Origin of the sequence: uncultured Halomonas sp. (assembly GCF_947501415.1) — a bacterium.
Classification (GTDB): Bacteria; Pseudomonadota; Gammaproteobacteria; order Pseudomonadales; family Halomonadaceae; genus Halomonas.
Genome location: NZ_CANMVL010000022.1, coordinates 1 through 56,293, shown reverse-complemented (window position 1 = coordinate 56,293; position 56,293 = coordinate 1). Strand labels below are relative to the sequence as shown.

General features: G+C 64.3%; 54 protein-coding genes and 2 tRNA genes (1 of these 56 cut by a window edge). 16 read left to right on the top strand and 40 right to left on the bottom strand.

Features of this window, described 5'->3' with window-relative positions:
- From fabF to Q0894_RS13615, 7 genes are all read right to left on the bottom strand, one after another.
- Window positions 1-1,231, bottom strand: the 5' portion of a protein-coding gene (fabF, locus tag Q0894_RS13645; RefSeq protein ID WP_132044764.1) for a beta-ketoacyl-ACP synthase II. 8 nt of this gene lie to the left of the window's left edge; only the first 1,231 of its 1,239 coding nucleotides appear in the window; it begins with the start codon at window positions 1,229-1,231; its stop codon lies off the left edge, out of view.
- Between the two features lie 215 nt (window positions 1,232-1,446).
- The gene (gene acpP, locus Q0894_RS13640; RefSeq protein ID WP_008956801.1) at window positions 1,447-1,680 is read right to left on the bottom strand and encodes an acyl carrier protein; all 234 of its coding nucleotides are present in this window, start codon (window positions 1,678-1,680) and stop codon (window positions 1,447-1,449) included.
- A 133-nt stretch (window positions 1,681-1,813) separates the two neighbouring features.
- On the bottom strand, window positions 1,814-2,557 hold the full coding sequence (fabG, locus tag Q0894_RS13635) for a 3-oxoacyl-ACP reductase FabG (RefSeq protein ID WP_299236304.1): 744 nt from the start codon (window positions 2,555-2,557) through the stop codon (window positions 1,814-1,816).
- 31 nt (window positions 2,558-2,588) lie between these two features.
- Entirely contained in the window at window positions 2,589-3,548 is a 960-nt protein-coding gene (gene fabD / locus Q0894_RS13630; protein WP_132044768.1) for an ACP S-malonyltransferase, read from the bottom strand.
- A gap of 17 nt (window positions 3,549-3,565) precedes the next feature.
- Window positions 3,566-4,627, bottom strand: coding sequence for a phosphate acyltransferase PlsX (gene plsX, locus Q0894_RS13625; RefSeq protein ID WP_299236299.1), 1,062 nt, complete (start codon window positions 4,625-4,627; stop codon window positions 3,566-3,568).
- Window positions 4,628-4,672: 45 nt separating this feature from the next.
- Window positions 4,673-4,843 (bottom strand): 50S ribosomal protein L32, encoded by a 171-nt coding sequence (gene rpmF, locus Q0894_RS13620; RefSeq protein ID WP_299236297.1) that lies wholly within the window; start codon window positions 4,841-4,843, stop codon window positions 4,673-4,675.
- Window positions 4,844-4,875: 32 nt separating this feature from the next.
- A complete protein-coding gene (locus Q0894_RS13615; RefSeq protein WP_299236295.1) occupies window positions 4,876-5,406 on the bottom strand; it encodes a YceD family protein in 531 nt (176 codons plus the stop codon).
- Between the two features lie 102 nt (window positions 5,407-5,508).
- On the opposite strand from Q0894_RS13615, the gene Q0894_RS13610 reads away from it, so the two are divergent.
- On the top strand, window positions 5,509-6,096 hold the full coding sequence (locus Q0894_RS13610) for a nucleoside triphosphate pyrophosphatase (protein ID WP_299236293.1): 588 nt from the start codon (window positions 5,509-5,511) through the stop codon (window positions 6,094-6,096).
- A gap of 158 nt (window positions 6,097-6,254) precedes the next feature.
- Here Q0894_RS13610 and sppA read toward each other — a convergent pair whose 3' ends face one another.
- Genes sppA through Q0894_RS13595 form a run of 3 tightly spaced genes read right to left on the bottom strand, consistent with a single transcriptional unit; the run spans window position 6,255 to window position 8,966 of the window.
- Complete coding sequence (sppA, locus tag Q0894_RS13605) at window positions 6,255-7,352, bottom strand: signal peptide peptidase SppA (protein ID WP_299236291.1); 1,098 nt, start codon at window positions 7,350-7,352, stop codon at window positions 6,255-6,257.
- Between the two features lie 3 nt (window positions 7,353-7,355).
- Window positions 7,356-8,009, bottom strand: coding sequence for an HAD-IA family hydrolase (locus Q0894_RS13600; protein ID WP_299236289.1), 654 nt, complete (start codon window positions 8,007-8,009; stop codon window positions 7,356-7,358).
- Window positions 8,010-8,018: 9 nt separating this feature from the next.
- Window positions 8,019-8,966, bottom strand: coding sequence for an RluA family pseudouridine synthase (locus Q0894_RS13595; protein ID WP_299236287.1), 948 nt, complete (start codon window positions 8,964-8,966; stop codon window positions 8,019-8,021).
- 569 nt (window positions 8,967-9,535) lie between these two features.
- On the opposite strand from Q0894_RS13595, the gene rne reads away from it, so the two are divergent.
- Window positions 9,536-12,901 (top strand): ribonuclease E, encoded by a 3,366-nt coding sequence (rne, locus tag Q0894_RS13590; protein WP_299236285.1) that lies wholly within the window; start codon window positions 9,536-9,538, stop codon window positions 12,899-12,901.
- A gap of 79 nt (window positions 12,902-12,980) precedes the next feature.
- On the opposite strand, the gene murB is transcribed toward rne, so the two are convergent.
- Genes murB through Q0894_RS13545 form a run of 9 tightly spaced genes read right to left on the bottom strand, consistent with a single transcriptional unit; the run spans window position 12,981 to window position 21,824 of the window.
- Entirely contained in the window at window positions 12,981-13,991 is a 1,011-nt protein-coding gene (murB, locus tag Q0894_RS13585; RefSeq protein ID WP_299236328.1) for a UDP-N-acetylmuramate dehydrogenase, read from the bottom strand.
- A complete protein-coding gene (locus tag Q0894_RS13580; RefSeq protein ID WP_299236283.1) occupies window positions 13,991-14,467 on the bottom strand; it encodes a low molecular weight protein-tyrosine-phosphatase in 477 nt (158 codons plus the stop codon). Before Q0894_RS13580 ends, murB begins: the two co-directional genes overlap by 1 nt.
- Window positions 14,467-15,315: a 3-deoxy-manno-octulosonate cytidylyltransferase gene (gene kdsB, locus Q0894_RS13575; RefSeq protein ID WP_299236281.1), complete on the bottom strand. Its 849-nt coding sequence runs from the start codon at window positions 15,313-15,315 to the stop codon at window positions 14,467-14,469. The genes Q0894_RS13580 and kdsB overlap by 1 nt, the downstream gene beginning before the upstream one ends.
- Window positions 15,315-15,524 carry a Trm112 family protein gene (locus Q0894_RS13570; RefSeq protein ID WP_299236325.1) on the bottom strand — a complete coding sequence of 70 codons (210 nt, stop codon included), beginning with the start codon at window positions 15,522-15,524 and terminating at the stop codon, window positions 15,315-15,317. The genes kdsB and Q0894_RS13570 overlap by 1 nt, the downstream gene beginning before the upstream one ends.
- An 11-nt stretch (window positions 15,525-15,535) precedes the next feature.
- Window positions 15,536-16,603 (bottom strand): tetraacyldisaccharide 4'-kinase, encoded by a 1,068-nt coding sequence (gene lpxK / locus Q0894_RS13565; protein WP_299236279.1) that lies wholly within the window; start codon window positions 16,601-16,603, stop codon window positions 15,536-15,538.
- Window positions 16,600-18,372 carry a lipid A export permease/ATP-binding protein MsbA gene (gene msbA / locus Q0894_RS13560; protein ID WP_299236277.1) on the bottom strand — a complete coding sequence of 591 codons (1,773 nt, stop codon included), beginning with the start codon at window positions 18,370-18,372 and terminating at the stop codon, window positions 16,600-16,602. Before msbA ends, lpxK begins: the two co-directional genes overlap by 4 nt.
- Window positions 18,369-18,806: a biopolymer transporter ExbD gene (locus Q0894_RS13555; protein WP_299236276.1), complete on the bottom strand. Its 438-nt coding sequence runs from the start codon at window positions 18,804-18,806 to the stop codon at window positions 18,369-18,371. Before Q0894_RS13555 ends, msbA begins: the two co-directional genes overlap by 4 nt.
- Complete coding sequence (locus Q0894_RS13550) at window positions 18,803-19,501, bottom strand: MotA/TolQ/ExbB proton channel family protein (protein ID WP_299236274.1); 699 nt, start codon at window positions 19,499-19,501, stop codon at window positions 18,803-18,805. Before Q0894_RS13550 ends, Q0894_RS13555 begins: the two co-directional genes overlap by 4 nt.
- 40 nt (window positions 19,502-19,541) lie before the next feature.
- Window positions 19,542-21,824 (bottom strand): DNA internalization-related competence protein ComEC/Rec2, encoded by a 2,283-nt coding sequence (locus Q0894_RS13545; protein ID WP_299236272.1) that lies wholly within the window; start codon window positions 21,822-21,824, stop codon window positions 19,542-19,544.
- Window positions 21,825-21,936: 112 nt separating this feature from the next.
- Here Q0894_RS13545 and Q0894_RS13540 point away from each other — a divergent pair, with 112 nt between their 5' ends.
- Window positions 21,937-22,476: a DUF2062 domain-containing protein gene (locus tag Q0894_RS13540; protein ID WP_299236270.1), complete on the top strand. Its 540-nt coding sequence runs from the start codon at window positions 21,937-21,939 to the stop codon at window positions 22,474-22,476.
- Between the two features lie 110 nt (window positions 22,477-22,586).
- On the opposite strand, the gene Q0894_RS13535 is transcribed toward Q0894_RS13540, so the two are convergent.
- The 4 genes from Q0894_RS13535 to Q0894_RS13520 all read right to left on the bottom strand — a co-directional run bounded on the left by Q0894_RS13535 (window position 22,587) and on the right by Q0894_RS13520 (window position 27,799).
- On the bottom strand, window positions 22,587-23,288 hold the full coding sequence (locus tag Q0894_RS13535) for an ATP-binding cassette domain-containing protein (RefSeq protein WP_299236268.1): 702 nt from the start codon (window positions 23,286-23,288) through the stop codon (window positions 22,587-22,589).
- A gap of 28 nt (window positions 23,289-23,316) precedes the next feature.
- Entirely contained in the window at window positions 23,317-24,558 is a 1,242-nt protein-coding gene (locus Q0894_RS13530) for a lipoprotein-releasing ABC transporter permease subunit (protein ID WP_299236266.1), read from the bottom strand.
- Window positions 24,559-24,668: 110 nt separating this feature from the next.
- A complete protein-coding gene (locus Q0894_RS13525) occupies window positions 24,669-26,966 on the bottom strand; it encodes an EAL domain-containing protein (protein ID WP_299236264.1) in 2,298 nt (765 codons plus the stop codon).
- Window positions 26,963-27,799: a hypothetical protein gene (locus Q0894_RS13520; RefSeq protein WP_299236262.1), complete on the bottom strand. Its 837-nt coding sequence runs from the start codon at window positions 27,797-27,799 to the stop codon at window positions 26,963-26,965. The genes Q0894_RS13525 and Q0894_RS13520 overlap by 4 nt, the downstream gene beginning before the upstream one ends.
- Window positions 27,800-27,950: 151 nt before the next feature.
- Between Q0894_RS13520 and Q0894_RS13515 the strand changes: the two genes are divergently transcribed.
- Window positions 27,951-29,006 (top strand): agmatine deiminase family protein, encoded by a 1,056-nt coding sequence (locus tag Q0894_RS13515; RefSeq protein WP_299236260.1) that lies wholly within the window; start codon window positions 27,951-27,953, stop codon window positions 29,004-29,006.
- Window positions 29,007-29,150: 144 nt separating this feature from the next.
- On the top strand, window positions 29,151-30,050 hold the full coding sequence (locus Q0894_RS13510; protein WP_299236258.1) for a carbon-nitrogen hydrolase: 900 nt from the start codon (window positions 29,151-29,153) through the stop codon (window positions 30,048-30,050).
- A 60-nt stretch (window positions 30,051-30,110) separates the two neighbouring features.
- Here Q0894_RS13510 and Q0894_RS13505 read toward each other — a convergent pair whose 3' ends face one another.
- The 13 genes from Q0894_RS13505 to Q0894_RS13445 all read right to left on the bottom strand — a co-directional run bounded on the left by Q0894_RS13505 (window position 30,111) and on the right by Q0894_RS13445 (window position 42,755).
- On the bottom strand, window positions 30,111-31,349 hold the full coding sequence (locus Q0894_RS13505; RefSeq protein ID WP_299236256.1) for a uracil-xanthine permease family protein: 1,239 nt from the start codon (window positions 31,347-31,349) through the stop codon (window positions 30,111-30,113).
- A 339-nt stretch (window positions 31,350-31,688) separates the two neighbouring features.
- Window positions 31,689-33,431, bottom strand: coding sequence for an ABC transporter substrate-binding protein (locus tag Q0894_RS13500; RefSeq protein WP_299236254.1), 1,743 nt, complete (start codon window positions 33,429-33,431; stop codon window positions 31,689-31,691).
- A 57-nt stretch (window positions 33,432-33,488) separates the two neighbouring features.
- Window positions 33,489-33,761 carry a DUF2160 domain-containing protein gene (locus Q0894_RS13495; RefSeq protein WP_299236252.1) on the bottom strand — a complete coding sequence of 91 codons (273 nt, stop codon included), beginning with the start codon at window positions 33,759-33,761 and terminating at the stop codon, window positions 33,489-33,491.
- A gap of 12 nt (window positions 33,762-33,773) precedes the next feature.
- Complete coding sequence (locus Q0894_RS13490) at window positions 33,774-34,667, bottom strand: carbohydrate ABC transporter permease (protein WP_366131024.1); 894 nt, start codon at window positions 34,665-34,667, stop codon at window positions 33,774-33,776.
- Between the two features lies 1 nt (window position 34,668).
- Entirely contained in the window at window positions 34,669-35,550 is an 882-nt protein-coding gene (locus Q0894_RS13485) for a sugar ABC transporter permease (protein WP_132044821.1), read from the bottom strand.
- Window positions 35,543-36,643: an ABC transporter ATP-binding protein gene (locus Q0894_RS13480; RefSeq protein WP_299236249.1), complete on the bottom strand. Its 1,101-nt coding sequence runs from the start codon at window positions 36,641-36,643 to the stop codon at window positions 35,543-35,545. Before Q0894_RS13480 ends, Q0894_RS13485 begins: the two co-directional genes overlap by 8 nt.
- Before the next feature lies 1 nt (window position 36,644).
- A complete protein-coding gene (locus Q0894_RS13475; RefSeq protein ID WP_299236247.1) occupies window positions 36,645-37,733 on the bottom strand; it encodes an ABC transporter ATP-binding protein in 1,089 nt (362 codons plus the stop codon).
- A gap of 385 nt (window positions 37,734-38,118) precedes the next feature.
- A complete protein-coding gene (gene upp, locus Q0894_RS13470; protein ID WP_132044827.1) occupies window positions 38,119-38,748 on the bottom strand; it encodes a uracil phosphoribosyltransferase in 630 nt (209 codons plus the stop codon).
- A 116-nt stretch (window positions 38,749-38,864) separates the two neighbouring features.
- A complete protein-coding gene (ung, locus tag Q0894_RS13465; protein ID WP_161422562.1) occupies window positions 38,865-39,563 on the bottom strand; it encodes a uracil-DNA glycosylase in 699 nt (232 codons plus the stop codon).
- 17 nt (window positions 39,564-39,580) lie between these two features.
- Window positions 39,581-40,060: a xanthine phosphoribosyltransferase gene (gene gpt, locus Q0894_RS13460; RefSeq protein ID WP_299236242.1), complete on the bottom strand. Its 480-nt coding sequence runs from the start codon at window positions 40,058-40,060 to the stop codon at window positions 39,581-39,583.
- Between the two features lie 4 nt (window positions 40,061-40,064).
- The gene (locus Q0894_RS13455; RefSeq protein WP_132044833.1) at window positions 40,065-40,610 is read right to left on the bottom strand and encodes an adenine phosphoribosyltransferase; all 546 of its coding nucleotides are present in this window, start codon (window positions 40,608-40,610) and stop codon (window positions 40,065-40,067) included.
- 26 nt (window positions 40,611-40,636) lie between these two features.
- A complete protein-coding gene (locus Q0894_RS13450) occupies window positions 40,637-41,938 on the bottom strand; it encodes an NCS2 family permease (RefSeq protein ID WP_299236240.1) in 1,302 nt (433 codons plus the stop codon).
- Between the two features lie 184 nt (window positions 41,939-42,122).
- Window positions 42,123-42,755, bottom strand: a complete 633-nt coding sequence (locus tag Q0894_RS13445; protein ID WP_299236238.1) for a riboflavin synthase subunit alpha — start codon at window positions 42,753-42,755, stop codon at window positions 42,123-42,125.
- Window positions 42,756-43,140: 385 nt separating this feature from the next.
- Between Q0894_RS13445 and Q0894_RS13440 the strand changes: the two genes are divergently transcribed.
- From Q0894_RS13440 to Q0894_RS13425, 4 genes are all read left to right on the top strand, one after another.
- Window positions 43,141-44,202 carry a methionine ABC transporter ATP-binding protein gene (locus Q0894_RS13440; protein WP_195689358.1) on the top strand — a complete coding sequence of 354 codons (1,062 nt, stop codon included), beginning with the start codon at window positions 43,141-43,143 and terminating at the stop codon, window positions 44,200-44,202.
- Window positions 44,183-44,836, top strand: coding sequence for a methionine ABC transporter permease (locus Q0894_RS13435; protein ID WP_195689359.1), 654 nt, complete (start codon window positions 44,183-44,185; stop codon window positions 44,834-44,836). The genes Q0894_RS13440 and Q0894_RS13435 overlap by 20 nt, the downstream gene beginning before the upstream one ends.
- A gap of 76 nt (window positions 44,837-44,912) precedes the next feature.
- Complete coding sequence (locus tag Q0894_RS13430; protein WP_299236232.1) at window positions 44,913-45,707, top strand: MetQ/NlpA family ABC transporter substrate-binding protein; 795 nt, start codon at window positions 44,913-44,915, stop codon at window positions 45,705-45,707.
- Window positions 45,708-45,909: 202 nt separating this feature from the next.
- Complete coding sequence (locus Q0894_RS13425; protein WP_299236230.1) at window positions 45,910-46,368, top strand: GAF domain-containing protein; 459 nt, start codon at window positions 45,910-45,912, stop codon at window positions 46,366-46,368.
- 55 nt (window positions 46,369-46,423) lie between these two features.
- Here Q0894_RS13425 and Q0894_RS13420 read toward each other — a convergent pair.
- The 3 genes from Q0894_RS13420 to glpK all read right to left on the bottom strand — a co-directional run bounded on the left by Q0894_RS13420 (window position 46,424) and on the right by glpK (window position 48,211).
- Window positions 46,424-46,500, bottom strand: a tRNA-Val gene (locus Q0894_RS13420).
- A gap of 25 nt (window positions 46,501-46,525) precedes the next feature.
- Window positions 46,526-46,602 (bottom strand) — tRNA-Val (locus Q0894_RS13415).
- A 124-nt stretch (window positions 46,603-46,726) separates the two neighbouring features.
- A complete protein-coding gene (glpK, locus tag Q0894_RS13410) occupies window positions 46,727-48,211 on the bottom strand; it encodes a glycerol kinase GlpK (RefSeq protein WP_299236227.1) in 1,485 nt (494 codons plus the stop codon).
- 184 nt (window positions 48,212-48,395) lie between these two features.
- On the opposite strand from glpK, the gene Q0894_RS13405 reads away from it, so the two are divergent.
- Entirely contained in the window at window positions 48,396-49,154 is a 759-nt protein-coding gene (locus tag Q0894_RS13405) for a DeoR/GlpR family transcriptional regulator (protein WP_195689363.1), read from the top strand.
- A gap of 178 nt (window positions 49,155-49,332) precedes the next feature.
- The gene (gene glpD / locus Q0894_RS13400) at window positions 49,333-50,859 is read left to right on the top strand and encodes a glycerol-3-phosphate dehydrogenase (RefSeq protein WP_299236222.1); all 1,527 of its coding nucleotides are present in this window, start codon (window positions 49,333-49,335) and stop codon (window positions 50,857-50,859) included.
- On the opposite strand, the gene Q0894_RS13395 is transcribed toward glpD, so the two are convergent.
- Window positions 50,816-51,433 (bottom strand): histidine phosphatase family protein, encoded by a 618-nt coding sequence (locus Q0894_RS13395; RefSeq protein WP_299236221.1) that lies wholly within the window; start codon window positions 51,431-51,433, stop codon window positions 50,816-50,818. The two genes, glpD and Q0894_RS13395, sit on opposite strands and share 44 nt — an antisense overlap.
- A 103-nt stretch (window positions 51,434-51,536) precedes the next feature.
- On the opposite strand from Q0894_RS13395, the gene phnD reads away from it, so the two are divergent.
- From phnD to Q0894_RS13370, 5 genes are all read left to right on the top strand, one after another.
- Window positions 51,537-52,541 carry a phosphate/phosphite/phosphonate ABC transporter substrate-binding protein gene (gene phnD, locus Q0894_RS13390; protein ID WP_299236219.1) on the top strand — a complete coding sequence of 335 codons (1,005 nt, stop codon included), beginning with the start codon at window positions 51,537-51,539 and terminating at the stop codon, window positions 52,539-52,541.
- Window positions 52,542-52,633: 92 nt separating this feature from the next.
- On the top strand, window positions 52,634-53,443 hold the full coding sequence (phnC, locus tag Q0894_RS13385; protein WP_299236217.1) for a phosphonate ABC transporter ATP-binding protein: 810 nt from the start codon (window positions 52,634-52,636) through the stop codon (window positions 53,441-53,443).
- Window positions 53,430-54,245, top strand: coding sequence for a phosphonate ABC transporter, permease protein PhnE (phnE, locus tag Q0894_RS13380; protein WP_299236215.1), 816 nt, complete (start codon window positions 53,430-53,432; stop codon window positions 54,243-54,245). The genes phnC and phnE (Q0894_RS13380) overlap by 14 nt, the downstream gene beginning before the upstream one ends.
- Window positions 54,239-55,048 (top strand): phosphonate ABC transporter, permease protein PhnE, encoded by an 810-nt coding sequence (phnE, locus tag Q0894_RS13375; protein WP_299236213.1) that lies wholly within the window; start codon window positions 54,239-54,241, stop codon window positions 55,046-55,048. Before phnE (Q0894_RS13380) ends, phnE (Q0894_RS13375) begins: the two co-directional genes overlap by 7 nt.
- A gap of 107 nt (window positions 55,049-55,155) precedes the next feature.
- Window positions 55,156-56,220: an endonuclease/exonuclease/phosphatase family protein gene (locus Q0894_RS13370; protein WP_299236210.1), complete on the top strand. Its 1,065-nt coding sequence runs from the start codon at window positions 55,156-55,158 to the stop codon at window positions 56,218-56,220.
- Window positions 56,221-56,293 lie beyond the last annotated feature (73 nt).

Sequence of the window (56,293 nt, the reverse complement as noted above, 5' to 3'; positions counted from 1 at the left end):
GGGTGAAGATCAGGGTGCCGTTGGTACCACCGAAGCCGAAGGAGTTCGACAGCGCCACGTCAATCTTCATCTCGCGGGCCGTATGCGGCACATAGTCGAGCTCGCAACCCTCCTGGAGGTTGTCCAGGTTGATGGTGGGCGGCGCGACCTGGTCGCGAATCGCGAGAATCGAGAACACCGCTTCGACGGCTCCCGCGGCACCCAGCAGATGGCCGATCATCGACTTGGTTGAGCTGACCGCCACCGACCTTGCCGCTTCACCCATCACACGCTGTACGGCGCGGCTCTCGGCGAGATCCCCTGCGGGAGTCGAGGTGCCGTGGGCGTTGATATAGTCGATCGCTGCCGGCTCGAGCCCCGCGTCATGCACGGCATTTGCCATGGACTGGGCGGCGCCGCTGCCGTCCTCGGGGGGGGCGGTCATGTGGTAGGCGTCATCGCTCATGCCGAAACCTGCCATCTCGGCATAGATGGTGGCCCCGCGTGCCTTGGCGTGCTCGTACTCCTCCAACACCAGCACACCGGCACCGTCGGAGAGCACGAAGCCGTCACGATCGCGATCCCAGGGGCGACTGGCCGCCTCGGGGTCCTCATTGCGGGTGGAGAGCGCGCGCGCCGCCGAGAAGCCACCCAGCCCCAGCGGAGTGGTGGCCATTTCGGCACCGCCGCACACCATCACGTCGGCATCTCCGTAGGCGATGGTCCGCGCACTGTAGCCGATGTTGTGGGTGCCGGTGGTGCAGGCCGTGGTGATCGCGATATTGGGGCCACGGAAGCCGTGGCGAATCGCCAGGTTGCCGGAGATCATGTTGATGATCGAACCGGGCACGAAGAACGGCGAGATACGCCGCGGTCCGCTCTTGATCAGGGCATTGTGATTGTGCTCGATCATCGGCAGCCCGCCGATTCCCGAGCCGATGGCTACGCCGATGCGGTGAGCATTCTCGTCGCTGCACTCGAGGCCGGCATCCTGGATCGCCTGAGCCCCGGCCGCCATGCCGTACTGGATGAACAGATCCATCTTGCGCGCATCCTTGGGGTTCAGATAGGGACTGATGTCGAAGTCCTTTACCGAACCGCCGAAGCGCGTGTTGAAGCCGCTGACATCGAAGTGCTCGATGGGAGCAATGCCGCTGTTGCCGGCCACGATATTGCGCCAGCTCTCTTCCACGGTATTTCCCACCGGCGTGACCAGGCCCAGGCCCGTCACCACTACTCGTCTACGTGTCATCAGCGTTCCTCCAGGCGTCCAGGATGATCGCGACCCTCATGCGGGCCGCCTATATCAGGCGCATTATAACGGCTCTCCCTTCGACATGCCGCCCCGAGAGGGTATTCGCATGTCGTTCGGGTGCGAAAAAGCCGCCCTTGTGGGCGGCTTTCCTGGGGGCCGTTCCGGCGAAGGCGGCCCCGAGCATCAGCAAGCGGTATCGACCGCCACCAGGCTTACTGGTGGGCGTTCACGTAGTCGATGGCTTCCTGGACGGTGGTGATCTTCTCGGCTTCCTCGTCGGGAATTTCGGTATCGAACTCCTCCTCAAGCGCCATGACCAGCTCGACGGTGTCCAGGGAGTCGGCGCCCAGGTCCTCGGTGAAGGAGGAGCTGTTCTGGATGTCCTCTTCCTTGACGTTCAGGCGCTCGGCCACAACCTTCTTAACGCGCTCTTCGATGGTGCTCATTATGACGTACTCCAGTCGTTCACATTGGCCGTCCAGAAGACCAGCCGTTTGGGGTTCCAGATCCGCAAGCCGGAAGCTGCGGGGTAGTGTATAGAGCCCCCGGGGCCGGCGCAACCACCGGACCCGGCACCTCTCAACGCATGTTCATGCCACCGTTAACATGCAAAATCTCGCCGGTAATATAACTGGCCGTCTCGCCGGTAAGGAACCCTACCGCCGCGGCGATCTCCTCGGGCTGGCCGAGGCGCGAAAGCGGAATCTGCCCGAGCAGCGCCTTGTGCTGCTCCTCGGGCAGCGCCTCGGTCATGTCGGTGGCGATAAAGCCGGGCGCCACGGCATTGACGGTAATGGCGCGAGACGCCACCTCCCGGGCCAGCGCACGGGTGAAGCCTTCCATGCCCGCCTTCGCGGCAGCATAGTTGGTCTGACCCAGATTGCCCATGCTCGCCACCACCGAACTGATGCTGACGATGCGACCGAAGCGCGCCCGCGTCATGCCACGCAGACAGGCCTTGCTGACACGATAGACCGACTTGAGGTTGGTATCGACGACGTCATCCCACTCCCCTTCCTTCATGCGCATCAACAGGTTGTCACGCGTGATGCCGGCATTGTTGACCAGAATGGTCGGGGCACCGAACTCCTCGCCGATCGCCTTGACCACCTCGTCGACGCTGGCCTGATCGGTGACATCCAGGCGCCGACCGGCACCCTGGATACCCTGAGCCCTGAGGTCGGCATCGATCCTCTCGGCGCCGGCATCGCTTGTCGCGGTGCCGATCACGATGCGCCCCTGGCGACCCAGCTCATGGGCGATGGCCCGACCGATGCCGCGACTGGCCCCGGTGACCAGGGCAACTCTGGTTTCGCTAGTCATGAAAAGTATGCCTTCGTTCTTTGGAAAGAGATCAACCGTTGCGGGAAGTCACGCCGCGTGCCAGCTCCAGGGCCGCATCGAGGCTGTCGGGGTCGTTGACCGCCAGCCCCTTGCTGCCCCGAACGATGCGCTTGCCCAGCCCGGTCAGCACCTTGCCCGGCCCGCACTCGATGAACACCTCTGCGCCACGCTCGCCAATGGCCTCGATGCAGGAGGTCCAGCGTACCGGACGATAGAGCTGCTCGATCAACCGGGTGCGCAGCGTTTCGACATCGGCATGGGCCTGGGCGTCGACATTCTGGATCACGGTATAACGCGGCGCCTTGAGTGTCACCTCGTCCATGGCCGCGGACAGCCGCTCGGCGGCGGGCTCCATCAGGGCACAGTGTGAAGGCACGGAGACCGGAAGCGGCATGGCACGCTTGGCACCCGCCGCCTGACAGGCGGCGATGGCGCGCTCGACGGCGGCCTTGCTACCGGCAATCACGACCTGACCCGGGGCATTGTAGTTCACCGCCGAGACCACATCGCCCTGGGCCGCCTCGGCACAGGCCTGTTCCACCACGGCATCATCGAGGCCCAGGATGGCCGCCATGCCCCCCTGCCCCGCCGGCACCGCCTCCTGCATGGCCTCACCACGCAGCTTGACCAGCCTGACCCCCTCGGCGAAGGGCATCACCCCGGCACAGACCATGGCACTGTACTCTCCGAGGCTGTGCCCGGCCATGGCGCCTGGTCGCGGCCCCTCGAGCTCCTGCCAGACACGCCAGATCGCCACGCTGGCGGCAAGCAGCGCGGGCTGTGTGCAGGCGGTCGCGTTGAGCGCTTCGGCGGGCCCCTCCTGGACCACCTTCCAGAGATCGTAGCCGAGCGCCTCCGAGGCCTCCTCGAAGGTCGCACCCACGACGCTGTAGCGCTCGGCCAGCTCCCGCAGCATGCCGACCTGCTGGGAGCCCTGCCCGGGAAACACGAGGGCGAGCGGTTGAGTCATATTGGTCACCTTTGCTTTTATTGCCTGTCATCACCGCCGGTCGCGCCGACGCGAGATATTGAATCCATTCGAGCCTCGCCCAGCTCCCGCGCCAACTGTCGCGGCAGGTCGTGCTCCACTTCCTGCACGGCACGCAGCACGGCGTAGCGAAAGCCATCGGCATCGGAGCCGCCATGGCTCTTCACCACGATACCGGCCAGCCCCAGCAGACTGGCGCCGTTGTACCGGACCGGGTCAAGCTCGCCACGCAGGCGTCGAAGGGCCGGCCTGGCAAGCAGTCCTACCAGACGACTCCCCCAGTGGGCCTCGAAGGTGGCCTGCACACGGGCCACCAGCATGCGTGCCAACCCTTCACTGGCCTTCAACACGGCATTGCCGACGAAGCCATCGCAGACCACCACGTCGACGCTGCCGGCGAAGATGCCATCCCCTTCGACATAGCCGCAGTAGTTGAGCCCTGGCAGCTCACGCAACCGGGCATCCGCCTGGCGGACGCTGGCGGTCCCCTTGATCCCCTCGGCCCCCACATTGAGCAGGGCGATCCGCGGTCGCGACAGACCGTCGACATGACGAGCCATGACCTCTCCAATCCGCGCGAAATCCACGAGGCGATCGCTGGAGGCCTCGATATTGGCGCCCAGGTCGAGTAGATAGCAACGCCCCTGTTCACGGGTCGGGATCGCGGTACTGATGGCCGGGCGGGGGATACCGCCCACGGTGCCCATGGCACGCCGTCCCAGGGCCATCAGGGCCCCGGTATTGCCGCCGCTGACGCCGGCGCACGCGCGCCCCGACGCCAGGCAGTTGAGCATAAGCGCCATGCTGCTATCGCCACCATGGCGCAGGGCGTCGGAGGGACGCACCCCCGGAGCGATCTCGCCCGGGGCGTCGACAACCTCCATACGCGAACCCGCCGCGGCGAGACGCCGCGGCAGGCTGGCAATCTCACGCTCCAGGCAGGCCCGCGGACCAAACAGCTGCAGCGTGAGACGAGAATCCTGGAGGGCCGCCCCGGCGGCACCACGCACCGTCGCGCGTGGCCCGAGATCTCCTCCCATCGCATCGATGGCGATTCGCATGAGTGAGATCAGGGGCCGGGGATCACCGCAGGTCGCGTCGTCGACTTAGACGTCGACGACCTTGCGGCCACGGTAGAAGCCGTCCGGAGAGACGTGGTGACGCAGATGAGTGGCACCGGTCTCCTTGTCCTGAGAGAGGGTCGGGGCGCTCAAGGCGTCATGGCTGCGACGCATGCCGCGCTTGGAACGTGTCTTGCGGTTCTTTTGAACTGCCATGGGATGTCACTCCAGAGTGAATCGATGATAAATCAGTTTTTTTTGCCCTTGAGATGCCGAAGCACATCGAAGGGGCTGGCTGCGGGCTCGCGGGATGCCGCGACATCCTCCCCGCTGGTCAGCTGGTCGCGAGAGACCGCACAGTCGGCCTCATCGTGGTAAACCGCCTGAGGAAGGCTGAGGATCAACTCATCCTCGACCATCGTCAGCAGGTTCAGCTGTTCGTCTTCCACCAGTACCGGCTCGTGGGTGCTGGGCAACTCGGCGGCCAGGGCGTCGCTGGAGACCATGCCGAGCAGAAACTCGCTTTCGACCTCCTGGGCCATGGGACGCAGACAACGCCGACAAGGCAGCTGTAGCGTCGCACGCAGACGGCCATGAATCTCGTGGCGCCTCTGGGGATCGATGGTGAAATCCAGCCACACCTCGACATCACCCTGCTGCGGACCGACCTCTTCGGTCAATCGCGTGAAGGCGTCCAGGGCCATCAGCCCTTCCATATGCTCGGCACGGGCGGCGAGCTTGTAGGGCTCAACCCTGCCAGGGAGTCGTGTGGTCAACATAGGCGCGCAATGATAGGCACTCCCTCTGCGCCTGTCAAAGCCGCCGACGCACACCAGGCCGCGTGATACCCTGCGCCTCCATCAACAACCTGGGGATCCCATATGCCACGCCTCGTTCTCGCCTCCGGATCACGCTCGCGGCGCCAGCTTCTCGACCGCCTGGAACTTCCCTATGCCTGGCAGAGCCCCGACATCGACGAGACACCCCGCCCTGGCGAGTCGCCCAGCGCCCTGGTACACCGACTGGCACTCGGCAAGGCACAGCAGCTCGCAGACCAGTGGCCCGACCACCTGATCATCGGCTCCGACCAGGTGGCGCAGTTTGATGGCGAGGCCCTCGGCAAGCCAGCCGACCCGACCGCCGCCCGCCAGCAGCTGGCGCGCTTCTCGGGCAACCGGGTGCGCTTTCTCACTGGTCTGGCGCTGCTGGATACTCGCAGCGGCCGCCACCGCGTCTGCCACGAGACCTACGATGTGGTGTTTCGCACGCTGACCGAGAACGAGATCGCCCACTATATCGAACGGGAGCAGCCACTGGAGTGCGCGGGAAGCTTTCGCATGGAGGGGCTGGGCATCACCCTGTTCGAGCGACTCGAGGGCGACGACCCCAACACCCTGATCGGGCTACCGCTGATCCGTCTGTGCGCGCTGCTGCGCGAGGCGGGCCTGGATCCGCTGGGCAAGCCGTAAGCTGGAAGCTGGAAGCTGGAAGCTGGAAGCTGGAAGCTGGAAGCTGGAAGCTGGAAGCTGGAAGCTGGAAGCTGGAAGACAGCATCTCACCACCTATCGATGTACCAAGGTGTTTCTTCTAGCTTCCAGCCGCGAAGCGGCGCTCTTCCAACTTCAAGCTAGCGAAGCTGATAGCGCACCGGAGAGTCGGCCCGGGGCAGCCCCAGCCACTCCATGGCCACACGACCGAACTGACGAGATAGCCGCTCGAAGGGGTCCAGTCGCGGCGTGTAATCATGCAGCCTACGCTCAGAAAGCCGCTCCCGCGCCAAGGTGTCGAGGCTCCCCAGGGAGTCCACCAGCCCCAGCTCCAGCGCCTGCTCACCGCTCCAGACAAGCCCGCTGAACAGGGCATCGTCATCGCCGAGGCGCTCGCCACGCCCCTTGCGCACCGCCGCGATAAACTGCTCGTGGGTGCTGTCCAGTACCGACTGCCAGAACTCGCGTTGCTGCGGGGCCACCTCGGAAAAGGGGTCGAGGAACGCCTTGTTGTCGCCGGCGGTATAGACGCGCCGCTCGACGCCCAGCTGATCGATGGCCTCCTGAAAGCCGAAGCTGGAGTAGATGACCCCGATGGAGCCCACCAGGCTCGCCGGTGCGGCGATGATCTCATCGGCACCCGCGGCGATATAGTAGGCACCACTGGCACCGATATCCTCGATCACTGCGATAATCGGCTTGTCGCCTTCGCTGCGCAGTCGCATGACCTCGTCGAAGATGCGCTGGGACTGCACCGGACTGCCACCGGGACTGTTGATATGCAGCACCACCGCCTCGCTCGCTTCCGACTCCCAGGCTCGCCTTAGCCCGGCATTGATGCGCTCCGCACTGGCGTTACCCTCGGCCTCGATCACGCCCTCTACCTTGACCACCCCGAGGTGCGGAGCATCCGCCCCACCGACCGCGGCAGGGCCAGACAGCAGACCATAGAGGGTCACCGACAGCGAGGCGGCGACCAGCGCCGCGAACAGGAAACGGAAGAACAGCTTCCAGCGCCGTGAACGACGCTGCTCCACCAGCACGCCATCTATCCAGCGCCCCATCATCGCCATCTGTTCGAGTCGCTGGCGCTCACGCAGGGTCTCGGCATCCTCTCCAGGCGACAGCGCGCCCGGATCGCTCTGCTGACGCGGCGCCTTCGCCTCGTCGCGACTTAGCTCCGGACCCTGGGTCCAGGGGTCCAGATCTGCACCGTGCTCATTGCGCTTATCGGTCATTGCCTACCCTCCCTGTAACCAGTCGAACAGCTGGGGCACCGTCTGCGCGGTAAAGGCGGGCCGGCTCGACGCCAGCCTGGCGGGCGCATGCACCCCCCAGGTCACCGCCACGCGATCCATGCCGATGGCCCGCGCCATTTCGAGATCATACTCGGTATCCCCCACCATCACGGCCTCGGTTACCGGCACGGCGAGCTCCGCCAGCAGTTGCTCGAGCATCAGCGGATGGGGCTTGGAGCGGGTCTCGTCGGCCGTGCGGCTGGCATGAAACCAGTGCCCGCTGTTGCTCTCATGGAACACACGGTCGAGCCCACGCCGACTCTTTCCAGTGGCCACCGCCAGGCGCTGCCCAGGCCTGACATGCAGCTCGGACAACCCACTTCTTACATCGGGAAAGAAGCGCATGGGCGTGTCATTGCCTTCGACAAAGTGCCAGGCATAACGACTGCGCAGCAGCTCGGCCCGCTCGGGATCGATCCCCGGACACAGGGTGGCGATGGCTTCAGGAAGCCCCAGGCCGATGATATTGCGTATAGCCTCCTCTTCCAGATGCCCCCACCCTGCGTCATGGGACGCCGCCTGCATGCAGGCGACGATTCGCGCCACGGAGTCCATCAGGGTTCCATCCCAGTCGAAGATCACCAGTCGATAGCGCATGTCCTCTCCTCAATTGCCCTGGCGTGCGCGACTCAGCACCGCCTCAAGATCATCGGGAAGCGGCGCGCGAATCCGTACCTCGCGACCGCTGGTCGGCTCGGGAAAGGCCAGCGACTCGGCGTGCAGAAAGAGCCGCGAGAGGCCCAGCCGAGCGGCGAGCTGCTGGCTCTCGCGGGAGCCATACTTGTCGTCGCCCAGTAACGGGTGCCCAGCGTGGGCCGCGTGCACACGGATCTGGTGGGTGCGACCGGTAACCGGCTCGGCCTCCAGCAATGTTACCTTCGGCAGCGCCTCACGCACCGCGAAACGCGTGCGAGCCACCTTGCCCTCGGCATCGACACGCACCCGACGCTCACCGTTGCCCAGGGTGTAGCGATCCAGGCGAGCCGCCACAAAGTCGCGGCGCACGGGCCAGCGCCCTGCCACCAGCGCCAGGTAACGCTTGTCCATCTGCTGCTGCTTCAACGACGCATTGAGCGCCAGCAAGGCCGGACGCGACTTGGCCAGCAGCAAACAGCCCGAGGTGTCGCGATCCAACCGATGCACCAGCTCCAGGAAGTCGAGATCCTCACGCACCTGACGCAACGCCTCGATCAACCCGATCTTGACGCCGCTGCCACCGTGAACGGCCAGTCCCGATGGCTTGTTGATCACCAACCAGTCGCGCCCCTCTACCAGCACGCTGCCGGCCAGCAGGTTGCGAAGGTTGTCACTCACCTCACGCACCGCCTCCCGGGGTGTCAGCTTCAATGGCGGGATCCGCACCAGATCCCCCGTCGCCAGCCGGGTGTCGGGCTTGACGCGCTTCTTGTTCACGCGCACCTCACCCTTGCGCACGATGCGATAGATCAACGCCCGAGGCGCTCCCTTGATACGCGTCATCAGGAAGTTATCGACCCGCTGGCCGTCCTGCCCTTCCGTTACCTCAACCCACTGTACGTCGCGCCCTTCGGCCATGCCGAGACTCCACTGCTCTGAACCTGCGAAAGGCGCATTCTAACGCAGTGTTCGCCCCGCCGCGCCAATTGCTGCTTATAGCGCTTGCTGTTATATTGCGAAATCGCTCCAATGGGCAAAATCGTGCCCCACAGCGCCTGCCCGACAGACACGCAGGCCGGAGCGAGACATCAGGCCGCGATGACGCCAGTGCGTCTCGCCGCCGGTTGCAAGAATGCAATAGACAAGTGATATCGCGATAACCGCGCCACGCCCGTATCCCCCACCGCGTCCTCAGTCACGGAGCGGCGGCAGGCCACGGGACACGTTCAACAGCGTGCCGGAGGCCGGCGTTGGCGAATCGATGAATGCCAGGTGTTGGCGGTGACCGCAGGGCCGGATGGGTGACACCCACCGAGACACGTTCTGCCCCCGCCCCGTACTCAACAGGCTCATGCCGCGGCGCTGCCCCATCGGGAGCGACGCGGTCGGACGCAGCTGCGCATCCGCGACATGCGCTGAGCACAGGCACGCAGCACACAGCGGTTCGCCACGTCGCGCTCGCCGGCACTTTATCAGTGCGAGTCAACATGAAACGGATGCTCATCAATGCGACCCAGCCCGAAGAGCTGCGCGTCGCGCTGGTCGATGGACAACGCCTCTACGACCTGGATATCGAATCCGGCGCCCGAGAACAGAAGAAAGCCAACATCTATCGCGGCAAGATCACCCGCATAGAACCCTCCCTCGAAGCCGCCTTCGTCGACTTTGGCGCCGACCGCCACGGCTTCCTGCCCCTCAAGGAGGTCTCCCGCGACTACTTCGTCAAGGACCCGGACGGGCGTCCCAGCATCAAGGAGGTGCTGAAGGAAGGCCAGGAAGTGATCGTCCAGGTCGACAAGGAGGAGCGTGGCAACAAGGGCGCGGCCCTGACCACCTTTATCTCCCTGGCCGGACGCTTCCTGGTGCTGATGCCCAACAACCCCAAGGCCGGCGGAATCTCGCGCCGTATCGAGGGCGAGGAGCGCAGCCAGCTCAAGGAGGCCATGAATCAGCTCAGCGTGCCGGACCGCATGGGCCTGATCGTGCGCACCGCCGGTATCGGCCGCAGCCCCGAGGAGCTTCAGTGGGACCTGGACTATCTGGTACAGGTGTGGGAATCGATCACCACCGAGGCCAGCAAGCGCTCCGCTCCCTTCCTGATCTACCGTGAATCCAATGTCATCATCCGCGCCATGCGCGACTACCTGCGCCAGGATATCGGCGAGGTGCTGATCGACAGCCCCGCGGTGCACGAGGAAGCCCTCGCCTTCATTCGTCAGGTGATGCCCTCCTACCAGCAGAAGATCAAGCTCTACGTCGACGAGGTGCCGCTGTTCTCGCGCTTCCAGATCGAGTCACAGATCGAGACCGCCTACGAGCGCGAGGTCAAGCTACCCTCCGGTGGTTCCATCGTCATCGACCATACCGAGGCACTGGTCTCCATCGACATCAACTCCGCGCGTGCGACTCGCGGCAGCGATATCGAGGAGACCGCTCTGCAGACCAACCTGGAGGCGGCCGACGAGACTGCTCGCCAGCTTCGCCTGCGTGATATCGGTGGTCTGGTGGTGATCGACTTCATCGACATGAGCCCTGCGCGCAACCAGCGCGAAGTCGAGAATCGCATGCGCGATGCCCTAAAGCTCGATCGCGCCCGTGTACAGATCGGTCGAATCTCGCGCTTCGGCCTGATGGAGATGTCGCGTCAGCGTCTGCGTCCCTCGCTGGGGGAAACCAGCGGCGTGGTCTGTCCGCGCTGCAAGGGCCAGGGAACGATTCGTGACGTGCGCTCCATCTCGCTCTCCATCATGCGCCTCATCGAAGAGGAGGCGATGAAGGAGCGTAGCGCCCAGATCCGCGCCATCCTGCCGGTACCGGTGGCCACCTACCTGCTCAACGAGAAGCGCAGGGTGCTGGCCGACATCGAACGCCGCCAGGATGTGCGTGTCGTCCTGCTGCCCAGCCCCGATATGGACACGCCACACTACGACGTCCAGCGCCTGCGCGACGACCATGTCGAGGAGGACGGCAGCAAGAAGTCCAGTTTCGAGCTCTCCCTGGAGACCGATGTCGGCAAGGAGCCCGAGGCCTCCTTCGGCAAGCCGGCACAGCGTGCCGAAGCTGCCGTCAAGACCGTGATTCACCACGAACCGGCACCCGCCTCACTGCAGCAGGAGCCCGCGGCGGCACAGAAGGAGGCCCCTGTCTCCCGCAAGGCCAGCGCTCCCGCTCGCAGCACCCCACCGGTAAGCGTGGAGTCCCAGAGTGGCGTGTTCGGCCGCCTGGTCAAGGGCTTGAGCAAGCTGCTGGGGGGCGACGAGGTCCCATCGAGCGATGCCTCCAGCAGCAAGTCGAGCAGCGGCGCCACACCCTCGGGCAGTGACAAGGGCGAGCGCAAGACTGCCAGTCGCGAAGAGGAGCGCGGTGGACGCAATAGTCGGCAGCGTCGCCAGCGCAACGACGAGCGGCGTGATGCATCACGTCAGGAGAGCGACCGGAACGACCGCAAGGCGAGCGACAGCGACAACGCCGACAACCGCAACAATCGCGGGAACCGCGGACGTAACCGTCAGGAGAGCAGTCGTCAGGAGGATCGCCGTCAGCAGGAGACCACCAAGGGTCGCCAGCAGGATGGCGGCAAGGGGCGCGATGACAACCGCCGCCAGAGCAGCGGTGATAAGCGCGACCCGCGTGCGACCCAGAAGCCGGCCGAGCCCCGTAAGCAAGGCGAGGCTCAGAAACAAGGCGAGTCTCAGAAGCAAGGCGAGCCTCAGAAGTCAGCCGAAAAGCAGCAGCCGGCCAAGACTGGCGCGCAGGCACCGGTGGATGATGGCAAGCCCAAGCGCACCCGCAACAATCCGCGCAAGCGTAGCCGTCAGCACGCCATCAGCCCCAAGGCGCTAGAAGAGCAGCAGCGCCTGCAGGCCGAGGCCGCCAAGGCCGAGGAAGCCAACCCGACCACTACCGAAGCCGAGGCCCAGCCGACCGCCCAGGGCAAGGCTAGCGACAAGGCCGACACCAAGCCGGCAGAGGCCGAGCCGGTAGCCGCCAAGCAGCCGGCCGCCGAGGCAGCGGGCGACAGCCAGTCGGCCAAGAGTCAGCCTGCCGAGACGCCGAATGCCAAGGCCGACACCAAGCCGGCAGAGGCCGAACCGGTAGCCGCCAAGCAGCCGGCCGCCGAGGCAGCGGGCGACAGCCAGTCGGCCAAGAGCCAGCCTGCCGAGAAGCCGAATGCCAAGGTCGACACCAAGCCGGCAGAGGCCGAGCCGGTAGCGGCCAAGCAGCCGGCCGCCGAGGCAGTGGGCGACAGCCAGTCGGCCAGGAGTCAGCCTGCCGAGACGCCGAACGCCAAGGCCGGCACCAAGCCGGCAGAAGCCAAGCAGCCGGCCACCGAGGCAGCGGGCGACCGCCAACCCGCCAGGAGCCAGTCGGCCAAGAGCCAGTCCGCCGAGAAGCCGAACGCCAAGGCCGATACCAAGCCGGCAGAAGCCGAGCCAGTAGCGGCCAAGCAACCGGCCGCCGAGGCAGCGGGCGACAGCCAGTCGGCCAGGAGCCAGCCTGCCGAGAAGCCGAACGCCAAGGCCGATACCAAGCCGGCAGAGGCCGAGCCGGTAGCCGCCAAGCAACCGGCCGCCGAGGCAACGGGCGACAGCCAGCCGGCCAGGAGCCAGTCCGCCGAGAAGCCGAACGCCAAGGCCGACACCAAGCCGGCAGAAGCCGAGCCGGTAGTAGCCAAGCGGCCGGCCGCCAAGGCCAGCGATGAGTCGGCTGAGAAGGAGCCCGTCAAGGCCGAGGCCAAGGAGAGCGCAGCAGCAGATTGTGCCAGCCGCCGTCGTCGCCGTGCCCACAATGACCCGCGCGAGATCCGGCGTCGCGAGCAGGAGGCCAAGGCACAGGAGGGCAAGCAGGGTTAACGCCTACTCTCAGGCCTGACGAACAGCGCCCGCAGCCTTGGCTGCGGGCGCTGTCGTTTATTCGGCTTGAAACTGAGGCTCAGCCAGCCAGTCGCGGCTCACGCTGGAGCTCGACACCGAACCGCTCGCGAACGCTACCCGCCACCCGGGCCGCGAAGTCGAGCAGCTCTCGAGCGCTGCCACCACCGAAGTGGACGAGTACCAGCGCCTGGCGCTGGTGAACGCCGAAATGGCCATCGCGCCACCCCTTGAGACCACAGCGGTCGATCAACCAGCCGGCGGCCAGCTTGACCCGGCCATCCGACTGAGGAAAGTGTGGCATCTCGGGGTATTCGCCCAGCAGGCGCTCGGCTTTCTCGGCCGCTACCTGTGGATTCTTGAAGAAGCTGCCGGCATTGCAAAGCTCTGCGGGGTCGGGCAGTTTTTCACGGCGAATGGCACACACCGCCTCGGCCACCTCCTGGGGCGAGGGCGATACCCCGACACGGCTCGACAGGTCACCATAGCCCAGGCGAGGCCCTGCCTGACGCGACAGGCCCAGCACCAGGCGCGTGATCACCACTCGCCCTGCCAGCGCCCCCTTGAAGATGCTCTCGCGGTAGCCAAACTCGCACGCCTCGGGGGAAAGCCAGGTCAGGCTGCCATCCGCCAGATGAAGCACTTCCACGGCCTCGAGCACATCGGCCAGCTCGACCCCGTAGGCGCCGATGTTCTGGATCGGCGCGGCACCACAGTGACCGGGAATCAACGCCAGGTTCTCGATGCCCCAGAGGCCACGAGCGGCCAGCGCCATCACCAGCCGATGCCAGTTGACCCCGGCCTCGGCATGGATTCGCACGCGCCCATTACTACCCTCCTCCTGCCACCAGTCGGCCATGGCAGGCTGCACCACCAGGCCCGGCAGATGCTCAGGCAGGATCAGATTGCTTCCCCCACCCAGCAACGTCACCGGCCAACCCAGCTCACGCGCCCTGGCCAGCGCCTCTCTGAGCGCCTCGACGCTGTCGGGTGCCGCGAAGCGTTCGGCGATACAGGGCAGACCCAGCGTATTGGCATGACTCAGGTCCCATTGTCTCCTGATGCTCGACATCAAGGGCGTGACTCCAGGCGCGCAATGATGTCTTCGAGCAAGCCATCGGCGGCGCGCTCGACCAGATCAAGCACCTCCTCGAAGCCATCCTCGCCGCCATAGTAGGGGTCCGGGACGGCAACATCCGGATGACCCGCAAACTCGAGGAAGAGCCCCATATGAGCATCGAGCCCCTCGGGCGCCTGCTCACGCATGGCTCGCAGGTTGTCATGATCCATGGCCAGCAGATAATCGAAGGCGTGGAAATCGTCGCCTCTCAGCTGCCGGGCACGCAGTGAGGAGAGGTCGATGCCGCGTCTTGCCGCCGCTTCCTGAGAACGGAGATCCGGCGCCTTGCCCTCGTGCCAGGAGGCGATGCCACAGGAGTCGACGTCGACACGCTGGCCCAGGCCCCGAGCCTCGAGCTGGCGCCGAAACACCCCTTCGGCGGTAGGCGAACGACAGATATTGCCCAGACAAACGAACAAGACGCGCATCAGACTCCTCCTTGGGGCTTTTCCTGCTCCAGCAGTGCCCGTACCCGGGCCAGATCCTCTGCGGTATCGACACCGGCAGGGTGGGATTCACGGGCCAGCGCCACCTGGATGGCATGCCCATGATGTAGTGCTCGCAGCTGCTCCAGCTGCTCGAGACGCTCCAGAGGCGACGGTAGCCAGTCACCATACTCGGCGAGGAAGGCGGCCCGGTAGGCATAGAGGCCAATATGGCGCAACCAGGCGCCACCCTCTAGCGCCTCGGGACTCCCCGCGATGGCCTCGCGATCCCCGGATTCGCTATCCCAAAACTCCCTGCCCCAGGACTCTCTATCCCAGGGGATAGGGGAGCGCGAGAAGTAGAGCGCGCGACCATCCTGGCCATGCACCACCTTCACCACATTGGGATTGAACAGGACCGTCGCCTCGGTGATCGGCTCGGCCAGCGTGGCGATCGAGGCACCCGGATCGTCGAACAGCCGTTCGGCGACCTGGTCGATCAATGCCGGCGGGATCAGCGGCTCATCGCCCTGAACATTGACCAGCACGGCATCCCCATCGAGCCGCAGCTGCTCGGCCACCTCGGCAAGCCGGTCGGTACCGGAGGGGTGGTCCGCCCGCGTCATCACCACCTCCGCACCCAGCGGCGCCATGGCCTGGGCGATGCGCGGATCGTCGGTCGCCACCACGACCCGGCTGGCACCACTCTGACAGGCACGCCGCCAGACATGCACGACCATCGGTTCCCCCGCGATCTCGGCCAGCGGCTTGCCGGGCAATCGTGATGAGGCATAGCGTGCCGGGATGACCGCAATGAACTCTCGGTCAGCCTTGCTCCTGGCCTCGGCCATCAGCGCTCTCCCGTGCGTCCGGGAGAGTCATGCAGCTTTTCGTCGACGGAGAGCTGTCGCGCCTCCTCGGGCAGCATGACCGGAATGCCGTCGCGGACCGGATAGGCCAGGCCATCATAGAGGCAGTGCAGCTCGTCCTCTTCGCGACGAAACTTGAGCTTGCCCTTGCACATCGGGCAGACCAGCAAAGCCAGCAGCTCCTTGTCCATCATCTTCCCCTTCACTGTTGTGGCGAGCCGACATCGACTCGTCTCGCGAATTCATGACTCCCCGGCTGCCGGAGCGGCATGGCTCCCGCACCGGCCAGCCAGTCGTCGAACCAGTCCACGAAGCCTGACTCGGGCAGGGCCTCGACTTCCAGCACCCAGCTCTCATCGGGCGCCAGGTCGCGGCACTTGACGGCATCCTTGGCGGTCATCACCAGCGGGCGGCCATCCTCGAAATGGAGTTCATCGGCGCGGAAACGATGATGATCGCCGAATGGGTGCGGGATCACCGCGACGCCAAGCCCCCTCAGGGTGTCGAAGAAGCGCGCCGGCCGACCGATGCCGGCCACCGCATGGACCGGCCCCGTAAAGGGCGTCTCGTCGATGGGGTAGCGACTGCCATCGGCGAGTCGGCGCCAGCCGGATGGCACCAGCGTCATGCGCCGGCCATCCCGGGGCAACGCTACCCGAGGCTCACCATTGACCAGCATCGCATCGATGCTCTCCAGTCGCGACAGCGGCTCGCGCAGCGGCCCCGCCGGCAGGCAGCGACCGTTGCCGAAGCCGCGCACCCCATCCACCACCACCAGCTCCAGATCACGTCCCAGGGCCAGGTGCTGCAGGCCATCATCGCTGACCAGAATATCGCAGCCGGCCTCGAGCAGGCGTCGGGCACCGCGGGGACGCTCGGGGTCAACGACCACCGGCACCCCGGTCTGGTCGGCCAGCATGCGCGGCTCATCTCCGCAGACGGCGGCGGGCGTCGTTGCTTCGACCAGCTGCGGATACACCGCCCCTTGCCCGCCATAGCCCCGCGACAGGATACCCGGCCGCCAGCCCTGGCCGTTCAGGTGCTCCACCAGCCAGGCCACCAGCGGCGACTTGCCGGTACCACCCAGGGTCAGGTTGCCCACCACGACCACCGGCACCGGTGCCCGCCAGACCGGCTTGCGACCGCAGGCATAGGCGGCGGCACGCCGACGCACCCCCCAGCGATACAGCACCTCCAGTGGCCTCAATGCCGCCAGCCAGGCGTCTCCACGGTAGGCGGCCCTGAGCCAGCGCTCGCCAAGCTGGCTCATGCCGGATCGGCGTCCTGAAACTGCAGGCGATGCAGGGCCGCATAGGCTCCGTCACGCGCCAGCAGTTCGGCATGACTGCCCTGCTCAATGATCTCGCCCTGCTCCATGACCAGGATACGGTCGGCGCGCTCGATGGTGGAGAGACGATGGGCGATCACCAGCGTCGTGCGCCCCTTGCAGACCTCTTCCAGTGCCGCCTGGATATGACGCTCGGACTCGGTATCCAGCGCCGAGGTGGCCTCATCGAGGATCAGCAGCGGCGCATCCTTGAAGATCGCCCGGGCGATGGCCAGCCGTTGGCGCTGCCCGCCGGAGAGCATCACGCCGTTGTCGCCGACGACCGTTGCATATCCCTGGGGCAGGCGCTCGATAAATTCATGGGCATGGGCAGAGCGTGCCGCCGCCTCGATGGCCGCCGGATCGGGGTTTTCCACCCCATAGGCGATATTCGCGGCGATGCTTGAGTTGAACAGTGTCACCTGCTGAGAGACCAGCGCGATCTGGCGGCGCAACGGCGCCAGGCGGTACGCATCCAGGGGAACATCATCGATCAGGACCCGGCCGGCACTCGGGCGATAGAACCGCGGCAGCAACCCCACCAGGGTCGACTTGCCGCTGCCCGAGCGCCCAACGATCGCCACCATCTCGCCTTCGGCCACCTCGAGATCGATGCCCTTCAACACCTCCGGCTGCCCCTCGGCGTAGCGAAAGGTCACCCCTTCCAGCGTGACTCGGCCGGCAAGCCTTGCGGGCTCATGGGTCCCCTCGTCGGGCTCGGCCGGCTCCTCGAGCAGGCCGAACAGCTCCGACGAGGCGGCCAGCCCCTTCTGGATCTCGCTGTTGATCTCGGTGAGCTGTCTCACCGGCTTGGCCATCAGCGAGGCGGCAGTAATAAAGGCCACGAACTCGCCGGCGGTCATGTTGGCCATCAGCGCCGGTGACATGGCCAGCCACACCAGCACCGCCAGGGCCAGGGCCACCAGCAGCTGGATCACCGGGGTGCTGACCGCCTTGGTCAGTGCCTCCTTGAGGCTCTGCTGACGATTGTAGTCACTCACCTTGGCGAAGCGGGCCTTCTCATAGGCCTCGGCGCCATGGGTACGCACCACCCGGTAACCCGAGAGCGCCTCTGACGCCACATGGGTCACCTCGCCCATGGAGGCCTGGATACGCCCCGAGAGGCGTCGGAAGCGCTTGCTGGTATAGCTCACCACCCCACCGATCAATGGCGTCACCGCCAGAAACAGCAGGGTCAGCATCCAGTTGGTCCACAGCAGATAGATGACCAGGCCGATCACGAAGAGCCCCTCGCGAAGCAGTATGGTCACCGCCTTGGTGGCCGCGCCGGTGACCTGCTCGACGTGGTAGGTCACCCGCGAGATGAGATGTCCGCTGGAGTGGCTATCGAAGAAACGACCCGGCAGGTGCAACATGTGATTGAAGACATCGCAGCGCAATACATGCACGACGTTGCGTGCCACATTGCTCATGAAGTAGGTACCGAGGAAGGTCCCCAGCCCTCGTGCGGCAAACATCCCCACCACGAAGAGCGGCAGGAACAGCCGAAAGGCGGCATCTGGTTCCTGAATCCCGTCGATCAGACGCTTCATCATCTCCGCCAGGGCAGTACTGGAGGCGGCATAGATGGCATAGCCGAAGATGGCCAGGGCAAAGGAGCGCCAGTAGGGGCGCACATAGCGCAGCAGACGGCGATAGAGCGTCAGGCTCGACTGCTGGGAGGCGTGTTGAGTAGTCCCGGTGGGAGTCACGGTGTCTCCGCTGGTCTGGGTGAGGTGTTGTGCGCTGCACGCTCCGTGGTGGCGATACGTACACGCTGAATGCCGTTCAGGCCAGCCTGGTCGAGGGCTCGCACCACGTCGGCATGGCGGGCCTGGGCATCCGCCTCTATTACCAGGCCATGCTCGCGTCCCTGATCCGCCTCGTCGGCCAGGGCCGATCCCAGGGAGTCGGCGTCCAGGACGCGCGCGCCCAGCCGATAGTTCCCCTCGGCGGTGACCACCAGCGTCAACGGCGAAGGCTCGGCGGCACTGCCGGAGAGCGACTCCGGCAGGGTGAGCTCGAGCGCCTGGCGCGTCTCGAAGGTCGTCGATACCATGAAGAAGATGAGCAGCAGAAACACCACATCGATCAGTGGGGTGAGGTTCACCTCCACCGGGTCACGCCGTCGTCGCGGAAACCTCACGAGTGCCTCACCTCTGGCGCCAGGCGACCATCGGCCTCCACGCGCTCGGCATCACGGGCCGGGGTCTGGCCTTCGGCCAGGCTGATGGCGCCGCCATGGTGGGCCAGGAACTCCACCACCTGGCCTGCCTGCTCCTCCATGCGAACGGTGATGTCCTCGACCCGGCGCTGGAAATAGCGGTGAAACATCAGCGCGGGGATCGCCACGGTAAGGCCCGCGGCGGTGGTCACCAGCGCCTGGGAGATGCCACCGGCCAGATCGGCGGTACGACTCGCCCCATCACCCGCAACGATCACCGCAAAGACCTCGATCATGCCGACCACGGTACCGAGCAGGCCGATCAACGGAGCGATGGCCGCGATGGTACCCAGCGGGTTGAGGAAACGCTCCATATCGTGAATCACCGCGGTGGCGGCTTCGGTCAGTCGCGACCTGACCTGTTCATGGCCGAGTCCGGCGTTGCGCAGGCCGGCGGCAAGCACGCCACCCAGGGGTGAGTGACTCTCCAACCAGTAGAGGTTGACCTGGCCACGGGTAATCAGGCTGCACACCTCCTGGCCCAACCCATGCGGGGCAATGCGCCCGGAGCGCAGGGTCCACAGACGCTCGATGATGATGACCGTAGCCAGCAACGAGCAGCCCAGCAGCGGCAGCATCAGCCAGCCCCCGGCGATCAGGGCCTCCATCATGTCCATGCGCACATCCTCTCCGGTAGCCGCGGTCATCCCACCGCGTTTACGGCGATTCTAACGCAAGCTGCCCGCAATCGACACCGGGCCGGATGCCGGCGCGTGCCGCACTCGGCCCCACCAGCTCTCTCCCTCCGAGACGAAACGTGAGGGCGCCGTCAAGGCCGGTACTCCACTGGCAGGCCCCGGCACGCCGAAAGCGCCTGACCACCTCGGGAGCGGGATGGCCGAAGGGGTTGTGCCGCCCCACGCTGTACACCAGATGGAGAGGCACGAGCGCGTTGACCAGCGCCGTTCCGGAACTGGTTGCGCTGCCATGATGGCCGGCCAACAGCACGCTTACGGGGCCGCTTACCTGGTTAAGCAACCGAAGCTCGTACTCCCTGCCCAGGTCGCCGCTGAGCAGCAGGCGATGATCACCCGCCGTGACCTCCAGCACGCAGGAGCGCTCATTGTCCGCAAGCCCCCGGGCTGAGGCCGGTGGCCACAGCAGACGGAAATCGACGTCATCACGCCGCCACTGACGTCCGGCCTGACAGGGCTCGACCCACTCCCCCGGCAGCGCGGCGGGCGGTCCCAGGTAGCGCTCGACGTCGTGCAGGGCGTGGAGAGTCGCCACCCCGCCGACATGGTCGTTGTCGTCATGGCTGAGGATCACCATGTCGAAGGCTTGCGCTCCAGGCCACAGGGTCTCCAGCGGTGTGAACCCCGACGCGAAACGTGGCCCGGTATCATAGAGCAGTCGATAGTCCCGAGTTCGCAGCTCCACCAGCAGCCCCTGACCCACGTCATGGACCCTGACCTCCACCTCCCCTGGCGGCAGGCGTGGGGCTTGCCAGAGCAGCGGAACCAGCCCCAGCAGCAGGGTGGCGACAATGCGCAGGCGCCTGTCGAGGCCGGGCACTCCCCACAGCATGGCCAACACCAGCAGCGACAGCGCCACCGGCAATGTCTGCCCCGGTTCGGGATACCAGAGCGGCAGCCATGCGACCATCGCCTCCAGCAGCCGGGCCAGGCCATCCGTCAGCCGGGCAAACAGCCACCAGCAGGCAGCCATCACGCCCGGCAGGGGCGCCAACAGCCAGCCCAGAAGCCCCAGAGGAACCAACAGGCTGCTTATCAGCGGCACCGCGATGAGGTTGACCAGCGGCGCGGCCGGCGCCAGGCGGTCGAAGGCCAGCAACACAGCACCCGCCATTGCCGGTGCCAGCATCAGCTGAGTGCGCACCAGCCCCCACAACCAGCCACGTACTCCCCGCGGGCGCGGCCTGCCCTGCCAGAGAAGAATCAGCATGGCCACCGCAGCGAAGGAGAGCCACAGTCCCGGTCGCCAGGCACCGAGTGGGTCGAGCAGCAGCACCACGGCGAGTGCCAGCCACCACCCCTGCCAGGGCCCCGGTGCATGACGCCCGCTCGCCACCCAGAGGCCCACCAAAGCCATGACCAGGGCTCGCAGCGCCGGCGGCTCGAGCCCGGCCAGCAGCGCGTAGCCGCTTGCCCCCAGCGCCGCCAGCCACCAGGGCCATACCGCCAGACGCCAGCGCCCCGGTGTCAGCAGGCGTGCCACGCCTCGCCCCAGCAGCAGCACGACACCCGCCACCAGGCTCACATGAAGCCCGGAGATCACCATCAAGTGGGTGGTGCCACTGGCATTAAGCAGCGCCCAATCGCCATCGGAGAGTCGCTCGCTGGCTCCCAGGGTCAGGGCGGCCAGCCAGCGACCCGCCCGAGAAGGAAGCTCCTGGTGATCGAGCAGCGTCAGCGCCATCTGCCGCGGATCTGCAGTGGCTGCCGCGAGTCGCTGCGGCGCCGGGGATTGACGAACATAGCCGGTGGCCTGGATGCCTTCGCGCCATAACCAGGCGCGATAGTCGAAGGCGCCGGGATTGGCGAGCCCGCCGGGCGGCCTCAGCCTGACGGTGAACCGCCAGCGTTCACCGGCCATCATGGGAGGCGGGGCATAGGCGTTGAGACGAACCCGATTCAGGCGCCGACAGGGCAGCCGGTGTGAGTGAAGGGGTTGGCAACGCTCCACGCTGACGCCGAGTCGTGTCACCCTGCCCCGCTCGACCACCGACTCGAGTCGACCCTCCAGCATCAGGTCGACCCCGCCGAGCCCGGAGGGAAGCTGCCCGCCCTGCAAGATCAGCACGGCGCTCGCCATCCAGGCGACCACCAACACACCCGCCACCGCACCTCGCCAGCGCAGGGCCAGCGCCACCAGCAGCGCCAGCCCCAACCCTTCGGCGAGACCCGGCGGCGGATTGGCCCCCAGCCCGATACCCGACAGCGCGGCAAGGGCCAGGGGAAGGGCCCATCCTCTTGGCATTGCCCGGCTCCGGCAATCGGGGCCGAGGCCCCATGACGAGGAAGACCACAGGTGCGGCCCCGCAGTCTTGTATGGATAATAGGCCAGGTCACGATGCCACGAACCAGTGCCCATGCCGCGCCGCCTGCTACAGCGCTATATGCCACACCCGGACGCCCTGAGGCGTCAGCGCTCGCTACGCTTCATGAGTGCCCTGATCGGCGACCCCGCACTCTGGGTGCTGAGCCGTCGCAGCGTGGCCAATGCCTTCTCGGTGGGCCTGTTCAGCGCCATGCTGCCGATCCCCCTGCAGATGGCCATCGCCGCCGGTGGTGCCAAGCTGGCACGTTGCAATCTGCCCCTCTCGGTAGGGCTGGTATGGGTCACCAACCCGCTGACCATGCCGCTGATCTTCTATGCCAACTACCGCCTCGGGGCCTGGCTGATGAACGCCCCCGGCCGGGAGGCCCCCGAGCGCCTCTCACCCCACTGGGTCGCCGAACGTCTCGGCGATATCCTGCCCGCCCTGGCGGTCGGCTCGGTGGTCATGGCGGTGGTGCTGGCCCTCGCCGGCAACCTGGCGGTGCGGCTGCTGTGGCGCTGGCAGGTCTCGCGAAGCTGGAAGGCTCGCCATCGGCGCCGGCGCCGGGCCGGCTGTGACGACACCCTCTAGCGGTGTAAACCCCTCAGTCCCCGGGGTCACCGCCTTCTGCACCCCAACACGAGCGGCCGCCTCAAGAGGCGGCCGCCGCAATCCGGGCCAAACTTGACCCACAGGGTTGCCTACCCGCGTGGCTGCTCGCTCAGGCGTCCATCATCGAGACGCAGGACCCGGTCCTGATGGGCCGCCAGGGCCGGGTCGTGGGTGACGATGACAAAGGCGCAGGCGGTGGTGCGGGCCAACTCATCCATCAATGCCAGGATCCCGGCCGCGGTGTGCTGATCCAGATTGCCGGTGGGTTCATCCATCAGCACCAGACTGGGGTCGGTGACAAGCGCCCGGGCGATCGCCACCCGCTGTCGCTCGCCGCCCGAGAGCTCACCGGGCTTGTGGTCGGCGCGTGATGCCATGCCGACCTTCTCCAACAGTTGCATGGCAGCGGTCTCGGCAACCTTCTTGCGCTGACCACGCACGATCAGGGGCAAGGCCGCATTCTCGACGGCGGTGAACTCGGCCAGCAGATGGTGGAACTGATAGACAAAGCCGATATGCTGATTGCGAAACCGCCCGAGTGCCGCCTCGCCAAGGCTCGACAGTGACTCTCCGGCGATGCGTACCTCGCCGCGGCTCGGCCGGTCCAGCCCCCCCAACAGGTTGAGCAGGGTGGTCTTGCCTGACCCCGAACTGCCGACGACGGCGACCCGCTCACCGGCATTGACGGTAAGGGAAAGACCATCGAGCACGGTAATGTCCTGGGGACCCTCGCGGTAGATACGCGTCAGGTCGTGACACTCCAGCATCGTCTGCCCGAAGGTACGTTGCATGGAAATCTCCTGATTGAGGCTCGAAGCGTTACTCATAGCGCAACACCTCCGCCGGCTGCACGCGGGCAGCCCGCCATGCCGGATAGAGGGTGGAGAAGAAGGTCAGCACCAGGGCCGAGGCGACGATATTGCCCACATCATCCCAGTGGAGTCGCGAAGGGAGGTTGCTGATAAAGTAGACACCGGCGTCGAGGAACTGGATCCCGAACACCGTCTCGACCCAGTCGATGATGTCGGAGATGGTCAGCGCCAGCAGCACGCCAAGCCCCACCCCCACCAGAATGCCGATGATGCCGATGGCCAGGCCCTGGACCACGAAGATGCCCATGATCGACCGAGGCGTGGCCCCGATGGTGCGCAGGATGGCGATATCGGCGTGCTTGTCGGTGACTACCATGACCAGCGTCGAGACGATATTGAAGGCCGCCACGGCGATGATCACCGTCAGCAGCAGCGCGATCATGCGCTTCTCCATCTGGATCGCCTGGAAGAGATTGCCGTGGGAGAAGGTCCAGTCGTAGCCGCGGTAGCCAGCCCCCAGCTCGTTGACGATCGCCCGCGTCTCGGCGCTGGCGGCGAACAGGTCATCGAGCTCCAGGCGCAGCCCGCCCACGGCATCCCCCAGTCGCGCCAGGGTCTGCATATCCTCGATATGGGCATAGGCCAGGGCGGCGTCGAGATCGGCCCCGACGCTGAAGACACCGCTGACGGTGAAGCGCTTGAGTCTCGGGAAGACGCCGGCCGGAGTGATCGAGGCCTCGGGCACCAGCAGGGTAACGCGATCGCCGACCCCGACCCCCAGGCGCCGCGCCAGGATGGAGCCGAGCACGATATTCCATTCGCCGGGCTCGAGATCGGCAAGGCTGCCCTGCTGCATGTTCTCGCCGATGATCGATACCCTGTCTTCCCACTCCGGGTGGATGCCGTTGACCATGGCACCTTCGTTGCGCCCCCCCACCGAGAACATCCCCTGCTGCTCCACGTAGGGAGCGGCACCGATGACCCGTTCGCGCTCCATCAGCCGCTCGGCCAGCGCTTCCCACTCCACCATGCCGGTGCGCGACTCGATCTTGGTATGGGGCACCATGCCCAGGATGCGCGTGCGCAACTCATGATCAAAGCCGTTCATTACCGATAGCACCAGGATCAACACGGCCACGCCGAGCATCAGCCCCAGCATGGAGGTCAGCGAGATAAAGGAGATAAAGTGGTTGCGGCGCTTGGCGCGCACATAGCGCAACCCGATCAGGAAGGGCAGTCTATCCAGCATGATGGCATTCCTTGTCGGCGAGGGCCTCATGGCAAGGCGGGTGAGCCTGCTATAAGGCGGCGGGCGCTCATGGTAAGGCTTTTGCGTTGCCCCTGCATCGCCGACAGGGGCTAATTCACAGGATTTGCACGGACCCCGCCGATGGGGGTCGCGAACTCCGGGTTAGCCCCGGGCATGCCGATGCAGGCCCCCTGGGCGAAGTCCACGCCCAATGCCTGCACCCTTTCCAGTACCGCGGCGTTGTGAACGAATTCCGCTACCGTAACGATGCCCATCTCACGGGCAAAGCTTACGATACCCCGGATCAGAGTCTCGGCATCGCTGTCGGTGTCGAGCTGACGCACCAGGCTACCGTCGATCTTGAGCAGGTCCACGTCGAGACGCAGCAGATGCTCGAAGTTCGAATACCCACTGCCGAAGTCATCGATGGCGATCCGTACCCCCAGCGCCTTGGCGCGAACGATAAAGGCGCTCACGGCGGCATAGTTGTCGATCCCCTCAGACTCGAGGATCTCGAAGATGAGTCGTTCGCCGGCGCCACTCTCGGCCACCCGCGCCAACAGTGCCTCGCTGATTTCCGGATCAACGATGTCCTCGCTTGAGAGGTTCAAGGAGAACTCGTGGGGCGTCTCGTCCAGCGCGACCAGGCAGCGATCTACCATGGTCAGCGTCAGGCGATGATAGAGTCGGCTGCGTCGGGCCACCTCCAGGAAGGCACCGGGGCCGACCACCTCACCATCCCGTTCCAGCATGCGCACCAGACATTCGAACTTTTCGACACGCCCGCTCACCGTATCCATGATCGGCTGAAAATAGGATACGACCCGGCCCTGATCCAGGGCCTCTCCCAGCCGATTGGCCCAGGCCAGATTGCGCTCATAGTTGCGCCGCACCTGCACGGCCGGGTCATAGAACACATAGGGGCGTGATTCGACACGCGCTTGCTTGAGGGCGATGCTGGCCGAGGACAACAGGGTGTCCTGGCCCGCCTCGAGCCGCCAGGTCGAGGCCACCCCGAGGGATAACTGCACCGGGAGCTCCTGTCCTCGCCAATCGACCCGCAGCCCGCTCAGCGCCTGGTGCAAAGCCTCAACGGTGCTACGCAGGGAGCTGTCCGTCATGGTGCCGGGCAACCAGACCGCATGCTCATCTCCCGGCATGCGATACAGCTGGCCGTGATGACAGCTGTGCGCCTCCAGCAGCTCCTGAAGACTCGCCGCCAGGCGCTGGATCACGCGATCGCCACACTGATGGCCAAACAGATCATTGATCTGCTTGAAGCCGTCGACATTGACCAACATCAGTGAGCCCTTGCGCGCCCCCTTGAGATCGGTCAACAGGCGTGCTCGGTTGGGTAGCCCGGTCAGCGGATCGGTATAGAGAGTGCGCAACTGGCGAAGCAGTCCCGCCACCAGGAAGAGGATCACCCCCGCCAGCAGCAGCAGGGCCAGCCCGATGCCGGCCAGCAGACGAAGGTTGACCCCGCGCATGGGCGCCAGAACGGCATCGATTTCCGCCTGAGGCACCGCAATGCCGAACACCATCCCGGCACGGGTCGCGTCGTGATAGAGCGACCAGCGCTGCCCCGCCAGGGTGAGATCGAGACGCTTCATGCCCTCTTCCGCCGACAGGGCATCAACCTCTCGATTTAACTCAAGGGCCGACACCTCTTCGATCAGTCGCTGTGCACGCTGCAGATCCTCGGCGACCGCCAGGCTGGAGAGGTTTCGATTGTCCTTATCCACCAGGAAGGCGAAGGTATTCGGCGTGACCTTTACACCGCTGACCATGCTGATGATATCGTCGGCGATCCAGTCGCTGCCCGCCATGCCCACCACTCGCCCGGCACCATCCCGTACCGGCACGCTGACACTGACCACCGCGTCGTTGATATGCGGCTTGAAGTAGGCCCCGGTCCAGTGGGGGTGGCGGCTGCCCTCACGCCAGATATCGAGACGGGGCTGTAGCGCGTCCGCCTGCAACCAGCCTCGCTCCAGGGGCTCGACGACCACCTGTTCACCATCACGATGAGCAAACATGGCAATCGGCCGTGACAGCCGAGGAAGCCAAAGAGTAGCCCCACTGGCGTCGGTGAACTCCTCCAGGGTCTGCCTAAGGATACCTGAGACTTCGGCCTCGCCTGCCTCCATCTCGGTCAGTAGCAGGGCGGCCCGGGACAACCCCCAGCCATTCTGCTCCATTCGTCGATGATGAGCATCGATGCGGTCGAGGTTGGCATTGAAGGTTTCCACGATCTGCCGCTCACGCAGCTCGGTGAGGGCCCCCTCGGCGTAGCGCAAGTTGAGCGAAGAGAGCAGCCACATGCCGCCAAAGAAGAGCAGTACCAGCAACGCCAGCAGCAGCATGATCGTGGGCCGGCGCCCAAGGAGGACGCGCCGACGCCTCATCGGGCATCCTCGTCACCGGCATCACGCCTCGAGGCCGCGACCGCCTCGAGTCGCTCGCGGGCCTGAGTATCGCCATTATCGGCGGCACGCCGATACCAGCGCATCGCTTCCTCCAGCTGGTCTTCCAGTTCGGCCATGCTGCCCATATGACGCTGGGCACGGGCATCTCCCTCCTCGGCAGGCGTGCGACAGACCTCTTTTGCCTCACCCAGGTTGCGTATGGTGAACAGCAGGTAGCAGTCATTGCTCTTGCGTCGGCCCAGCGCCTCTTCAACCTGTTCGTCGTGCTCTGCCAGGGGGACATCGTCCGTTTCGGGATCCGACGCTCTCTCGGGCCGGGGGCGGGCAACAGGACGGCGCGCCTCCTCCTGTCGCACACGCGCATAGAAGGCGTTGACCTCGGCAGGACAGGAGTACAGGTACCCACGCCGATAGAGTGCCAGGTTCTCACGGCTGGCGGGACGCTCGGCATACTTGTCGGCGATCGCGGCACAACGTCGATCTCGCTCCCGGGAGAGTTCGGTCAGCACCTCGGCATAACGAGGGTCCTCGGCATGGGTCTCCAGGTAACGGGTCAACGGATCGATATAGGGCTCATCTAGCAACGCCTGGCGCTCCTCGAGGAGTTCGGAGCGTATCGCCTCGTCGTCCGAGGCTTCATCGCGCCCGAACCACTCTGCCAGGCGCCGACTCTGGGCACTGATAGCCTCGCCCGAACGGGTCAGCCAATCACCGGTGGAGCTCGCCACCCTGTCACCATCGGGAAGCGTTGAACAGCCGGCGAGAATCAGGCCAGACAGGACTATCACTGAAAACGAGTAATGGGCGTGCATGCCACTCCTTAGCCACCCGAGAGCGGTTGTTGGTGAGTGAAGGATACCACCCTCGACGACAAGGGTATCAACGCCGGCTCTGCTGCTCTTGCATAGCGGGACCGGGCCACCTACATTCGCGTCCTGACAACCAATGACCAGGACACTACCGATGGCGACACGCCTGCTCCCCGAATGGCACCCTCAGGATGCCATCCAACTGACCTGGCCTGGGCCGGAGAGCGACTGGGCCTCGATGCTGGAGCGTATCGAGGCGACGCTGGAAGCGATGGTGGTCGCCATCGCGCGCTATCAGCGGGTGCTGATCAGCGTACCCTCCCCCCAGACCCGCAGCCACCTCACGCGACGCTTCTCCCTTCTCGGTGTTCCCGACGATCACTTGAGGCTGGTGGTCGCCGAGGCGGATGACACCTGGGCCCGCGACCATGGCCCTCTGGCGGTGGAGCGCGAAGGCCAGCTGATGCTGCACGACTATGAGTTCACCGGCTGGGGGGGCAAGTTTCCCGCCACCCGGGACAATACCCTGACCCGCCGCCTTGCCGAGGCCGGCATCTTCGCCTGCCCCATCAGCGAACGCGGCCTGGTACTGGAGGGAGGGGCCATCGAGAGCGATGGAGAAGGCACCCTGCTGACCACCGAGGCCTGCCTGCTCAACCCCAACCGCAACCCCGGTCTCGACCGGCGCGGCGTGGAGACATGGCTCCATCGGGACTTCGGTGTCACCCGAGTCCTGTGGCTATCCAACGGCCACCTGGAGGGCGACGACACCGATAGCCACATCGACACCCTGGCACGCTTCTGTGACCCCGGCACCATCGCCTATGTACGCTGCGACGACGAGCAGGACCCACACTACCCGGCACTGGCGGCCATGGAGGCTGAACTCAAGACACTCAGGCGCGCCGACGGCCAGCCCTACCGGCTGGTGCCCCTGCCCTGGCCGGCCCCCTGCCGGGATCCCGAAGATGGCCATCGGTTGCCGGCCACCTATGCCAACTTCCTGATCATCAACGGCGCCGTGCTGGTGCCTACCTACGCCGACGCCGCCGACACCCGGGCCCTCGCCGCCCTGGCCGAGGCGTTTCCGGACCGCGATATCGTGCCCATCGACTGTCGCAGCGTCATCCGCCAGCACGGCAGCCTGCACTGCCTGACCATGCAGCTGCCCCGCGGGAGCCTAAACATCCAGGCGACCGTAGAGAGCTGAAGCGAGAGGCGCCGGGGACAGGTTGAAGAGGGGGTCCTACGCCAGGGATGGCGTCGGTAGCGTACAGGGAAGTATTCACAGCGCCCCCCTCGGAAACCTGTCACCGGAGAAGCCACGACAAACAAGTACCGAGGAGAAATCACCATGTCCCGCCATCTCAAAGTCGGCCTGGTCCAGCAACCCGGCTGGCCCGACAAGGCCAGAAGCCTCGCCGAGAGCGAGGCCGGCATTCGTGAGCTGGCCGCCGCCGGCGCCGAGCTGGTGATGCTGCAGGAACTGCATGCCACCCACTACTTCTGCCAGTACGAGGCGACCGAGCTGTTCGATCTGGCCGAACCCCTGGATGGCCCTACCGGCAGCCGACTGGCGGCACTGGCCGCCGAACTCGACATCGTGCTGGTCGGCTCGCTGTTCGAGCGCCGCGCCGCCGGTCTCTACCACAATACCGCCGTGGTCTATGACCGCAAGCTCGGCGCCGTCGGCCACTACCGCAAGATGCATATCCCCGACGACCCGGGCTTCTATGAGAAGTTCTATTTCACTCCGGGTGACGCCGACGGGGACGGACAGGGCTTCGTGCCCATCGATACCTCGATCGGCCGGCTCGGTGTGCTGGTGTGCTGGGATCAGTGGTATCCGGAAGCGGCGCGACTGATGGCCCTGGCTGGAGCCGAGCTGCTGCTCTACCCCACCGCCATCGGCTGGGACCCTGCCGATGACGATGACGAGAAGCAGCGGCAGAAGGATGCCTGGACACTGATCCAGCGCAGCCATGCCGTCGCCAATGGCGTGCCGGTCATGGTGGCCAACCGCATCGACCACGAGCCCGACCACTCCGGCGTCGGTCGTGGCATCGACTTCTGGGGCGGCAGCTTTATCGCCGGCCCCCAGGGGGAACTGCTGGCTCATGCCGGCTGCCAGGCCGAACGCCTGATGGTCACCCTGGACATGGGGCGCGGCGAGGAGGTGAGACGTATCTGGCCATACCTCCGTGACCGTCGCGTTGACGCCTATCGCGATCTCACACGTCGCTATCGAGACTAGGGCTGCCGCGGCCGTCGCGTTGGCGCCTATGTTGATCTCACCCGTCACTATCGGGACTGATTATTCATCTTCCTCGGCGCGGGGCAGCACCCAGTTGAGGACAATGCCGACCAGGGCGGCCAGACTCACCCCCTGCAGGGTGAACTGACCGCCTCCCACCTGCATCCCGCCGATCCCGAAGACCAGGATCAGCGAAATCACCACCAGGTTGCGCGGCGCGGTCAGCGAGTGACCCGCGCGCACCAGGGTGTTCATCCCTACCACGGCGATGGAGCCGAACAGCAGGGTCATGATGCCCCCCATCACGGGCCCCGGAATGGTCTGGAGCAGCGCCCCCAGCTTGGCGACGAAGGCCAGGGCGATGGCGGTGCAGGCCGCCACCAGCATGATGCGCGGGTCGAAGGCCCGGGTCAGGGTCACCGCTCCGGTGACCTCGGAATAGGTGGTGTTGGGCGGGCCGCCAAACAGCGCCGCCGCGACGGTGGCCAGGCCATCGCCCAGCAGGGTACGATGCAGGCCGGGTTTCTCCAGGTAGTTCCTGCGGGTCACCGACCCGATGGCGACCATGTCACCGATATGCTCCACCGCCGGTGCGATCGCCACCGGAATCATGAACAGGATCGCCGCCCAGTGGAAGCTCGGGGCGGTAAATTCGGGAATCGCCAGCCAGGCCGATTCATGCACCGGCGTGAAGTCCACCAGCCCCATGAGCAGTGCCAGTCCGTAGCCGGTGACGATGCCTCCCATGATCGGTATCAGGCGCACGATCCCGCGGCCAAACACCGCCAGCACCAGCGTCACCAGCAGGCTGGCCATGGAGAGAAACAGCGCCGGGCCATAGGCGATATGGTCGCTGGTCTCGCCGGTCGCCATGCTCACCGCCACCGGCGCCAGGGCCAGACCGATCACCATGATCACCGGCCCCACCACCACCGGCGGCAGCAGCCGATGCAGCCAGGCGGTTCCCTTGAGGCGTACCGCCTGAGAGATGACCACATACACGAAGCCGGCAGCCATCAGCCCGCCCAGGGTCGCCGATACCCCAAAGTTGGCGATCGAGCCCTGGATCGGCGCAATAAAGGCGAACGACGAAGCCAGAAAGACCGGAACCGTCACTCTTGTCACACCGTGGAACAGAAGTGTCCCGATACCTGCGGTGAACAGCGCCACGCTGGGATCCAGACCGGTGAGCAGGGGCACCAGCACCAGGGCGCCAAAGGCAACAAACAGCATCTGCACGCCGGTCAGCAACGTACGTGGCAGGGAGGTGGCGGGTCGCGAGGCCGCGGGATTTGGCATGACAAGGCTCCTGGAATGGGTGGCTAGCGTAAGCTCGCGCGGCATTCTAGCAGGCTGTCCCCCCTTGGGGGACGACCATTTCCGGCCATCCCCCATTGGCATCACGGCCCTCCACCATGAACCCGACGAGGCCATGTGTCGGAAGCTGTGTATCGAGCCAGCCTGTCGCCTGTTGCTCGCCGTTGTCTTAAGAAAGGCAATGAGCCCGACTCGGCAGACGCCGAACCGGGCTCGCTCCTGGTTGAAAGGTCCTGGGTGCTGACAAGCAGTGACAGGGTGCCGGGTGTCTCAGGCAAGGCCAGCGCAGGCGAACTTCGCGTCAGGCAACTCCTCCCCTGGTCACTCGCGAGACCCCGCGGCCATCCAGGCCTCCATCATCTCGTCGTAAGGCACCGTCGTACCCTGTGGCATCTCGTTGTCGAGCTTCGCCTTGGGGGACCCAGGCTGGTCGAGCCAGTACTGCGGGTCCTGCTCATCGTTGAGGTTGGGAGCATAGGTCGTGAAGACCTTGGCTCGCGCCAAGCGTGCCATGATGCTATCGAGGTCACCTGCCAGGTTGTCGAGCGCCTCCTGAGGCGCGATATCACCGCTAACGGCCGGTGCCAAATTCTGCCACCACAACGGGGCCATGCGCGGATAATCCGGCACGTTGGTGGAAGAAGGCGTCCAGTTCGACTCATTCGGGCTGCGATAGAACTCCACCAGACCTCCAAGCCTGGGCGCCATCTCGGTCATCTGTTGCGAGAAGACATCCGACTCGCGAATTGGCGTGAGTCCCTCCATGAGTTTCTCCAGCGACACCGTCTTGGAGACGGTGAACTGAGCGAACAGCCAGGCCGCGGTGCGACGCTCCTCCGGTGTGGAGTCGAAGAACGTCCAGGAGCCCACATCCTGGTAACCTACCTTCATGCCCTCCTCCCAGTAGGGGCCGGTGGGCGACGGTGCCATGCGCCACTTGGGATTGCCCTCGTCATCGGTGACCGGCAGCCCCGGGTCCGTCATATCGGCAGTAAAGGCGGTGTACCAGAACATCTGCTGGGCGACATTGCCTTGAGCAGGCACCGGCCCCGCTTCACCAAAGGTCATGCCACTGGCTTCAGGAGGTGCGTACTTCTTGAGCCACTCCACCATCTTGGTCACGGCGAACACCGATGCCGGCGAGTTGGTGGCGCCTCCACGTGACACGCTGGCACCGACCGGCTGGCTCTCCTCGTTGACGCGAATACCCCAGTCATCCACGGGATTGCCGAAGGGCACCCCGGGACTGCCCATGCCCGCCATGGAGAGCCAGGAGTCATGGAAGCGCCAGCCAAGCGATGGATCACGACGCCCATAATCCATATGCCCATAGACCTTGGTACCGTCTATCTCACCGACATGTTCGGTAAAGAACTCGGCGATATCCTCGTAGGCGGTCCAGTTCGTCGGCACCCCCAGGTCATAACCATAGATGTCACGGAACTGCGCCTGGAGATCCTCCCGCTGGAACCAGTCATGGCGGAACCAGTAGAGATTGGCGAACTGTTGGGTGGGTAGCTGGTAGATGCTGCCGTCTGGACCAGTGCCATACTGCAGGCCGATAAAGTCGTCCAGGTCCAGGGTCGGCAGAGTATAGTCGGCCCACTCATTCTGCATGGCATCGGAGATATTGATGGTAGTGCCGTAACGAATATGCGTCCCGATAGCGTCGGAGTCATTGACATAGGCATCGTAGATATTTCGCCCTGACTGCATTTGGGTCTGCATGTTATTGACCACATCACCTTCACCGATGATGTTATGGGTGACCTCGATACCCGTCAGCTCGCTGAATGCCTCGGCCAGTACATCCCGCTCGTAGATATGGGTGGTCAGGCCCTCGGCGACGGTGTTGATCTCCATGTCACGGAAGGGTTCGGCCGCCTTGGCGAACCACAGCAGCTCTTCGATCTGCTCCTCACGGGATAGCGTCGAGTTCTGGAAATGCTCATCGACAAGGCGTTCGGCAATGGCGCGTGCATCATGGTCATCGGCATGCAAGGTCGTACTGGCCAGCGTGATGCTGGCAGCCAGAAGAGAGAGTCGCATTGTTATCGCTGTCATATTGACCTCTTTGGTTGTCGTCGTCCGTCCCTGGACACTCGGCTCCGTGCGTTTCTGTCAGCCCCAGCGCATCAGGATCAATACCCAGAGCACCGATGCTCCCAGTGCCAGCCAGATGCTGAGGGGGGTGAACCCCACTACCATCAGATGAATGTAGGCCGCCGATAGCAGCCCGATGAAGAGCCGATCTCCACGTGTGGTCGAAATGGGCAGGAACCCCTTCCGTTCCACCGTTGGAGAAATGACCTCCCAGGCCGTCATGCCCGCCAGCATGGCGGCAATCACGGCAAAGAAGATCGTCGTTGGCGTGGTCCAGACCATCCACTCCATGTTTCGCCCCTCTCAGGTCCGCCCCAGGGCGAAGCCCTTGGCAATATGGTTGCGAACGAAATAGACCACCACGATGCCCGGCACGATCGTCAGCGCACCGGCCGCCGCCAGAGCCCCCCAGTCGATGCCCGAGGCCCCTTTGGTCTGGGTCATTACCGAGGCAATGGGCTGAGCCCCGGTGGAGGTCAGCGTACTGGCCAGCAGCAGCTCGACCCAGGAGAACATGAACAGGAAGAACAGGGTCACGCCGATACCCGAACTGATCATGGGGATGAAGATCTTCACGAAGAACTTGGGAAAGCTATAGCCATCGATAAAGGCCGTTTCGTCGATCTCCTTGGGCACCCCGCTCATGAAGCCCTCGAGAATCCATACCGCCAACGGAATATTGAACAGGCAATGGGCCAGTGCAACCGCAATATGGGTATCGAACAGCCCGACCGTGTAGTAGAGCTGAAAATAGGGCAACAGGAAAACGGCCGGTGGTGCCATCAGGTTAGTCAACAGCCAGAAGAAGAGATGCTTGTCGCCGATGAACCGGTACCGGCTGAAGGCATAGGCGGCTGGAAGCGCGACCGCAATGCTGATCAACATGTTCATCAACACATAGGTGATCGAGTTCACGTAGCCCATATACCAGCTGGATTCGGTCAGAATCTTGGCGTAATGCTCGATGGTGAAGTTGTCGGGCCACAGGGTCAGTCCACCAAGGATCTCGGTATTGGACTGAAAGGACATATTGAGTAGCCAGTAGATAGGCAGCAGAACAAAAATGATATAGGCGGTCATCAGCGCCCGACGGCGCCACTGGCGAGAGGCCGGACGCGCCTTGCGACGCCGACGGTTGTTGGCGGCCGCCGCCTGCTGGCGTACCGCATCCGGAGTGGTGGGCACTGAATCACGCATATCATGCCTCCCTATTGTTATCATCTTTTTGCATATTCATGATCGCCGTATAGAACACCCAGGTGACCAGCAGGATGATCAGGAAATAGATCAGCGAAAACGCCGCCGAGGGGCCCAGGTCCTGCTGACCGATCGCCATGGTCGTCAACGACTGGCTCAGGAAGGTCGTGGAGCTGCCGGGGCCTCCCCCCGTAAGCACAAAGGGTTCGGCATAGATCATGAAGGAGTGCATGAAACGCAGCAGCACGCCGATCACCAGCACATTGGTAAGCTTGGGCAGCTGAATGTAGCGGAACACGGACCATTTCGAGGCGCGGTCGATACGCGCCGCCTGGTAGTAGGCATCGGGGATAGAACGCAGGCCGCTGTAGCAAAGCAGTGCGATCAGCGGCGTCCAGTGCCAGACATCCATCAGGATGATGGTCGCCCAGGCATCTACCGGACTCGAGGTGATGTTGTAGCCATAGCCAAGCTCCCGCAGGCTCCAGCCCAGCAGGCCGATATCCCCCCGCGAGAAAATCTGCCAGATGCTGCCGACCACGTTCCATGGAATCAGTAGTGGCATGGTCACCAGGATCAGCACGGCCGAGGCCTGCCACCCCTTCCTTGGCATTATCAGGGCGATGCCGATCCCCAGTGGCACCTCGATGGCCAGCACGGTCAGCGAGAAGGCGAACTGACGCAACACGGCGGCCTGCAGCGCCGGATCATTGAGCATCTCCCTGAACCATTCGGTGCCCGTGAAGAAGCGGGTATTGGCGTCGAAGACATCCTGTACCGAGTAGTTCACCACCGTCATCAGGGGAATAACGGCCGAAAAGGCCACCAGCAGGAGCATCGGCAGAATCAGCCACCAGGCGCGGTTGTTGTAAACCTTATTCATGGCCGACCTCCACGCGGTATTCATCGATGTAAAGGCCGAGTCGCTCATTGGGAAAGCGCAGCCAGGCCTGGCCGGTCGGCGCAACCTGATCCTCTTCGATACGCGCCTTCAGCTCTATCCTGCCCAATGTCAGGTAGACGATCGAATAGGTCCCGAAGTCCTGAACGTGATTCACCCTCGCCTCCATCCCCCCCTCGACCCGCTCGGCATGCACCTCGATGAACTCCGGGCGAATACCAAGCTTGATGTTGGTGGACGTGGCATGGTCCACCGCATCATGGACGGCCTGCTCGACCGCCAGCTCGACGCTTCCGGCCATCACGTTCCCGCCCCTGGCCTCAACCTCCAGAAAGTTCATGCCAGGGCTGCCGATGAAGTACCCCACGAAGGTATGGTTAGGCCTCTCGAACAGCTCCCTTGGGGTACCAAACTGCACGACCTGACCCTCGTACATGACGGCGATCTTGTCGGCAAAGGTAGAGGCCTCGAGCTGGTCATGGGTCACGTAGACCATGGTGATCTCGAAACGCTGATGGATCTCCTTCAGCTTGCGACGCAGCTTCCACTTGAGCTGTGGGTCGATAACGGTGAGCGGCTCGTCGAAGAGGATGGCGGAGACATCTTCTCGCACAAGCCCCCTACCCATGGAGACCTTCTGCTTTTCGTCCGCGGTAAGGTTCCTGGCCCTGCGCTTGAGCTGGGGCATAAGCTCCAGCACATCGGCGACCTCCATGACACGCTCATGGATACGCTGCGCCGGTGTCTTCACGTTGCGCAGTGGAAAGGCCAGGTTGTCGTAGACCGTCATGGTGTCGTAGACCACGGGAAACTGGAAAACCTGAGCGATATTGCGCGCCTCGGGAGGCAGGTCATTGACCACCTCACCGTCGAAGAGAACCTCGCCGCTGGAGGGCTCCAGCAAGCCCGAAATAATATTGAGAAGCGTCGATTTTCCGCAGCCCGAAGGCCCCAGGAGGGCATAGGCGCCCCCCTGATGCCACACATGGTCCATCTCGCGGATGGCGTAGTCCTCCGGCGAGCGAGGGTCAGGAAGGTAGGTATGTGCCAGGGACTTCAAGGTGATCTCGGCCATGTCAGACTCCTCCCAGGTGGCTCGGTATATGCACCACCGCACCCTCATGATCGAATGCATAGATCTTGTGGGTAGGAAAATAGAGCGTCACGGGCGCATCGACACGAAACTCGTGAACCCCCTCGAGGTGCGCCGTCATGTGATACAGATCGTTGTGCACATGAAGAAAGGTCTCGGACCCGCTGATCTCCGCCAGGTCGACTGTCATCTTCAGCTCGATATCACTCTCGGCCCGAGGCAGGAGAGAGATATGGGAGGCGCGCACGCCAAAACGGTACTCCCCCGGGGCAAGACCGCGCAGATCATCATTGATGGGAAAATGCAGCGTCTTGTCGAAGGTCACCTCCCCGCCAGAGATAACCCCCTTCACGATATTGATCGGGGGCTCGGAAAACAGCTCTGCGGCCAGGATGTCCCGTGGACGATGATAGACATCTTCTGTCCGGCCATACTGCACCAGGCGTCCTTCATGCAGGACAGCGGTATTGCCACCCAGAGCCAGGGCCTCCCCAGGCTCTGTCGTGGCATATACCGCTATACAGTTGCGCTCACTGAACACCGAACGCAGCTCGTCGCGAAATTCCTCTCGTAGCTTGTAATCGAGGTTGACCAGCGGCTCATCGAAGAGCACGACATCGGCATCCTTCGCCAGCGCTCGCCCCATGGCGGTCCGTTGCTGCTGACCGCCGGAGAGCTCGAGAGGCAGGCGATCGAGAAGGTGCTCGATATGTAACATCTCGGCGACTTCCCTCACTCGCCGATCGATCTCGGCGGTGGCAACCTTGGCCAGCCTGAGGGGGGAGGCGATATTGTCGTAGACAGTGAGGGTCGGGTAGTTGATGAACTGCTGATAGACCATCGAGACGTTACGCTTGCGGACAGAGCGTCCGGTCACGTCTTCGCCGTTCATCAGGATGCGACCCCGGGCAGGCGTATCCAGCCCGGCCATCAGCCGCATCAGTGTGGTCTTTCCCGCCAGCGTTCGTCCCAACAGAACATTGAACGAGCCCGCCTGGAGCTCCAGGTTCACGCCCGAGATATGAGTGGCACCACCGATTACCTGATCGATGTTTTCTAAAATCAATGACATACAGATCTCGACCGTTCGTTGTTATCGATTGTTTTCAGTGTCTGCTGAATACAACGTAGCCGAAATTCGGTTTCAAACACAAATGTCACCAACCGAAAATGACGCCACCGCCCCACCGGTAGGCCAGGACGCACAAAGAACACTCTGTTAGTGCATGCTTTTTTTATTTACTGAACTTTCGTCCAATAGACGTTTGGAGGATAAAAGGCGGGGCCGTCGATTTCGCGACATGATCGAAAACGAACATTTCGCAGCATCGAGAACGTAGCAGCATCGGGAACGTAGCGAAGCACAATAGGCGGGAAGCGACACACACGACGCCCGCTACCACAGCCGGGTAACGGGTGTCGGCATCAGGGGTAACTCGGTAGAGACGTAAGGCCGTTCAACGAGTACCGAAGATCTTGTCACCGGCATCGCCCAGCCCCGGGACGATATAGCCGTTCTCGTCGAGGCGCTCATCCACCCCGGCGGTATAGATCTCGATATCGGGGTAGGCGTCCTGTACCCGCTTGATACCCTCGGGGGCGGCCACCAGCACGATCACCTTCATATGCTTGCAGCCCCGCTCCCGCAGCATGTCCAGCGTTGCCACCATGGTGCCGCCGGTGGCCAGCATGGGGTCGATGACGATGGCCATGCGTTCGTCGAGCCCCTTGGCGAACTTGGCGAAATAGGGCACCGGCTCGAGGGTCTCCTCGTCCCGATAGAGGCCTACCACGCTGATTCGGGCACTGGGAATCAGGTCGGTGACACCATCAAGCATACCCAGACCGGCACGCAGGATCGGCACGATGGTGACCTTCTTGCCCTTGAGCAGTTGAACCGGGATCTTCTCACCACTCCAGCCATCGATATCCTGGGTCTGAAGCTCCAGATCCTGGGTCGCCTCATAGGTGAGCAGCTTGGCCAGTTCACCGGCCAGTTCACGAAAGCTCTTGGTGCTGATACCGGCTTCACGCATCAGGCCCAGCTTGTGCTGGACCAGGGGGTGCTGGATGGCATGGACGCTCATGGGCGGGACCTCTTAGGTAGTACAGCGGGAGTTGCAGGCGGCGGAACCCGTCGACCTTGGTCGCATGGACCCGGGCGACAAATTGCGCGCCATTCTACTCGCATCCTGCGTTGAGGTTAAGGCGTACTCTCATCGATGCGCTCGGGTAGCTGCCAGTCGATCGGCTCACGACCGTGTTCGGCGAGAAACGCATTGGCCCGGGAGAAGTGATGGTTGCCGAAGAAGCCGCGGTAGGCCGAGAGCGGCGAAGGGTGTGGTGACTCCAGCACCAGATGGCGCGAGCGGTCCACCAGCGTTCTCTTCTGACGGGCATGGCTGCCCCACAGCAGGAATACCGAGGGCTCGGCGTGGGCACTGACCGTTTCAATCGCACGATCGGTGAAGGCCTCCCAGCCACGTCCCCGATGCGAGCCGGCGCAGCCCTGCTCCACCGTCAACGAGGTGTTGAGCAACAGCACGCCCTGGCGCGCCCAATGCTCCAGGTTACCGTGGGACACAGGCGTGAAGCCGACGTCTGCCTCGAGCTCCTTGTAGATATTGACAAGGGAGGGCGGCGTGCGCACGCCAGGCTTCACCGAGAAGCAAAGTCCATGAGCCTGACCGGGGCCGTGATAGGGGTCCTGGCCGAGGATCACGACCTTGACCCTCTCCAGCGGTGTCAGCTCAAAGGCTCGAAACCACTCCGAAGAGTGCGGGTAGATCACCTTCCTGGCCGCCTTCTCGGCGGCCAGAAAATCGCGCAGCGCCTGCATGTAGGGCGCCTGAAACTCCTCTTCGAGCCACTGCTGCCAGCTGGCGGGTAACGGTGCAGCCATCCCCGGCCCTCCTCGCCTTAGCGCTTGACCTGATCGGCCAGCGGCTCGACATAGGCCACCCCCATATCCCATGGGAACTGGATCCAGCACTCCTGAGCCACCTCGGTCAGATACTGGTCGACCAGGGGCTTGCCCTCGGGCTTGGCGTAGACGGTCACGAAGTGCGCACGCGGCAGCATCTCGCGCACCTTGCGTGCGGTCTTGCCGGTATCCACCAGGTCATCGACCAGCAGCCAGCCGTCGCCATCATGGTCGACCCCCTTCAGGACATCGAGTCCGCCCTGCTCCATATGGTCGTAGCTCTTGATGCAGACGGTGTCGATCACGCGAACATTGAGCTCGCGAGCAATCAGCGCCGCGGGAATCAGGCCGCCGCGCGTGATGGCGATGACTCCCTTGAAGTCGCGCTCCACCAGGCGGCGGCAGAGCTCGCGCACGTCGCGGTGCAGCTGATCCCAGGAGACGGTGAAGTGTTGGTGGTAGCGGTTGGTGCTCATGACGTTACTCGTCCTCGGTGAAGGAGCAGACGGCGAAGACGCTGTACTTGGCCTCGCGGATGCGCTGCGACCCACCGAGATCAGGCAGATCGACGATGGTGGCGGTCTCCACCACCTGGCCACCGCTGCGGCTGATCAGCTTGGCCGCGGCCAGCATGGTACCGCCGGTAGCGATCAGATCATCGACGATCAGGATGCGATCACCGCTCTGAAAGGCGTCGGAGTGTAGCTCCACCTCGGCCTCGCCGTACTCCAGGGTATAGGTCTCGCTGATGGTACGAAACGGCAGCTTGCCCTTCTTGCGCACCGGCACGAAGCTGCATCCCAGCTCATAGGCCAGCGGTGCACCGACGATGAAACCGCGTGCATCGATGGCCGCCACGGCATCGATATCCATCTCCTGGTAGCGATGCACGAAACTGTCGATCAGTTTGCGAAAGGCCGCACTGTTCTGCAGCAGCGGGGTGATATCGCGGAAGTTCACCCCTGGGTTGGGCCAGTCGGGAACGGTGCGAATGACGGACTTGATATAGTCGCCGTAGATGCTCATGACGGTTCTCGGTAGTGAGTGTTCGTTCAGTCGAGGAACAGGAACTTGGCGGCAAACAGCAGGGCCAGCACGATCACCGCGGGGTTGAGATCGCGGAAGCGGCCCGACAGCGCCTTGATGGCAACGAAGCTGATGAAGCCCAGCGCAATCCCTTCCGCGATGGAGAAGGTCAGCGGCATGGCCAGGGCAGCGATCAACACCGGCGCGGCATCCGTGGGATCATCCCAGTTGGCGTGAGCCAGGCTGCTGGCCATCAACACCGCCACATAGAGCAGTGCACCGGCGGTGGCATAGGCCGGGATGGAACCCGCCAGCGGGGCGAAGAACAGGCTGATCAGGAACAGCACGGCCACCACCACGGCGGTGAGGCCGGTGCGCCCGCCCGAGACGATGCCGGCGGTGGACTCCACATAACTGGTGGTGGTGGAAGTGCCCAGCACGGAGCCGGCCATGGAGGCCGTACTGTCGGCCATCATGGCGCGACCGATGCGCGGCAGCTTGCCCTCCTTGTCCAGCAGTCCCCCCTTGTGGGCCACGCCGATCAGGGTGCCGGAGGTGTCGAAGAGGTCGACGAACAGGAAGGCGAAGATCACGCTCAGCATGGCGATATCCAGCGCCCCGGCCAGGTCCAGCGCCATGAAGGTGGGCAGGATGGAGGGCGGCATGGACATCAGGCCACCATACTCGTTATGCCCCAGCAGCATGGAGAGCACGGTGATACCGAGGATGCCGATCATCACCGCGCCGGTGACGCGCATGTAGGCGAGAGCGGTTATCACGAAGAAGCCCAGCAAGGCATATAGTGCCGAGGGCTCGGAGAGGTCCCCCACCGACACGTAGGTGGCCGGATTGGCGACCACGATGCCGGCATTCTTCATGGCGATCATCGCCAGGAACAGGCCGATACCGGCCGCGATGCCAAGACGCAGCGAGAGCGGAATCGAGTTGATGATCCACTCACGCACCCGGAAGATGCTGAGCAGCAGGAAGATGAACCCCGAGAAGAACACCGCCCCCAGGGCCGCCTCCCAGGTGTAGCCCATGCCGAGCACCACACCGTAGGTGAAGAAGGCGTTGAGCCCCATGCCCGGCGCCTGGGCGATGGGATAGTTGGCCCACAGTCCCATCACCAGACAGCCCAGTGCCGCGGCCAGGCAGGTCGCCACGAAGACCGCACCATAATCCATCCCGGCCTCGGAGAGGATGCTGGGGTTGACGAAGATGATATAGGCCATCGTCAGGAAGGTGGTGATTCCCGCGATGACCTCGGTCTTGATGCTGGTGCCGTGCTCGGCTAGCTTGAAATGCTTGTCTATCAGGCTCTTCATGGGGCTCGTTCCTGCGCGCGTGGACGGTATGGGAGTTCCGGGGGGCGGGAAAAGCGGCACATGGTACCCAAAGCCCACCGTTGATGCGAGGCGACCGCCTATTCGGCGGTCTTCAATCCTGCACTCTGTATAAGCAACTCATGGGCCAATCGCCAATCCGTCCACCAACGTCCTCTCGACGTCGCTACTGGGTATCCCTTGTCGCCAGCACCCGCTCGACCGTCTCGACGATCGCCTGGGTCTGGGGGTCGATCTCGATATTGACCCGGTCACCCGGCATACGCTCCCCCAGGGTGGTGCGCTGCAGGGTCTCGGGAATCAGGTCGACGCAGAAGCGCGGCCCCTGCCTGCCGGTGGCCTGGCGTACCTCGCCGATGGTGAGGCTCGCCCCATCCACGCCGATATAGCCCTTGTCGAAAAGGAAGCGTCCCAGGGCATGCGGCAGCTCGAACCATAGCCGGCGGTTGTTGGGCGCCTCATCGAGCTCGACTAGCTCGGCCTGCGCCATGATATGTCCCGACATCGCGTGGCCACCGATCTCGTCGCCGAAGCGCGCGGCCCGCTCGATATTGACGCGATCCCCCACCGCCAGGGTGCCGAGATTGGTGACCCGCATCGTCTCGCGCATCAGATCGAAGCTCACCCCCTCTTCGGCGATGGCGGTTACCGTCAGGCAGACCCCGTTATGGGCCACCGAGGCGCCGATCTCCAGCCCACTGCGCAGCGCTTCCGGCAGCAGGACGACATGGGTTCGGAAGGCCTCGGCCTCCTGGATGGCCACCACCTCGGCGGTGCCCTGCACGATGCCAGTGAACATGGCGTCTCCTTGGCTGCTGGCGCCCCCGGACCGGGGCGGAAAGAGGCATGAGTGTAGGAAATTCTCCCCCTCCCCGTCCATCGCCGTGCAGTTCCACAATATCCACTGGAAAACAGGTCATCGACAAAGCATGTTATGGCGCAAGGCGCCATCCAGCAGGAAGCCATGCGGCAGGATTGACAGGTCCCCGGCCGCCCCCTATCCTTGCCGGCTACATTGAATGGCGCCGATTTGAACCCGGCTTGCGGGCGCCCGCGGCATGACTCGATCAAGCCGTGAAGTGCAGCTAAAAGGGTGTGTCCAGCGTTGATGGCCACCCGCCAGGGTGGCCTTTTTTTGCCCCCATCCTGCACCGCCCGCCTCGGCGCCCCCAGCGGTGGCATCCATGATCCGACTCCACAACGTTTCCAAGACCTACCAGCTCAAGGGACGCCGTGATGGCGTCGCCCGAAGCGTCCAGGCACTCAAGCAGGTCGACTTCCACGTGCCCGCGGGCCAGATCCATGGTGTGATCGGCCTCTCCGGGGCCGGCAAGTCGACGCTGATCCGCTGCGTCAACCTTCTCGAGCGCCCCACCACAGGCACCGTCACCGTCGATGGGCGGGAGCTCACCGGCCTGTCGCGCCAGGCGCTCAACCAGGCGCGGCACGGCATGGGCATGATCTTTCAGCACTTCAACCTGCTGACCAATCGCACGGTCTTCGCCAACGTCGCCCTGCCTCTGGAGCTGATGGGCATGCCGCGGGCCGAGATCCGCAGCCGCGTCACCCCCCTGCTGGAGCTGGTCGGCCTCGCCGACAAGGCCAGCCAGTACCCGGCCCAGCTCTCCGGTGGCCAGAAGCAGCGTGTGGCCATCGCTCGCGCGCTGGCCAGCCGCCCCAAGGTGCTGTTGTGCGACGAGGCGACCTCGGCCCTCGACCCCCAGACCACCGGTTCGATCCTCGCCCTGCTGCGCGATATCAACCAGCAGCTCGGCCTGACCATCCTGCTGATTACCCATGAGATGGAGGTGGTCAAGTCGATCTGCCATCGGGTCAGCCTGATCTCCGACGGCGAGCTGGTGGAAGAGGCCGAGGTGGGCGACTTCTTCACCTCACCCAACACGCGTCTGGGGCGTGAGTTCCTCAATGACTTTCTCAAGCTGGAGCCCCCCCGCGCCCTCATCGAGCGCCTCGAAGAGTCACCGGGCCCGCACACTCATCCTGTGGTGCGACTGGCCTTCCGTGGCGATGCCGTGGCCGCGCCGCTGGTATCACGCCTGGCCAGGGAGTGCGGCGTCGACGTCAGTATCCTTCAGGCCAAGGTGGAATCGATCCAGGAGCGCACCCTGGGCCTGATGATCGCCGAACTCATGGGTCCCGCGGCCAAGACCCGCGAGGCCCTCGACTATCTCGAATCCCACGACCTGCAGGTGGAGGTGCTCGGCCATGTCCAGCGCGATGCTTGAACTGATTCTCAAGGCAACACTCGACACCCTCTATATGGTGGGCATCTCGGGGGTGATCTCGGCTCTGGCGGGCATCCCGCTGGGAGTGCTGCTATATGTCACCCGTCCTGGCCAGGTACTGGCCCAGCCGGTGCTCAATAATGCACTGGGCATTATCACCAATATCGGCCGCTCCATCCCCTTTATCATTCTGATGGTGGCGATCATCCCCTTCACGCGCATGCTCGTTGGCACCTCCATCGGCACCAACGCCGCCGCGGTGCCACTGACCATCGCCGCCATCCCCTTTATCGCACGCCTGGTGGAGGGTGCGCTCAACGAGATCAACCCAGGCCTGGTCGAGGCCGCCCAGTCGATGGGCGCCACCCCCTGGCAGATCATCCACAAGGTACTGCTACCGGAGGCCAGGGGCGGCATCTTCACCGCCCTTACCGTTACCATCGTGACCCTGGTGAGCTACTCGGCCATGGCCGGTGCCGTTGGCGGCGGCGGCCTGGGCGACCTGGGTATCCGCTACGGCTACAATCGCTTCAACCCCACCATCATGCTGATTACCGTGGCGATCCTGGTCGTCATGGTGCAGGGCTTTCAGAGCCTGGGGGATTATCTGGTGCGCAAGAGCGATCACAAATAGCCAAAAGCTATTTAAATCTTTATTCTTATTTCGTTATCATCATTTCCACCGACTCGAGACCTGGAGATTCCGCCTCATGCACAAGACACTGCTCACTACCGCCCTCGCCTCCGCCCTGGCCCTGAGTGCCGGCGCCGCCCTCGCCGATGATCACGCCATCAAGGTCGGCACCGTCGCCGGCCCCGAGACCCAGGTGATGGAGGTCGCCGCCGAGATCGCCCAGCGCGAGTATGGCCTCGAGGTGGAGATCATCGAGTTCACCGACTACGTCACCCCCAATGCCGCCCTGGCCGACGGCAGCCTCGACGCCAACGCCTACCAGCACGAACCCTACATGCGCTCCATGGTGGAGGATCGTGGCTACGACTTCGCCGTCGCCGGCTATACCTTCGTCTACCCCATCGGCGCCTACTCCGACAAGTACGACAGCATCGAGGAGCTCCCGGACGGCGCCACCATCGCCCTACCCAACGACCCTTCCAACGAGGGCCGCTCCCTGATCCTGATGCATAATCTGGGACTGCTGGAGCTGACGGATCCCGAGAACCTCGAGGCCACCCCGCTGGATATCGCCGCCAATCCGCGTGACTTCGAGTTCCGCGAGATCGAAGCCGCCCAGCTGCCGCGGGTGCTGCCCGATGTGGACATGGCCTTTATCAACAACACCTTCGCCCAGCCCGCCGGCCTGACCCTGGATGACGCCCTGATCAAGGAGGGCCCGGAGTCTCCCTATGTCAACCTGATCGCCGTGCGTGGCGGTGACGAGGAGCGTGAGGCGATCCAGCAGCTGGTCAAGGCCTATCAGACCGAGGCGGTCGAGGCCAAGGCCGAGGAGCTCTTTGGCGCCCAGGCGGTACCCGGCTGGAAGTAAGGTAGCTTGATTGCCTGCCGCGAGGGGCACCGGGGGCAAGCCGAAGAGGAGGTCCTACGCCATGGACGGCGTCGGTAGCGCCCAGGGAAGGGTTCACAGCGCCTCCTCGAAGGCTTGGCGACGGATCAGCCCCGAGTGACAAATGACTCGGATAGCTAAAGGGCCGGCCGCGAGGCCGGCCCTTGCGTTTCAAGGAGCCAAGATGACACCCGACTACTCGCTGCTGAACCGCCAACTGGCAGCGCTGCTGGATACCCGAGACTGGCTGACCAATAGCGCCCAGACATGCGCCTTCATCATGGAGCAGGTACCCGACCTCAACTGGGTCGGTTTCTATCTACAGGGCGAGCCCGAACTGCTTACCCTGGGCCCCTTCCAGGGCAAGCCGGCCTGCCACCCGATCCCCTTCAGCAAGGGCGTGTGCGGTGCTGCGGCACGCACTCGCACCACCCAGCGGGTGGATGACGTCCATGCCGTGGCCGACCATATCGCCTGCGATGCGGCATCGCGGTCCGAGCTGGTCGTGCCTGTCATCGTGAACGATGACCTGTGGGGCGTACTCGATCTGGACAGCCCGAGGCAAGGCCGCTTCAGCGCGGTCGATCGGGAGGGAGTCGAGGCCCTGGTCGCCACCTTTATCGAGCGCACCGACCTCACCTAGCGCGCTCGCATAGCAAATCACCCCCGCAGCGAGGCTGCGGGGGTGATTCGGAATCTGGTAGGACCAGGCGGATTTGAACCGCCGACCTCCACGATGTCAACGTGGCGCTCTAACCAACTGAGCTATGGTCCTAAGAAATGCTGCCAGAGGTGAGACTTGGTAGGACCAGGCGGATTTGAACCGCCGACCTCCACGATGTCAACGTGGCGCTCTAACCAACTGAGCTATGGTCCTGCATCTCGCCTGCTGCATGACATCATGCGTGGCAACGGATGCGTATTCTACCCATCCGCTCCGAAAATGCAAGCCCAATATTCCCGCCAAGGCCGAGGAATCAGCATCTTGGCCCGGCACAGGGCTACTGGGTGCGCACCCGCTCGACGGCCTCCTTCCAGCCGGCATAGAGGCGCTCACGCTCCCCCTCGTCCATCTGCGGCGAAAATCGCCTTTCACACCGCCACAGCCCGGCAATCTCCTCGAGGTCGCGATACCACCCCAGGCGCAGGCCGGCGAGATAGGCGGCGCCGAGTGCCGTGGTCTCCAGCACCGTCGGTCGGTCCACCGGCACACCGAGCATGTCGGCGAGAAACTGCATCACCCAGTTGTTGGCGACCATGCCGCCATCGACCCGCAGGATGCCCGGGGATGCCGCCATGTCGTCATCCATGCACTCCTGCAGGTCCCGAGTCTGATAGCAGACGGCCTGCAGCCCGGCGGCCACGATCTCTGCAATCCCGGTGTCTCGGGTCAGACCAAGAATGGCACCTCGCGCCCTGGGGTCCCAGTGCGGTGCTCCGAGACCGGTAAAGGCCGGCACCAGATAGACGCTGTGTCCACTGCGGGTCTGGCAGGCCAGGGCTTCCGTCTCGGCGGCATCGGCAAACAGCCGCAGGCCGTCTCGCAGCCACTGCACGGTGGCCCCCGCCACGAAGATGCTGCCCTCCATGGCGTAGGTGGGTTTGCCATTCAGCCGATAGGCCACCGTGGTCAGCAGGCGGTTACGCGAGACCTCGGGGCTCTCCCCGGTGTTGACGATCATGAAGCAGCCGGTGCCATAGGTACTCTTGCCCATGCCCGGCGAGAAGCAGGCCTGGCCGACCAGGGCGGCCTGCTGGTCGCCCGCCACCCCGGCGATGGGCGGCTCATGCCCCAGCCACTGGCGCTCCAGTACACCGAAGTCGTCGCTGGAGTCCTTGACCTCGGGCAGCAGGCTCGCCGGAATATCGAACAGGGCCAGCAGCGCCTCGTCCCAACACTGCTCATGGATATTGAACAGGGCCGTACGCGAGGCGTTGGTGGCATCGGTGGCATGCACTCGGCCACCGGTCAGACGCCAGACCAGGAAGGTATCGACGGTGCCGAAGGCCAGCTCGCCACGCTCGGCCCGGGCCCGGGCATCAGGCACCTCATCGAGCAGCCAGGCCAGCTTGGTGGCCGAGAAGTAGGGATCGATCAGCAAACCGGTCCGCGCCTGAACATCATCCAGATGACCCGCCCGGCGCAAGGCCTGGCACGCCTCGTCGGTGCGACGGTCCTGCCAGACGATGGCGTTATACAGCGGCTCCCCGGTGTTCCGATCCCATACCAGGGTCGTCTCGCGTTGATTGGTGATACCGACCCCGTCGATCGCCTGGGGGGCCACACCCGCCTTGGTCAGCACCTCGCGACAGGTGGCGAGCACGCTCTCCCAGATATCCTCGGGGTCATGCTCGATCCAGCCATCGTGGGGAAAGTGCTGGGGAAACTCACGCTGTGCCGAGGCCACGCACTCCCCATGGCGGCCGAAGAGGATAGCGCGGGAGCTGGTAGTGCCCTGGTCGATGGCCAGAAGGTATGAAGCCATGGCAAGCATCCTGTGACGGGGTTAACGGCAAGCCTGGGCGAAGCCCTGACGGCAATGTTCGTTTATGATCATTCAGACTACTCCAGTCGATCACCGCGCTCAAACGCCAATGCGCCGACACGCCGCCCGCGAGGGCCGTGACGATGAAGGCGATGAAAAAACTCCGGGAAGCCGAGGAGACCCCATGAATCAACAGCAACGCCAGGACGCGATCATCGAGCTGGTGCGTCGCCAGGGCTATGCCAGTATCGAGCAGCTCACCGAACACTTCGCGGTCACACCCCAGACCATCCGCCGCGACCTCAACACCCTCTCCGCCGAGGGGCGCATCCGCCGCGTCCATGGTGGGGCTGGCCTGGAGTCGAGCACCGTCAATACCGCCTACTCGACCCGCAAGACCCTAAATCTCGAGGCCAAGCAGCGTATCGCCGCCCTGCTCGCCCGGCACGTGCCCGACCACTCCTCGCTGTTCATCAATATCGGCACCAGCAACGAGGTGATCGCCGAGGCTCTGCTCGCTCACCAGGGGCTGGAGGTGATCACCAACAACCTCAATGTGGCGGCGATTCTCCAGCACAAGGAGGACTTCAACGTGATCATCGCCGGCGGACAGGTTCGCTCCCGCGATGGCGGCATCATCGGCGAGGCGACCATCGACTTCATCAACCAGTTCAAGGTCGACTTCGGCATCATCGGCATCAGCGGCATCGACGAGGATGGCTCACTGCTGGAGTTCGACTATCAGGAGGTGCGGGTGGCTCAGGCCATCATCCGCAACTCCCGCAAGGTCTTTCTGGCCACCGACCACTCCAAGTTCCAGCGCAACCCGGTGGTTCGCCAGGGCAACCTGGCCCAGCTCGACGCCCTGTTTACCGACCGAACACCCCCCGACGCCATCTGCCGCCTGCTCGAGCAGCATGATGTAGCGCTGCATATCGCCTGACTCCAGCACTCTCGCCCGACACCCCCTCGCCTGACGACCCCGCCCGATACCCCTTGCCCGAGGTACACACGCTGACCTGCCGGGCCCGGGGCAAGGCCGCGCCTTGATGTTCGTTTTGTTTTCATCTATTTTCGAATTCAAACATCACGCAACACCGGATACTCCGGAAGGAAGCCCCATGTACGATACGTCCGATGAGGTGCTCGACCTCTTCGTGATCGGCGGCGGCATCAACGGCAGCGGCATTGCCAACGATGCCGCCGGCCGTGGCCTGACGGTCGGCCTGTGCGAACAGGGGGACCTCGCCGGCGCCACCTCGTCGGCCAGCAGCAAGCTGATCCACGGTGGCTTGCGCTATCTGGAGCATCACGAGTTTCGCCTGGTGCGCGAGGCCCTGCGCGAGCGTGAGGTGCTGCTCGCCAAGGCCCCGCATATCATCTGGCCACTGCGCTTCATCCTCCCGCACCGCTCTCACCTGCGCCCGACCTGGATGTTGCGTGCCGGACTGTTTCTTTACGATCATCTCGGCAAGCGCAAGAAACTGCCTGGCTCACGGGCCATCACGCTTACTCCAGACCTGGGCCTAATCCCCGAGATCACTCGCGGATTCGAATACTCCGACTGCTGGGTGGATGACGCCCGCCTGGTGGTGCTGAATGCCATCCAGGCCCGCGACAACGGCGCCGAGATCATGGTCGGCACACGCTGTACCGGGATCAAGGAGGCAGAGGGACAATGGGAGATCGAGCTGGAAGAGTGTGACTCGGGGCGACGCCTGACCCGGCGTTGCCGCACCCTGGTCAACGCCGCCGGCCCATGGGTGGAAGAGGTGGTGAGTCGCCAGGCCAGAAGGACTTCACGCTACGGGGTGCGCCTGATCCAGGGCAGCCATCTGGTGGTGCCACGGCTCAATCAGGATGAGCGGGCGTTTATCCTTCAGAACACCGACGGACGCATCGTCTTCGTGCTGCCCTATGACCAGGAATTCAGCCTGATCGGCACCACCGACCGGCGCTACCGGGGTGACCCCGCCAAGGTCGAAGCCAGCGAGGAGGAGGTCGACTACCTGCTCTCGGTGATCAATGCTCACTTCACCGCCCGGCTTACCCGTGATGACGTTATCCGCACCTTCTCCGGCGTACGCCCACTCTGCGACGACGAGTCGGCGGATCCTTCGGCCATGACCCGAGACTATACCCTCGACCTGGACACCCGGGGCGCCCCCTTGCTCTCGGTATTCGGCGGCAAGATCACCACCTACCGAAAGCTCGCCGAGGCGGCCCTGACGGCCCTGAGCCCATATCTACCAAGGATGGCCGCCGCCTGGACCGCCGCCACCCCACTGCCCGGAGGGGATTTCGGCGACCAGGCCGGCTTCGAAGCACACCTGCTGACGACCTACCCCTTTCTGGATACTGCCCAGGCGCGGCGCTTTGCACGCACCTATGGCAGCCTGTGCCATACCTTTCTCGACGGCAAGGACTCCCAGGCCGCTCTCGGCGAGGCGTTCGGCGCCGGACTGACGGCCGCCGAGGTGGACTACCTTATCGAACGGGAGTGGGCTCGCTCCCTCGATGACATCCTGTGGCGGCGAACCAAGCTCGGACTGAGCCTGACAGCCGACCAGCAACAACGGCTGGATCACTACCTGGCCCGAAGGATCAGCCATCACCCGGAACAGCAGGCGCCGACGGCAAGGGGGTGATGCTCGCCGGGCTGAGCGGCTCGCGCTCGCGATGCCGGCTCAGCTCACGCCCCTCCAGGGCGGTCAGCAGGATCTGCAACGGATCTCCGTGGCTGACCAGCAGGATGCTCTCCCCGTTATGGCGCCGCTCCAGCTCGGCGATCACCGCACGCATCCGTGCCGCCACCTCGACCACGCTCTCCACCCCCGCATGGTGATGGTCCGGATCGCGGGCATCACTGGCCCAGACCTCGGCATAGCGGTCATCCTGTTCGCCCTCGAGACTACCGAAGTGGCGTTCACGCAGGCGCGGGTCGGCGTCGAGCGCGAGCCCGAAGTGCCCTGCGATGCGCTTTGCCGTCTCGCTGGTACGCCGAAAGTCCGAATGCAGGATGCGGTCGGGGACCGCCCAGTGCCAGACAGACAGCAGACGATCGAGCTGCTGTTGACCCTGGCGGGAGAGGCCGTAATCGGCCAGTCCGCGTTCCGGCGAGCTGATGATCACTCCCTGCTGGTTGGCCAGGCTGTGGCCATGGCGCATCAGCAGGTAACGGTTCTGCCACGCACCTTTCACGGCAGGGAAAGTGGTTGACATGCTTTCATCCCGAACTCTAGATTGGGTTGATGGTATTCGGAATCAATCATCCATATGTCGATTTCCGAACGCGTCACACAACAATAATCTCACGAGGCACACCATGATCCACCATCCTTTCCGGTCTCGAAAGCTCCCGCTCGCCACGCTGGCCCTCTCCTCGCTGCTGCCCCTCTCCCTGCTGGTCGCGACCCAGGCCCAGGCTCAGGAGGAGTGCGAACGCGGCGCCCTGGATGCCATCTACTGTGACGAGAACGGCGACATGGTCGCCGACCGCCCGACCGACGAGTCCGAGTGGGCCGACCCCGACACCCTGATCTTCGCCTACACCCCGGTGGAAGATCCGGCGATCTATTCCGATATCTGGCAGCCATTCATCGAGCATCTCGAGGAGGTGACCGGACGCGATGTGCGCTTCTTCGCCGTGCAGTCCAACTCTGCTCAGGTCGAGGCGATGCGCAGCGGCCGCCTGCATATTGCCGGCTTCTCCACCGGCCCCACCCCCTTTGCCGTCAACCTGGCGGGGGCCGTGCCCTTCGCGCTGATGGGCTCCGACGACGGTCGCTTCGGCTACACCCTTCAGCTCTATACTCATGTCGACTCCGGCATCGACGATCTGGAGGATCTCAAGGGCAAGCGGGTCGCCCATACCTCGCCCACCTCCAACTCCGGCAACCAGGCGCCGCGCGCCCTGTTCCCCGAGATGGGCATCGTCCCAGGCGAAGACTATGAGGTGGTCTATTCCGGGAGCCACGACCAGTCCATGCTCGGGGTGGTGGCGCAGGACTATGATGCCGCCCCGGTCGCCTCGGAGGTCGTCGAGCGCATGGCCGCTCGTGGTCTGTATGACCCGGATGACGTCAGGATCCTCTATGAGTCGGACAGCTTCCCGACCACCTCATACAACTATGCCCATAACCTGCACCCGGACCTGGTCGACAGGATCGAGGAGGCCTTCTTCAGCTTCGACTTCGCCGGTACCGAGCTGGGCGAGGAGTTCGAGGGGGTCGAGAAGTTTATCCCCATCAACTATCAGGAGCACTGGAAGGTGATCCGCACCATCCAGAGTGCCAACGGGGTCGAGTACACCCCCGATAACCTCGAGTAACCCTGACCTCAGGGGATGACGCCGGCCGATGCGGCAAGGCCGGCGTCTCTGCTCTGTCACCCCCTCGCCCTTTCGCCCGTCTGGACTCCCCCATGCTAGAGATAACCAACCTGATCAAGCGCTACGGTCAGGACGAGCCCGTACTCAAGGGGCTCGACCTTGCCGTGGAGGGCAATAGTGTCGTTGCCATCGTCGGGGCCTCCGGCGCCGGCAAGAGCACCCTGCTGCGCTGCATCAACCGCCTCGTGGAGCCCACCTCAGGGTCGATCAAGCTCAACGGCACGGAGATCGTCAACCTTCGCCGCCGAGAGCTTCGCCGCGTGCGACGCAAGATCGGCATGGTCTTCCAGGGCTTCAATCTGATCGACCGCCTCACCGTGATGGAGAACGTGCTGGCCGGCCGGCTGGGCTACGTCAGCCTCTTCCAAGCCGTGACGCGCCGCTTTCCGGCGGAGGATATCGAGCGCGCCTTCGCACTGATGGAACGCGTGGGGATCGCTCACTATGCCAACAAGCGTGCCGACGAGCTCTCAGGGGGTGAGCGCCAGCGGGTAGGGGTGGTGCGTGCCCTGATGCAGGAACCGGAGGTGCTGCTGGCCGACGAGCCCACGGCGTCTCTGGACCCACGCACCTCGGAGCAGATCATGATGCTGCTGCAGAGCCTGGCCAGCGAGCTATCGCTGCCGGTATTGATCAATATCCATAACGTGGCCCAGGCCAGGAGCTACACCGACCGCATCGTCGGCCTGAGACATGGCACCATGATCTTCGATGGCACGCCCGTCGAGTTCGACAAGGAGGCACTGGACGCCATCTACGGCGGCATCGAGTCGCCTGAAGATGCGAGCACGACACCCGAGAGGGGCTCGAAGGAGCGAGAGAGCGATCATGACCCGACCTGATCCCAGCGAGAAGAGCGACGCCCGCGCCTGGCGCAAGCCGCCCTTTATCGCCAACCCCCTGTTGCGCTATGGCCTGCTGGCCCTGCTGGCAGGCTATCTGAGCTGGGCACTGACCACCCTGCCCTTCAACTGGGAGCGCATCGGCGAAGGGCTGCCACGGGCGGCGCGCATCTTCGGCGGTGGCTTTCCGCCGAACTTCTCCCGCTTCGACCTGCTGCTGACCGGCTTCACGGAGAGCCTGCAGATCGCCATTCTTGCCACACTGCTCGGGGTCCTGCTGTCGATCCCCTTTGCGGTGATGGCGGCACGCAACATCGCTCCATTGCCCATCTACCTGCTGGGCCGCACGGTGATCATCGTGTCTCGCAGCTTCCACCCGGTGATCGTCGCCATTCTCTTCGTGGCTGCCGTCGGCTTCGGCCCCCTGGCAGGGATCCTGACCCTGACCCTCTACTCCATCGGCTTCGTCGGCAAGCTGCTCGCCGAGGAGATCGAGGAGATCGACTGGGGCCAGGTGGAGGCCATGCGCTCCACCGGCGCCGGCTACCTCGCAACGCTCTACTATGCCGTCTTCCCCCAGATCCTGCCGCGCCAGGTGGGGCTCTCCATGTATCAGCTCGACAGCAATCTGCGCGCCTCTGCAGTGGTAGGGATCGTCGGAGCGGGGGGCATCGGCAGCACCCTGATGAATGCCTTCGGGCGCTACGACTATGACTTCGCCTTCGCCATCCTGCTGGTGATCATCGCGGTGATACTCATCAGCGAGGGCGTCAGCGGCTGGGTAAGGAAGAGGATATGGTAGACAACGACGACCTGCTGGCTGCTCGCATCTGGCGACGCCACAACCCTCGGGAACAGCTTGTCCGCTATGGCGCAATGCTGGTGACGCTGATGCTGGTGGTCTGGGCGGTACGCGATATCGATATCTTCTGGCCCTGGGTGTGGGATGCGCCGAACCAGATCTCGAACCTGGGGTCTCGCATGTGGCCGCCGGACCCGAGCCGACTCGGCGAGATCCTCGATGCCATGGTCGAGACCGTACATATCGCCACCCTTGCCACCATGCTGACCATCTTCATCGCACTGCCGGTCTCCTATATCGCCGCCCAGAACACCACGCCCAATCGTGCCTGCCTGTGGCTAGGCCGCTTTATCCTGGTGGCGAGCCGCTCGGTCAATACCATCATCTGGGCACTGCTGTTTGTGGCGATCTTTGGCCCCGGCGTGCTGGCCGGAATACTCGCCATCATGTGTCGTTCGGTGGGGTTCATCGGCAAGCTGATGAGTGAGGCCATCGAGGAGATCGACCGCCGCCCGGTGGAGGCCATGGAGGCCACCGGCGCCTCGAAGGCGAAGGTGATCGTCTATGCCATCGTTCCCCAGGTGGTTCCGGCCTTCTTCGCCATCGTCATCCTGCGCTGGGACATCAATATCCGGGAATCCACGGTGCTGGGGCTGGTCGGAGCCGGCGGCATCGGCGTGATCCTGCAGGGCTCCATCGACACCTTCGCCTGGCAGACGGTGGCTACTATCCTGGTCGCCATCATCCTGCTGGTCCTGATCGGAGAGGCCATTACCGCCCTGCTGCGCCGCCGCGTCATGTAGTCGAGTCCGCTGCTCCAGGCGACGCGGCAATGATCGAGCCAGCAACAGTCGAGCCAGGAAACGCGACAGGGTATGCTGGCACCACACCTTACAAGAGAGCCAGCGCCATGATCTCCATTCTCTACACCGCGCTTGCCCTGCTGCTGCTCGTCATTACCCTGGCGGCCCGGCTTCGCGTCACCTGGTGGTGGATCCGCATCGCCGAATTCCCCCGCGTGCAGCTGGCCGGTGTCGCCCTGCTGCTGCTGCCCATCGGGGCATTCGCCGACGCCCCCTGGTCATGGGTCGGCCTGGGCGCCTGTCTACTGGTAGTGGCGATCCAGCTCGCCTATGTGCTGCCGTGGACCCCGCTATGGCCGGTGCAGGTTAAAGCGGCCGAGCCGGGCAACGATGATCGCTGCCTGACGCTGATGATCGCCAATGTGCTCACGCCCAACCGCAATGCCCGGGATCTGATCACCCAGATACACGACCACCGACCCGATATCGTGCTGACGCTGGAATCGGATGGCTGGTGGCAGGAGCAGCTGGATGCCGCCCTGAACAAGGAGTGGCCGCATGCCGTGCGGATTCCGTTGAACAACCTCTATGGTATGCACCTCTACTCCCGCCTGCCCCTGATCTCACCCCGGGTCGAGTGGCTGATTCAGGACGACATTCCGTCGATTCTGACCGGCGTCCGGCTACGCTGCGGCGATGAAATCCGCTTCCATGCCCTGCATCCGCGTCCGCCTGCCCCCGGTGAGAGCAAGGAGTCCCTCTGGCGCGACGCGGAACTGCTGCTGGTCGGCAGGGCCATTCACGCGGACCCGGTACCGACACTGGTGGCCGGGGATCTCAACGATGTCGCCTGGTCACGTACCACCCGGCTGTTCTGCCGGGTCAGCGGCATGCTCGACCCGCGCCGTGGTCGCGGCATGTTCAGCAGCTTCCATGCCAAGTACCCCCTCCTGCGCTGGCCACTGGACCACGTCTTCACCAGTGAACACTTCACCCTGCGCGAGCTGAAACGACTCAACGGCTTCGGCTCGGACCACTTTCCGATCCTGAGCACGCTCTGCTTCCGGCCTGTCCGGGCCGATGAGCATGATACCCCCGACGCCGAACAGGCCGAGCACCGCGAGGCTCGGGAAACCGCCCGCGAGGGCAAGGTGAAAGAACAGCAAGAGTAAGCTGGAAGCTGGAAGCTGGAAGCTGGAAGCTGGAAGCTGGAAGCTGGAAGCTGGAAGCTGGAAGCTGGAAGCT

Coding starts and splice junctions, on each gene's coding strand:
- acpP (WP_008956801.1), bottom strand. CDS start 1,680: ATGAGCACCATCGAAGAGCGCGTTAAGAAGGTTGTGGCCGAGCGCCTG.
- fabG (WP_299236304.1), bottom strand. CDS start 2,557: ATGACTAGCGAAACCAGAGTTGCCCTGGTCACCGGGGCCAGTCGCGGC.
- fabD (WP_132044768.1), bottom strand. CDS start 3,548: ATGACTCAACCGCTCGCCCTCGTGTTTCCCGGGCAGGGCTCCCAGCAG.
- plsX (WP_299236299.1), bottom strand. CDS start 4,627: ATGCGAATCGCCATCGATGCGATGGGAGGAGATCTCGGGCCACGCGCG.
- rpmF (WP_299236297.1), bottom strand. CDS start 4,843: ATGGCAGTTCAAAAGAACCGCAAGACACGTTCCAAGCGCGGCATGCGT.
- Q0894_RS13615 (WP_299236295.1), bottom strand. CDS start 5,406: ATGTTGACCACACGACTCCCTGGCAGGGTTGAGCCCTACAAGCTCGCC.
- Q0894_RS13610 (WP_299236293.1), top strand. CDS start 5,509: ATGCCACGCCTCGTTCTCGCCTCCGGATCACGCTCGCGGCGCCAGCTT.
- sppA (WP_299236291.1), bottom strand. CDS start 7,352: ATGACCGATAAGCGCAATGAGCACGGTGCAGATCTGGACCCCTGGACC.
- Q0894_RS13600 (WP_299236289.1), bottom strand. CDS start 8,009: ATGCGCTATCGACTGGTGATCTTCGACTGGGATGGAACCCTGATGGAC.
- Q0894_RS13595 (WP_299236287.1), bottom strand. CDS start 8,966: ATGGCCGAAGGGCGCGACGTACAGTGGGTTGAGGTAACGGAAGGGCAG.
- rne (WP_299236285.1), top strand. CDS start 9,536: ATGAAACGGATGCTCATCAATGCGACCCAGCCCGAAGAGCTGCGCGTC.
- murB (WP_299236328.1), bottom strand. CDS start 13,991: ATGTCGAGCATCAGGAGACAATGGGACCTGAGTCATGCCAATACGCTG.
- Q0894_RS13580 (WP_299236283.1), bottom strand. CDS start 14,467: ATGCGCGTCTTGTTCGTTTGTCTGGGCAATATCTGTCGTTCGCCTACC.
- kdsB (WP_299236281.1), bottom strand. CDS start 15,315: ATGGCCGAGGCCAGGAGCAAGGCTGACCGAGAGTTCATTGCGGTCATC.
- Q0894_RS13570 (WP_299236325.1), bottom strand. CDS start 15,524: ATGGACAAGGAGCTGCTGGCTTTGCTGGTCTGCCCGATGTGCAAGGGC.
- lpxK (WP_299236279.1), bottom strand. CDS start 16,603: ATGAGCCAGCTTGGCGAGCGCTGGCTCAGGGCCGCCTACCGTGGAGAC.
- Q0894_RS13550 (WP_299236274.1), bottom strand. CDS start 19,501: ATGGACATGATGGAGGCCCTGATCGCCGGGGGCTGGCTGATGCTGCCG.
- Q0894_RS13545 (WP_299236272.1), bottom strand. CDS start 21,824: ATGCCAAGAGGATGGGCCCTTCCCCTGGCCCTTGCCGCGCTGTCGGGT.
- Q0894_RS13540 (WP_299236270.1), top strand. CDS start 21,937: ATGCCGCGCCGCCTGCTACAGCGCTATATGCCACACCCGGACGCCCTG.
- Q0894_RS13535 (WP_299236268.1), bottom strand. CDS start 23,288: ATGCAACGTACCTTCGGGCAGACGATGCTGGAGTGTCACGACCTGACG.
- Q0894_RS13530 (WP_299236266.1), bottom strand. CDS start 24,558: ATGCTGGATAGACTGCCCTTCCTGATCGGGTTGCGCTATGTGCGCGCC.
- Q0894_RS13525 (WP_299236264.1), bottom strand. CDS start 26,966: ATGAGGCGTCGGCGCGTCCTCCTTGGGCGCCGGCCCACGATCATGCTG.
- Q0894_RS13520 (WP_299236262.1), bottom strand. CDS start 27,799: ATGCACGCCCATTACTCGTTTTCAGTGATAGTCCTGTCTGGCCTGATT.
- Q0894_RS13515 (WP_299236260.1), top strand. CDS start 27,951: ATGGCGACACGCCTGCTCCCCGAATGGCACCCTCAGGATGCCATCCAA.
- Q0894_RS13510 (WP_299236258.1), top strand. CDS start 29,151: ATGTCCCGCCATCTCAAAGTCGGCCTGGTCCAGCAACCCGGCTGGCCC.
- Q0894_RS13505 (WP_299236256.1), bottom strand. CDS start 31,349: ATGCCAAATCCCGCGGCCTCGCGACCCGCCACCTCCCTGCCACGTACG.
- Q0894_RS13500 (WP_299236254.1), bottom strand. CDS start 33,431: ATGACAGCGATAACAATGCGACTCTCTCTTCTGGCTGCCAGCATCACG.
- Q0894_RS13495 (WP_299236252.1), bottom strand. CDS start 33,761: ATGGAGTGGATGGTCTGGACCACGCCAACGACGATCTTCTTTGCCGTG.
- Q0894_RS13490 (WP_366131024.1), bottom strand. CDS start 34,667: ATGCGTGATTCAGTGCCCACCACTCCGGATGCGGTACGCCAGCAGGCG.
- Q0894_RS13485 (WP_132044821.1), bottom strand. CDS start 35,550: ATGAATAAGGTTTACAACAACCGCGCCTGGTGGCTGATTCTGCCGATG.
- Q0894_RS13480 (WP_299236249.1), bottom strand. CDS start 36,643: ATGGCCGAGATCACCTTGAAGTCCCTGGCACATACCTACCTTCCTGAC.
- Q0894_RS13475 (WP_299236247.1), bottom strand. CDS start 37,733: ATGTCATTGATTTTAGAAAACATCGATCAGGTAATCGGTGGTGCCACT.
- upp (WP_132044827.1), bottom strand. CDS start 38,748: ATGAGCGTCCATGCCATCCAGCACCCCCTGGTCCAGCACAAGCTGGGC.
- ung (WP_161422562.1), bottom strand. CDS start 39,563: ATGGCTGCACCGTTACCCGCCAGCTGGCAGCAGTGGCTCGAAGAGGAG.
- gpt (WP_299236242.1), bottom strand. CDS start 40,060: ATGAGCACCAACCGCTACCACCAACACTTCACCGTCTCCTGGGATCAG.
- Q0894_RS13455 (WP_132044833.1), bottom strand. CDS start 40,610: ATGAGCATCTACGGCGACTATATCAAGTCCGTCATTCGCACCGTTCCC.
- Q0894_RS13450 (WP_299236240.1), bottom strand. CDS start 41,938: ATGAAGAGCCTGATAGACAAGCATTTCAAGCTAGCCGAGCACGGCACC.
- Q0894_RS13445 (WP_299236238.1), bottom strand. CDS start 42,755: ATGTTCACTGGCATCGTGCAGGGCACCGCCGAGGTGGTGGCCATCCAG.
- Q0894_RS13440 (WP_195689358.1), top strand. CDS start 43,141: ATGATCCGACTCCACAACGTTTCCAAGACCTACCAGCTCAAGGGACGC.
- Q0894_RS13435 (WP_195689359.1), top strand. CDS start 44,183: ATGTCCAGCGCGATGCTTGAACTGATTCTCAAGGCAACACTCGACACC.
- Q0894_RS13430 (WP_299236232.1), top strand. CDS start 44,913: ATGCACAAGACACTGCTCACTACCGCCCTCGCCTCCGCCCTGGCCCTG.
- Q0894_RS13425 (WP_299236230.1), top strand. CDS start 45,910: ATGACACCCGACTACTCGCTGCTGAACCGCCAACTGGCAGCGCTGCTG.
- glpK (WP_299236227.1), bottom strand. CDS start 48,211: ATGGCTTCATACCTTCTGGCCATCGACCAGGGCACTACCAGCTCCCGC.
- Q0894_RS13405 (WP_195689363.1), top strand. CDS start 48,396: ATGAATCAACAGCAACGCCAGGACGCGATCATCGAGCTGGTGCGTCGC.
- glpD (WP_299236222.1), top strand. CDS start 49,333: ATGTACGATACGTCCGATGAGGTGCTCGACCTCTTCGTGATCGGCGGC.
- Q0894_RS13395 (WP_299236221.1), bottom strand. CDS start 51,433: ATGTCAACCACTTTCCCTGCCGTGAAAGGTGCGTGGCAGAACCGTTAC.
- phnD (WP_299236219.1), top strand. CDS start 51,537: ATGATCCACCATCCTTTCCGGTCTCGAAAGCTCCCGCTCGCCACGCTG.
- phnC (WP_299236217.1), top strand. CDS start 52,634: ATGCTAGAGATAACCAACCTGATCAAGCGCTACGGTCAGGACGAGCCC.
- phnE (WP_299236215.1), top strand. CDS start 53,430: ATGACCCGACCTGATCCCAGCGAGAAGAGCGACGCCCGCGCCTGGCGC.
- phnE (WP_299236213.1), top strand. CDS start 54,239: ATGGTAGACAACGACGACCTGCTGGCTGCTCGCATCTGGCGACGCCAC.
- Q0894_RS13370 (WP_299236210.1), top strand. CDS start 55,156: ATGATCTCCATTCTCTACACCGCGCTTGCCCTGCTGCTGCTCGTCATT.